Origin of the sequence: Enterobacter cloacae complex sp. P27C (genome assembly GCF_014895705.1) — a bacterium.
GTDB lineage: Bacteria > Pseudomonadota > Gammaproteobacteria > Enterobacterales > Enterobacteriaceae > Enterobacter > Enterobacter bugandensis.
Genome location: NZ_JADBQB010000001.1, coordinates 112,861 through 170,531 on the forward strand (window position 1 = coordinate 112,861; position 57,671 = coordinate 170,531).

At 56.2% G+C, this 57,671-nt stretch carries 51 protein-coding genes (2 of these 51 only partly in view); 25 read left to right on the top strand and 26 right to left on the bottom strand.

Going from position 1 to position 57,671, the window contains the following annotated elements; translation table 11 throughout:
- From IM291_RS00510 to IM291_RS00525, 4 genes are all read left to right on the top strand, one after another.
- Positions 1 to 405, top strand: partial view of a winged helix-turn-helix domain-containing protein gene (locus tag IM291_RS00510; RefSeq protein WP_192985902.1) — the final stretch only. Its footprint begins 825 nt before the window's first position; the window shows 405 of its 1,230 coding nt (coding positions 826-1,230); the start codon falls outside the window, past its left edge; the stop codon is at positions 403 to 405.
- Between the two features lie 45 nt (positions 406 to 450).
- A complete protein-coding gene (ycaR, locus tag IM291_RS00515; protein WP_006174474.1) occupies positions 451 to 633 on the top strand; it encodes a protein YcaR in 183 nt (60 codons plus the stop codon).
- Positions 630 to 1,376 carry a 3-deoxy-manno-octulosonate cytidylyltransferase gene (gene kdsB / locus IM291_RS00520; RefSeq protein WP_047368214.1) on the top strand — a complete coding sequence of 249 codons (747 nt, stop codon included), beginning with the start codon at positions 630 to 632 and terminating at the stop codon, positions 1,374 to 1,376. The genes ycaR and kdsB overlap by 4 nt, the downstream gene beginning before the upstream one ends.
- Before the next feature lie 141 nt (positions 1,377 to 1,517).
- A complete protein-coding gene (locus tag IM291_RS00525; protein WP_028012574.1) occupies positions 1,518 to 2,411 on the top strand; it encodes a YcbJ family phosphotransferase in 894 nt (297 codons plus the stop codon).
- Here IM291_RS00525 and elyC read toward each other — a convergent pair.
- Entirely contained in the window at positions 2,388 to 3,167 is a 780-nt protein-coding gene (gene elyC, locus IM291_RS00530; protein WP_028012575.1) for an envelope biogenesis factor ElyC, read from the bottom strand. The two genes, IM291_RS00525 and elyC, sit on opposite strands and share 24 nt — an antisense overlap.
- A gap of 124 nt (positions 3,168 to 3,291) precedes the next feature.
- Between elyC and cmoM the strand changes: the two genes are divergently transcribed.
- The 7 genes from cmoM (at position 3,292) to IM291_RS00565 (ending at position 13,929) form a co-directional block, all read left to right on the top strand.
- Entirely contained in the window at positions 3,292 to 4,071 is a 780-nt protein-coding gene (gene cmoM / locus IM291_RS00535; RefSeq protein ID WP_192970862.1) for a tRNA uridine 5-oxyacetic acid(34) methyltransferase CmoM, read from the top strand.
- Between the two features lie 3 nt (positions 4,072 to 4,074).
- Positions 4,075 to 5,397 carry a chromosome partition protein MukF gene (gene mukF / locus IM291_RS00540; protein ID WP_041910621.1) on the top strand — a complete coding sequence of 441 codons (1,323 nt, stop codon included), beginning with the start codon at positions 4,075 to 4,077 and terminating at the stop codon, positions 5,395 to 5,397.
- Positions 5,378 to 6,082, top strand: coding sequence for a chromosome partition protein MukE (gene mukE, locus IM291_RS00545; RefSeq protein ID WP_008499954.1), 705 nt, complete (start codon positions 5,378 to 5,380; stop codon positions 6,080 to 6,082). The genes mukF and mukE overlap by 20 nt, the downstream gene beginning before the upstream one ends.
- Positions 6,082 to 10,533, top strand: a complete 4,452-nt coding sequence (mukB, locus tag IM291_RS00550; RefSeq protein ID WP_150143237.1) for a chromosome partition protein MukB — start codon at positions 6,082 to 6,084, stop codon at positions 10,531 to 10,533. Before mukE ends, mukB begins: the two co-directional genes overlap by 1 nt.
- Positions 10,534 to 10,711: 178 nt before the next feature.
- The gene (gene ldtD / locus IM291_RS00555; RefSeq protein ID WP_192985903.1) at positions 10,712 to 12,535 is read left to right on the top strand and encodes a L,D-transpeptidase; all 1,824 of its coding nucleotides are present in this window, start codon (positions 10,712 to 10,714) and stop codon (positions 12,533 to 12,535) included.
- A 174-nt stretch (positions 12,536 to 12,709) separates the two neighbouring features.
- Positions 12,710 to 13,261: a YcbK family protein gene (locus tag IM291_RS00560; RefSeq protein ID WP_048999377.1), complete on the top strand. Its 552-nt coding sequence runs from the start codon at positions 12,710 to 12,712 to the stop codon at positions 13,259 to 13,261.
- Between the two features lie 20 nt (positions 13,262 to 13,281).
- Positions 13,282 to 13,929 (top strand): MBL fold metallo-hydrolase, encoded by a 648-nt coding sequence (locus IM291_RS00565; protein ID WP_192985904.1) that lies wholly within the window; start codon positions 13,282 to 13,284, stop codon positions 13,927 to 13,929.
- 48 nt (positions 13,930 to 13,977) lie between these two features.
- On the opposite strand, the gene aspC is transcribed toward IM291_RS00565, so the two are convergent.
- The 4 genes from aspC to pncB all read right to left on the bottom strand — a co-directional run bounded on the left by aspC (position 13,978) and on the right by pncB (position 19,847).
- Positions 13,978 to 15,168, bottom strand: a complete 1,191-nt coding sequence (aspC, locus tag IM291_RS00570; RefSeq protein ID WP_045261757.1) for an aspartate transaminase — start codon at positions 15,166 to 15,168, stop codon at positions 13,978 to 13,980.
- Between the two features lie 184 nt (positions 15,169 to 15,352).
- The gene (locus IM291_RS00575) at positions 15,353 to 16,471 is read right to left on the bottom strand and encodes a porin (protein ID WP_275991486.1); all 1,119 of its coding nucleotides are present in this window, start codon (positions 16,469 to 16,471) and stop codon (positions 15,353 to 15,355) included.
- Between the two features lie 605 nt (positions 16,472 to 17,076).
- Complete coding sequence (gene asnS / locus IM291_RS00580) at positions 17,077 to 18,477, bottom strand: asparagine--tRNA ligase (RefSeq protein WP_192985905.1); 1,401 nt, start codon at positions 18,475 to 18,477, stop codon at positions 17,077 to 17,079.
- A gap of 167 nt (positions 18,478 to 18,644) precedes the next feature.
- Positions 18,645 to 19,847, bottom strand: a complete 1,203-nt coding sequence (pncB, locus tag IM291_RS00585; RefSeq protein ID WP_192985906.1) for a nicotinate phosphoribosyltransferase — start codon at positions 19,845 to 19,847, stop codon at positions 18,645 to 18,647.
- Between the two features lie 254 nt (positions 19,848 to 20,101).
- Between pncB and pepN the strand changes: the two genes are divergently transcribed.
- On the top strand, positions 20,102 to 22,714 hold the full coding sequence (gene pepN / locus IM291_RS00590) for an aminopeptidase N (RefSeq protein WP_192985907.1): 2,613 nt from the start codon (positions 20,102 to 20,104) through the stop codon (positions 22,712 to 22,714).
- A gap of 100 nt (positions 22,715 to 22,814) precedes the next feature.
- On the opposite strand, the gene ssuB is transcribed toward pepN, so the two are convergent.
- From ssuB to ssuE, 5 genes are read right to left on the bottom strand one after another with little or no spacing between them, the layout of a single operon-like run.
- Positions 22,815 to 23,585, bottom strand: a complete 771-nt coding sequence (ssuB, locus tag IM291_RS00595; protein WP_041910612.1) for an aliphatic sulfonates ABC transporter ATP-binding protein — start codon at positions 23,583 to 23,585, stop codon at positions 22,815 to 22,817.
- Positions 23,582 to 24,373, bottom strand: coding sequence for an aliphatic sulfonate ABC transporter permease SsuC (gene ssuC, locus IM291_RS00600; RefSeq protein WP_192970868.1), 792 nt, complete (start codon positions 24,371 to 24,373; stop codon positions 23,582 to 23,584). The genes ssuB and ssuC overlap by 4 nt, the downstream gene beginning before the upstream one ends.
- Positions 24,374 to 24,382: 9 nt before the next feature.
- Positions 24,383 to 25,528 carry an FMNH2-dependent alkanesulfonate monooxygenase gene (gene ssuD / locus IM291_RS00605; RefSeq protein WP_192970869.1) on the bottom strand — a complete coding sequence of 382 codons (1,146 nt, stop codon included), beginning with the start codon at positions 25,526 to 25,528 and terminating at the stop codon, positions 24,383 to 24,385.
- Positions 25,525 to 26,487, bottom strand: a complete 963-nt coding sequence (locus IM291_RS00610) for a sulfonate ABC transporter substrate-binding protein (protein WP_192985908.1) — start codon at positions 26,485 to 26,487, stop codon at positions 25,525 to 25,527. The genes ssuD and IM291_RS00610 overlap by 4 nt, the downstream gene beginning before the upstream one ends.
- Entirely contained in the window at positions 26,480 to 27,055 is a 576-nt protein-coding gene (gene ssuE / locus IM291_RS00615; protein ID WP_028012591.1) for an NADPH-dependent FMN reductase, read from the bottom strand. The genes IM291_RS00610 and ssuE overlap by 8 nt, the downstream gene beginning before the upstream one ends.
- Positions 27,056 to 27,304: 249 nt before the next feature.
- On the opposite strand from ssuE, the gene pyrD reads away from it, so the two are divergent.
- Both pyrD and zapC read left to right on the top strand, forming a co-directional pair.
- A complete protein-coding gene (gene pyrD / locus IM291_RS00620; protein WP_045261711.1) occupies positions 27,305 to 28,315 on the top strand; it encodes a quinone-dependent dihydroorotate dehydrogenase in 1,011 nt (336 codons plus the stop codon).
- 165 nt (positions 28,316 to 28,480) lie between these two features.
- Positions 28,481 to 29,023, top strand: coding sequence for a cell division protein ZapC (gene zapC / locus IM291_RS00625; RefSeq protein WP_192985909.1), 543 nt, complete (start codon positions 28,481 to 28,483; stop codon positions 29,021 to 29,023).
- Here the strand turns inward: zapC and IM291_RS00630 are convergent.
- Positions 29,020 to 30,129: a YcbX family protein gene (locus IM291_RS00630; protein ID WP_192985910.1), complete on the bottom strand. Its 1,110-nt coding sequence runs from the start codon at positions 30,127 to 30,129 to the stop codon at positions 29,020 to 29,022. The two genes, zapC and IM291_RS00630, sit on opposite strands and share 4 nt — an antisense overlap.
- A 98-nt stretch (positions 30,130 to 30,227) precedes the next feature.
- Between IM291_RS00630 and rlmKL the strand changes: the two genes are divergently transcribed.
- From rlmKL to rmf, 6 genes are all read left to right on the top strand, one after another.
- The gene (gene rlmKL / locus IM291_RS00635) at positions 30,228 to 32,336 is read left to right on the top strand and encodes a bifunctional 23S rRNA (guanine(2069)-N(7))-methyltransferase RlmK/23S rRNA (guanine(2445)-N(2))-methyltransferase RlmL (protein ID WP_192985911.1); all 2,109 of its coding nucleotides are present in this window, start codon (positions 30,228 to 30,230) and stop codon (positions 32,334 to 32,336) included.
- Between the two features lie 12 nt (positions 32,337 to 32,348).
- The gene (locus IM291_RS00640; protein ID WP_028012596.1) at positions 32,349 to 34,256 is read left to right on the top strand and encodes an ABC transporter ATP-binding protein; all 1,908 of its coding nucleotides are present in this window, start codon (positions 32,349 to 32,351) and stop codon (positions 34,254 to 34,256) included.
- 12 nt (positions 34,257 to 34,268) lie between these two features.
- Positions 34,269 to 35,522 carry a membrane integrity-associated transporter subunit PqiA gene (pqiA, locus tag IM291_RS00645; RefSeq protein WP_192985912.1) on the top strand — a complete coding sequence of 418 codons (1,254 nt, stop codon included), beginning with the start codon at positions 34,269 to 34,271 and terminating at the stop codon, positions 35,520 to 35,522.
- A 4-nt stretch (positions 35,523 to 35,526) separates the two neighbouring features.
- Positions 35,527 to 37,167: an intermembrane transport protein PqiB gene (gene pqiB / locus IM291_RS00650; RefSeq protein ID WP_028012598.1), complete on the top strand. Its 1,641-nt coding sequence runs from the start codon at positions 35,527 to 35,529 to the stop codon at positions 37,165 to 37,167.
- The gene (gene pqiC, locus IM291_RS00655) at positions 37,164 to 37,730 is read left to right on the top strand and encodes a membrane integrity-associated transporter subunit PqiC (RefSeq protein WP_048999387.1); all 567 of its coding nucleotides are present in this window, start codon (positions 37,164 to 37,166) and stop codon (positions 37,728 to 37,730) included. The genes pqiB and pqiC overlap by 4 nt, the downstream gene beginning before the upstream one ends.
- 256 nt (positions 37,731 to 37,986) lie before the next feature.
- Entirely contained in the window at positions 37,987 to 38,154 is a 168-nt protein-coding gene (rmf, locus tag IM291_RS00660; RefSeq protein WP_013097261.1) for a ribosome modulation factor, read from the top strand.
- A 71-nt stretch (positions 38,155 to 38,225) separates the two neighbouring features.
- Here rmf and fabA read toward each other — a convergent pair whose 3' ends face one another.
- Positions 38,226 to 38,744 carry a bifunctional 3-hydroxydecanoyl-ACP dehydratase/trans-2-decenoyl-ACP isomerase gene (fabA, locus tag IM291_RS00665; protein WP_000227926.1) on the bottom strand — a complete coding sequence of 173 codons (519 nt, stop codon included), beginning with the start codon at positions 38,742 to 38,744 and terminating at the stop codon, positions 38,226 to 38,228.
- A 68-nt stretch (positions 38,745 to 38,812) separates the two neighbouring features.
- A complete protein-coding gene (locus tag IM291_RS00670) occupies positions 38,813 to 40,573 on the bottom strand; it encodes a Lon protease family protein (protein WP_045261706.1) in 1,761 nt (586 codons plus the stop codon).
- 185 nt (positions 40,574 to 40,758) lie between these two features.
- Between IM291_RS00670 and matP the strand changes: the two genes are divergently transcribed.
- Positions 40,759 to 41,211, top strand: a complete 453-nt coding sequence (gene matP, locus IM291_RS00675; RefSeq protein WP_023332611.1) for a macrodomain Ter protein MatP — start codon at positions 40,759 to 40,761, stop codon at positions 41,209 to 41,211.
- Between the two features lie 63 nt (positions 41,212 to 41,274).
- Here the strand turns inward: matP and ompA are convergent, their stop codons facing one another.
- The gene (ompA, locus tag IM291_RS00680; RefSeq protein ID WP_108780329.1) at positions 41,275 to 42,330 is read right to left on the bottom strand and encodes a porin OmpA; all 1,056 of its coding nucleotides are present in this window, start codon (positions 42,328 to 42,330) and stop codon (positions 41,275 to 41,277) included.
- 354 nt (positions 42,331 to 42,684) lie between these two features.
- On the bottom strand, positions 42,685 to 43,194 hold the full coding sequence (sulA, locus tag IM291_RS00685; RefSeq protein WP_041910604.1) for an SOS-induced cell division inhibitor SulA: 510 nt from the start codon (positions 43,192 to 43,194) through the stop codon (positions 42,685 to 42,687).
- 217 nt (positions 43,195 to 43,411) lie between these two features.
- On the opposite strand from sulA, the gene IM291_RS00690 reads away from it, so the two are divergent.
- The gene (locus IM291_RS00690; protein ID WP_048999389.1) at positions 43,412 to 44,038 is read left to right on the top strand and encodes a TfoX/Sxy family DNA transformation protein; all 627 of its coding nucleotides are present in this window, start codon (positions 43,412 to 43,414) and stop codon (positions 44,036 to 44,038) included.
- On the opposite strand, the gene yccS is transcribed toward IM291_RS00690, so the two are convergent.
- Positions 43,995 to 46,157: a YccS family putative transporter gene (yccS, locus tag IM291_RS00695; RefSeq protein WP_045261705.1), complete on the bottom strand. Its 2,163-nt coding sequence runs from the start codon at positions 46,155 to 46,157 to the stop codon at positions 43,995 to 43,997. The genes IM291_RS00690 and yccS overlap by 44 nt on opposite strands.
- Before the next feature lie 19 nt (positions 46,158 to 46,176).
- Positions 46,177 to 46,623 carry a YccF domain-containing protein gene (locus tag IM291_RS00700; protein WP_028012605.1) on the bottom strand — a complete coding sequence of 149 codons (447 nt, stop codon included), beginning with the start codon at positions 46,621 to 46,623 and terminating at the stop codon, positions 46,177 to 46,179.
- A 123-nt stretch (positions 46,624 to 46,746) separates the two neighbouring features.
- Between IM291_RS00700 and helD the strand changes: the two genes are divergently transcribed.
- Positions 46,747 to 48,801: a DNA helicase IV gene (gene helD, locus IM291_RS00705; RefSeq protein WP_045261704.1), complete on the top strand. Its 2,055-nt coding sequence runs from the start codon at positions 46,747 to 46,749 to the stop codon at positions 48,799 to 48,801.
- A gap of 57 nt (positions 48,802 to 48,858) precedes the next feature.
- Here the strand turns inward: helD and mgsA are convergent, their stop codons facing one another.
- Positions 48,859 to 49,317, bottom strand: coding sequence for a methylglyoxal synthase (gene mgsA, locus IM291_RS00710; RefSeq protein WP_041912035.1), 459 nt, complete (start codon positions 49,315 to 49,317; stop codon positions 48,859 to 48,861).
- Positions 49,318 to 49,397: 80 nt separating this feature from the next.
- On the bottom strand, positions 49,398 to 50,060 hold the full coding sequence (locus IM291_RS00715) for a DUF2057 family protein (protein ID WP_041910599.1): 663 nt from the start codon (positions 50,058 to 50,060) through the stop codon (positions 49,398 to 49,400).
- Between the two features lie 173 nt (positions 50,061 to 50,233).
- On the opposite strand from IM291_RS00715, the gene IM291_RS00720 reads away from it, so the two are divergent.
- Positions 50,234 to 50,647, top strand: a complete 414-nt coding sequence (locus IM291_RS00720; RefSeq protein ID WP_028012609.1) for a CoA-binding protein — start codon at positions 50,234 to 50,236, stop codon at positions 50,645 to 50,647.
- Positions 50,648 to 50,684: 37 nt separating this feature from the next.
- Here IM291_RS00720 and hspQ read toward each other — a convergent pair whose 3' ends face one another.
- Together hspQ and rlmI are read right to left on the bottom strand one after the other, a co-directional pair.
- Positions 50,685 to 51,002 carry a heat shock protein HspQ gene (hspQ, locus tag IM291_RS00725; RefSeq protein ID WP_008499919.1) on the bottom strand — a complete coding sequence of 106 codons (318 nt, stop codon included), beginning with the start codon at positions 51,000 to 51,002 and terminating at the stop codon, positions 50,685 to 50,687.
- A 60-nt stretch (positions 51,003 to 51,062) separates the two neighbouring features.
- Positions 51,063 to 52,253 carry a 23S rRNA (cytosine(1962)-C(5))-methyltransferase RlmI gene (rlmI, locus tag IM291_RS00730; RefSeq protein ID WP_192985913.1) on the bottom strand — a complete coding sequence of 397 codons (1,191 nt, stop codon included), beginning with the start codon at positions 52,251 to 52,253 and terminating at the stop codon, positions 51,063 to 51,065.
- Positions 52,254 to 52,345: 92 nt separating this feature from the next.
- On the opposite strand from rlmI, the gene yccX reads away from it, so the two are divergent.
- Positions 52,346 to 52,627 carry an acylphosphatase gene (gene yccX, locus IM291_RS00735; protein ID WP_048999181.1) on the top strand — a complete coding sequence of 94 codons (282 nt, stop codon included), beginning with the start codon at positions 52,346 to 52,348 and terminating at the stop codon, positions 52,625 to 52,627.
- Here the strand turns inward: yccX and tusE are convergent.
- The 5 genes from tusE to IM291_RS00760 all read right to left on the bottom strand — a co-directional run.
- The gene (gene tusE, locus IM291_RS00740; protein ID WP_028012611.1) at positions 52,624 to 52,953 is read right to left on the bottom strand and encodes a sulfurtransferase TusE; all 330 of its coding nucleotides are present in this window, start codon (positions 52,951 to 52,953) and stop codon (positions 52,624 to 52,626) included. The genes yccX and tusE overlap by 4 nt on opposite strands.
- 69 nt (positions 52,954 to 53,022) lie before the next feature.
- A complete protein-coding gene (locus IM291_RS00745; RefSeq protein ID WP_045261700.1) occupies positions 53,023 to 53,574 on the bottom strand; it encodes a LuxR C-terminal-related transcriptional regulator in 552 nt (183 codons plus the stop codon).
- Between the two features lie 10 nt (positions 53,575 to 53,584).
- A complete protein-coding gene (locus IM291_RS00750; RefSeq protein ID WP_192970874.1) occupies positions 53,585 to 54,742 on the bottom strand; it encodes a CfaE/CblD family pilus tip adhesin in 1,158 nt (385 codons plus the stop codon).
- Position 54,743: 1 nt separating this feature from the next.
- Positions 54,744 to 57,461 carry a TcfC E-set like domain-containing protein gene (locus IM291_RS00755; protein ID WP_192970875.1) on the bottom strand — a complete coding sequence of 906 codons (2,718 nt, stop codon included), beginning with the start codon at positions 57,459 to 57,461 and terminating at the stop codon, positions 54,744 to 54,746.
- 72 nt (positions 57,462 to 57,533) lie between these two features.
- A protein-coding gene (locus IM291_RS00760; protein ID WP_028012615.1) for a CS1 type fimbrial major subunit crosses the window boundary here: on the bottom strand, positions 57,534 to 57,671 show its 3' end. Its footprint extends 369 nt past the window's final position; the window shows 138 of its 507 coding nt (coding positions 370-507); its start codon lies off the right edge, out of view — the gene reads right to left on this strand; the stop codon is at positions 57,534 to 57,536.

Below are 57,671 nucleotides of genomic sequence, written 5' to 3' on the forward strand. Positions count from 1 at the left end.
CTGGAGGGGAAACTCCGGGCGACCCACAGCGCGGTGTTGTCACCTTTCGATCCGGTGGTTTGGGACAGAAAACGCGCCGAGCAGCTGTTTGACTTCAGCTACCGGCTGGAATGCTATACCCCGGCGCCAAAGCGGCAATACGGCTACTTTGTTTTACCGCTGCTGCACAAGGGACAACTGGTCGGACGCATGGATGCCAAAATGCACCGCAAGACCGGCACGCTTGAAGTCATTGCCCTTTATCTGCAAGAGGGCATCAGGGTCACGGCGAGACTGGAAAAAGGGTTAACGTCCGCCATTAGCGAGTTCGCGCGCTGGCAGGAGGCTCGCGACGTAACGCTTGGCCGGGTACCTGACGGGTTATTCACATCCTGTCGAAGTGGCTGGGAAACAGGCACGCCCTGAAAAGGGAATGTGTTAAGCTTTAGCGATTACCCATACGGAGGAACTATGGATCACCGTTTACTTGAAATTATTGCCTGCCCGGTATGCAACGGCAAACTTTACTACAGCCAGGACAAACAGGAGCTGATCTGCAAGCTGGACAGTCTGGCCTTCCCGCTGCGTGACGGCATTCCGGTACTGCTGGAAAATGAAGCCCGTTCCCTGGTGGCAGAAGAGAGCAAACCATGAGTTTTGTTGTCATTATTCCTGCACGTTATGCCTCAACGCGTCTGCCGGGTAAACCGCTGGTAGATATCAACGGCAAGCCGATGATTGTGCATGTCCTTGAGCGGGCGCGTGAGTCCGGTGCCGACCGCATTATCGTTGCAACCGATCATCCTGATGTCGCCCGTGCGGTTGAGGCCGCAGGCGGTGAGGTGTGCATGACCCGCGCCGATCACCAGTCCGGCACCGAGCGTCTGGCGGAAGTGGTTGAGAAATGTGGTTTTAGTGACGATACGGTCATCGTCAACGTGCAGGGCGACGAGCCGATGATCCCGGCCGTTATTATCCGTCAGGTGGCGGAAAACCTGGCGCAGCGTCAGGTCGGTATGGCGACGCTCGCGGTGCCTATTCACCATGCTGAAGAGGTATTCAATCCGAATGCGGTGAAGGTGGTGATGGATGCCGAAGGCTATGCGCTCTATTTCTCCCGCGCTACGATTCCATGGGATCGCGATCGCTTTGCGCTCTCTAAAGAGACCATCGGTGATTCTTTCCTGCGTCATATTGGGATCTACGGCTATCGCGCCGGCTTTATTCGCCGCTATGTAGCCTGGGCGCCGAGCCCGCTGGAGCATATCGAAATGCTGGAGCAGCTTCGCGTGCTCTGGTATGGCGAAAAAATCCACGTTGCCGTTGCCCGCGAAGTACCGGGAACGGGCGTTGATACCCCAGAAGATCTTGAGCGCGTCCGCGCCGAGTTGCGCTAATCCCGCCTGCATCCCTCCTTTCGGAGGGATGTCCTCTCCCCGCAAATTCCCCTTTCTTTACCCTAATTGATCTCTTCCGGGTGACATCTTCACGCTGTGCGCTCATTATAAAAGCAGTAGTCTTAATGGGGGTAATCTCATATGGAACAGCTGCGTGCCGAACTTAGCCATCTGCTGGGTGAGAAGTTAAGCCGGGTCGAATGCGTGAGTGAAAAGGTCGATACCGCGCTCTGGTCGTTGTATGACGGCCAGGGCAACCCGATGCCGCTGATGGCACGAAGCTTCTCGTCGCCGGGCGTCGCCAGGCAGCTTGCCTGGAAAATGTCGATGCTGGCACGGGAGGGAACCGTCCGTATGCCGACCGTGTACGGCGTAATGACCCACGAGGAACATCCCGGCCCGGACGTACTGCTGATTGAGCGTTTACGCGGTGTGCCGGTTGAAGCGCCCGCGCGTACGCCGGAACGCTGGGAACAGCTGAAGGATCAGATTGTTGAGGCGCTGCTGGCCTGGCACCGACAGGATAGCCGCGGGCTTGTTGGACCGGTTGACAGCACCCAGGAAAACCTGTGGCCGCTGTGGTATCGCCAGCGGGTGGAAGTGCTGTGGGGGACGCTTAACCAGTTCAACAATACCGGTTTGACCATGCAGGACAAACGTATTCTGTTTCGCACCCGCGAGTGCTTACCGGCGCTGTTCGACGGCTTTAACGACAACTGCGTGCTGATCCACGGCAATTTTACTCTGCGCAGTATGCTCAAAGACTCCCGCAGCGATCAGCTCCTGGCGATGCTAGGGCCGGGGATCATGCTCTGGGCACCGCGGGAATATGAGCTGTTCAGGCTTAGCGACAGCGGGGCGGCGGAAGGTTTACTGTGGCACTACCTTCAACGCGCGCCCGTTGCAGAGGCGTTTCTCTGGCGTCGCTGGCTTTATCTGCTCTGGGACGAAGTGGCGCAACTGGTCAACACCGGACGTTTCAATCGCGCCAACTTCGATCTGGCGGCTAAATCACTCTTGCCCTGGCTCGCCTGACGAGCCTTTCAGCCACTGCCAGAGGCGTCCGAGCGTCTCGTAGCCAACGCGATCGCTATGCATCAACCACATCGGAGAGGGGATCACCCGTTCCCATGGGTTGAGCGGCGCGCTGATGGCCATCTGGTTTGCCGGTGCGGGAAGCGGGTGCAAACCTTGCTTCTCGAAGAAAATCATCGCTCTTGGCAGGTGCGAGGCGGAGGTCACCAGTAAGAACGGAACATCGCCAATCGCCTGCTTCACCGCGGCAGCCTCTTCCTCGGTATCCTTGGGGCTGTCCAGCGTGATGATAGAGGAACGCGGTACGCCGAGCGATTCCGCGATTCTGGCCCCCGCTTCAGCCGTACTCACCGGGTTGGTTTTGGCCGCCGCGCCGGTGAAGATCATTTTTGATCCCGGATTCGCCAGCCACAGGCGAATACCTTCGTTTAGCCGTGGCAGGCTGTTGTTGATCAGGTTCGAACTGGGGGCCCAGTCAGGGTCCCAGGTATACCCGCCGCCCAGCACAACGATGTAATCAACTTTCTGGTTTCCCTGCCACGTAGGGTACCTGTTTTCGATGGGGCGCAGCAGTCCATCCGCCACCGGCTGCAGGCTCAGCAGCAGAAGGACCAGCCAGCCGAACGTAATAAGCGTTTTGCCACTCTTCTGAAAGCGACTAAACCACACCAGCGCCAGCCCCAGCGCGATGATGATAAGCAGCAGCGGAAGGGGAAGCATCATCCCTCCAACGTATTTCTTAAGGGTAAAAAGCATCCTTTTTGGTTCCTTTTTTGACCATACAGCAGATGATTACCGGTGATATTACACCAGAGAGGTTCATTCTCCGCGCGGGTGTGACAAAATAGCGGTTTTGCAGTTAGCGAGTGGAACTCTCCCAATGCGGGATCGCAATTTTGATGACATCGCGGAAAAGTTTTCGCGCAACATTTATGGCACCACGAAAGGGCAGCTCCGTCAGACGATCCTCTGGCAGGATCTGGACACTATTCTGGCGACGTTCGGTGGTCAAACGTTGCGCGTGCTGGACGCCGGAGGCGGTGAAGGGCAGACGGCCATAAAAATGGCTGAACGCGGTCATCACGTCACGCTTTGCGATCTTTCTGCTGAAATGGTCGCCCGCGCGACGCGTGCGGCAGAAGAGAAAGGTGTGAGCGACAACATGCATTTTATACAATGCGCCGCTCAGGACATCGCGCAGCATTTGGAATCCCAGGTTGATCTGATATTGTTTCATGCGGTGCTGGAGTGGGTTGCCGATCCGCAAAGCGTGTTACAAACCCTGTGGTCAATGTTACGTCCGGGCGGTACGCTGTCGCTGATGTTCTACAATGCTAACGGCTTCCTGATGCACAACATGGTGGCAGGGAACTTCGACTATGTTCAGGTCGGGATGCCGAAAAAGAAAAAACGCACGCTTTCCCCGGACTATCCGCGCGATCCGCAGCAGGTTTACGGCTGGCTGGAAGAGATTGGCTGGCAGATCGTCGGGAAGACGGGCGTCAGGGTGTTTCATGATTATCTGCGTGAAAAACACAAACAGCGTGACTGTTTTGACACCTTAACAGAATTAGAAACGCGGTATTGCCGCCAGGAGCCGTTCGTCAGCCTTGGCCGCTATATTCACGTCACCGCGCACAAGCCGCAGATGCAAGGATAACCTATGAGTGAATTTTCCCAGACAGTCCCCGAACTGGTTGCCTGGGCCAGGAAAAACGATTTCTCCATCTCGCTGCCGGTAGACAGACTCTCTTTCCTGCTGGCGGTTGCCACACTGAACGGCGAACGGCTGGATGGTGAAATGAGCGAGGGTGAACTGGTGGATGCGTTCCGCCACGTCAGTGATGCGTTTGAGCAAACCAGCGAAACCATTAGCGTGCGTGCCAATAACGCAATCAACGATATGGTGCGTCAACGTCTGCTGAACCGCTTTACCAGCGAGCAGGCGGAAGGAAACGCCATCTATCGCCTGACGCCGCTGGGCATCGGCATCACCGACTACTACATTCGCCAGCGCGAATTTTCCACGCTGCGTCTCTCCATGCAGCTCTCGATCGTGGCGGGTGAGCTTAAACGTGCCGCCGACGCGGCCGATGAAAACGGTGACGAATTCCACTGGCACCGCAACGTTTACGCGCCGCTGAAATACTCGGTGGCCGAGATTTTCGACAGTATCGATCTCACTCAACGTCTGATGGATGAGCAGCAGCAGCAGGTGAAAGACGATATCGCGCAGCTGCTGAACAAAGACTGGCGTGCGGCCATTTCCAGCTGTGAACTTTTATTGTCAGAAACCTCCGGTACGCTGCGTGAGCTGCAGGATACGCTGGAGGCCGCAGGGGACAAGCTGCAGGCCAACCTGCTGCGCATCCAGGATGCGACCCTGGCGCACGACGATCTGCATTTTATCGACCGTCTGGTGTTTGATCTGCAGAGCAAACTTGACCGCATTATTAGCTGGGGCCAGCAGTCGATCGATCTGTGGATCGGCTATGACCGCCACGTGCATAAATTTATCCGTACCGCGATTGATATGGATAAAAACCGCGTCTTTGCTCAGCGTCTTCGTCAGTCGGTACAGACCTACTTTGATGCACCGTGGGCGCTGACCTATGCCAATGCCGATCGTCTGTTGGATATGCGCGACGAAGAGATGGCGCTGCGCGATGAAGAGGTCACCGGTGAACTGCCGCCGGATCTGGAGTACGAAGAATTCAACGAAATTCGTGAGCAACTTGCGGCGATGATCGAAGAACAGCTCGCCGTCTACAAAACCAGACAAGCGCCGCTGGATCTTGGGCTCGTGGTGCGCGACTATCTGGCGCAATATCCGCGCGCGCGCCACTTCGACGTTGCCCGCATTGTGGTAGACCAGGCGGTGCGCCTGGGTATCGCGCAAGCAGACTTCACCGGACTGCCGCCGAAGTGGCAGCCAATTAACGATTACGGAGCCAAGGTACAGGCGCATGTCATTGACAAATATTGAACAAGTGATGCCAGTTAAGCTGGCACAGGCGCTGGCGAATCCGTTATTTCCGGCGCTGGACAGCCAGCTGCGTGCCGGTCGTCACATTGGCCTGGACGAGCTGGATAATCACGCCTTTTTGATGGACTTCCAGGAGTACCTGGAAGAGTTTTACGCCCGCTATAACGTGGAGCTTATCCGCGCGCCGGAAGGCTTTTTCTATCTGCGCCCGCGTTCCACGACCCTGATCCCGCGCTCCGTGCTCTCCGAGCTGGACATGATGGTTGGCAAAATTCTTTGCTATCTCTACCTCAGCCCGGAACGCCTGGCAAATGAAGGCATCTTCACCCAGCAGGAGCTGTACGATGAACTGCTGACGCTGGCGGATGAGAGCAAGCTGCTTAAGCTGGTGAATAACCGTTCGACGGGGTCGGATCTTGACCGTCAGAAATTACAGGAAAAGGTTCGCTCTTCCCTGAACCGTCTGCGCCGTCTGGGGATGGTCTGGTTTATGGGCCACGACAGCAGCAAATTCCGCATCACGGAATCGGTCTTCCGCTTCGGCGCCGACGTGCGTGCGGGCGATGACGCGCGTGAAGCGCAGCTTCGCATGATCCGCGACGGTGAAGCGATGCCGGTGGAAAACCATTTGCAGCTCAATGATGAGCATGAAGAGAATCTGCCGGATAGCGGGGAGGAAGAGTAATGATTGAACGCGGTAAATTTCGCTCACTGACGCTGATTAACTGGAACGGCTTCTTTGCCCGAACCTTCGATCTGGATGAGCTGGTCACGACGCTCTCCGGTGGTAACGGGGCAGGTAAATCCACCACCATGGCGGCGTTTGTAACGGCGCTGATCCCCGACCTGACGCTGCTTCACTTCCGTAACACCACCGAAGCGGGCGCGACAAGCGGCTCCCGCGATAAAGGCCTGCACGGTAAGCTGAAAGCGGGCGTCTGTTATTCCGTGCTGGACGTCATCAACTCCCGTCACCAGCGCGTGGTGGTGGGCGTACGTCTGCAACAGGTTGCCGGCCGCGACCGTAAAGTGGATATCAAACCGTTCGCCATTCAGGGGCTGCCAACCTCCGTACAGCCGACCGCGCTGCTGACGGAAACGCTGAATGAACGCCAGGCGCGCGTCCTGACGCTGCAGGAGCTGAAGGACAAGCTTGAAGCCATCGAAGGGGTGCAGTTTAAGCAGTTCAACTCCATTACCGACTACCACTCCCTGATGTTCGATCTGGGCGTGGTGGCGCGCCGTCTGCGCACCGCTTCAGACCGTAGTAAATACTACCGTCTGATCGAAGCGTCCCTGTACGGCGGTATCTCCAGCGCCATTACCCGTTCCCTGCGTGACTACCTGCTGCCGGAAAACAGCGGCGTGCGTAAGGCCTTCCAGGACATGGAAGCGGCACTGCGTGAAAACCGCATGACGCTGGAAGCGATTCGCGTTACCCAGTCTGACCGCGACCTGTTTAAACACCTGATCAGTGAAGCGACCAACTACGTGGCGGCGGACTACATGCGCCACGCCAACGAGCGCCGCGTCCATCTCGATCAGGCATTAGAATATCGCCGCGAGCTGTTTACCTCCCGTAAACAGCTGGTGGCCGAGCAGTACAAGCACGTCGAAATGGCGCGCGAGCTGGGTGAGCACAACGGTGCCGAAGGCGATCTGGAAGCCGACTACCAGGCCGCCAGCGATCACCTGAACCTGGTGCAGACCGCGCTGCGTCAGCAGGAAAAGATCGAACGCTACGAAGCGGACCTCGATGAGTTGCAAATTCGTCTCGAAGAGCAGAATGAAGTGGTGGCCGAAGCCGCCGAGATGCAGGAAGAGAACGAAGCCCGCGCCGAAGCCGCCGAGCTGGAAGTGGACGAGCTGAAAAGCCAGCTTGCGGACTACCAGCAGGCGCTGGACGTGCAGCAGACGCGTGCGATTCAGTACAACCAGGCGCTGCAGGCGCTACAGCGTGCGAAAGAGCTGTGTCATCTGCCGGATCTGACGCCGGACAGTGCCGACGAGTGGCTGGACACCTTCCAGGCCAAAGAGCAGGAAGCCACCGAGAAACTGCTCTCGCTTGAACAGAAAATGAGCGTCGCGCAAACGGCGCACAGCCAGTTTGAACAGGCTTATCAGCTGGTAGTTGCGATTAACGGCCCGCTGGCGCGTAGCGAAGCCTGGGACGTTGCCCGTGAATTGCTGCGCGACGGCGTCAACCAGCGCCATCTGGCCGAGCAGGTGCAGCCGCTGCGTATGCGCCTGAACGAGCTGGAACAGCGTCTGCGCGAGCAGCAGGAAGCCGAGCGTCTGCTGGCCGAGTTCTGCAAGCGTCAGGGTAAACATTACGATTTCGACGAGCTTGAGGCCCTGCATCAGGAGCTGGAAGCGCGTATTGCGGCCCTGTCCGATACCGTATCAAATGCCAGCGAACAGCGTATGACGCTGCGTCAGGAGCTGGAGCAGCTTCAGTCCCGTTCGAAGGCGCTCCTGCAGCGTGCGCCGGTCTGGCTGGCAGCGCAAAGCAGCCTGAACCAGCTCAGCGAACAGTGCGGCGAGCAGTTCGAATCCAGCCAGCAGGTGACCGAATACCTGCAACAGCTGCTGGAGCGCGAGCGCGAAGCCATTGTTGAACGTGACGAAGTGGGTGCCCGCAAGCGTGACGTCGATGAAGAAATCGAGCGCTTAAGCCAGCCGGGCGGGTCAGAAGATCCGCGTCTGAACACGTTAGCCGAGCGTTTTGGCGGCGTACTGCTGTCTGAGATTTACGATGACGTTGGCCTGGACGATGCGCCGTACTTCTCCGCGCTGTACGGTCCGTCCCGCAACGCAATTGTGGTGCCGGATCTGTCGCTGATTTCTGAGCAGCTCGCAGGGCTGGAAGATTGCCCGGAAGATCTCTACCTGATCGAAGGGGATCCGCAGTCGTTCGATGACAGCGTTTTCAGCGTTGACGAGCTGGAAAAAGCGGTGGTGGTGAAAATCGCCGATCGCCAGTGGCGTTACTCCCGCTTCCCGGAGCTGCCGCTGTTTGGCCGCGCCGCGCGCGAAAGCCGCATCGAAAGCCTGCACGCCGAGCGTGAAACGCTGTCTGAACGCTTTGCCACTCTGTCGTTTGACGTACAGAAAACCCAGCGTCTGCACCAGGCGTTCAGCCGCTTTATCGGCAGCCATCTGGGCGTGGCGTTTGAAGCCGACCCGGAAGCGGAAATCCGCAAGCTCAACACCCGCCGTGGCGAGCTGGAGCGCGCGATTGCCAGTCATGAAAGTGACAACCAGCAGAGCCGCGTCCAGTTCGAACAGGCGAAAGAGGGCGTCGCTGCCCTTAACCGCATTCTGCCGCGCCTGAACCTGCTGGCTGATGACACGCTGGCCGACCGCGTGGATGAGATCCAGGAACGTCTGGATGAAGCCCAGGAAGCCGCGCGCTTCGTGCAGCAGCACGGCAACCAGCTGGCGAAGCTGGAGCCCGTCGTGTCTGTACTGCAGAGCGACCCGGAACAGTTCGAGCAGTTAAAAGAAGATTATGCCTGGTCGCAGCAGGTGCAGCGCGAAGCGCGTCAGCAGGCGTTTGCCCTGACGGAAGTGGTGCAGCGTCGTGCGCACTTCGGCTACTCCGATTCGGCTGAAATGCTGAGCGGTAACAGCGACCTGAATGAAAAACTGCGCCAGCGCCTTGAGCAGGCGGAAGCGGAACGTACCCGCGCTCGCGAAGCGATGCGCAGCCACTCCGCTCAGCTGAACCAGTACAACCAGGTGCTGGCCTCGCTGAAAAGCTCCTTCGACACCAAGAAAGAGCTGTTAAACGACCTGCAGAAAGAGCTGCAGGACATTGGCGTTCGTGCCGACAGCGGGGCGGAAGAGCGCGCGCGCATTCGTCGTGATGAGCTGCATAGCCAGCTCAGCAATAACCGCGCGCGTCGTAATCAGCTGGAAAAAGCGCTCACCTTCTGCGAAGCGGAAATGGATAACCTGACCCGCCGCCTGCGCAAGCTGGAGCGCGACTATCATGAAATGCGCGAGCAGGTCGTGACGGCGAAAGCGGGCTGGTGCGCCGTGATGCGGATGGTGAAAGACAACAACGTTGAACGTCGTCTGCACCGTCGCGAGCTGGCATACCTTTCTGCCGATGAGCTGCGTTCGATGTCGGATAAGGCGCTGGGTGCGCTGCGTCTGGCGGTGGCGGATAACGAACACCTGCGCGATGTGCTGCGCATGTCAGAGGATCCGAAACGTCCTGAACGTAAAATTCAGTTCTTCGTTGCGGTTTATCAGCACCTGCGCGAGCGTATTCGTCAGGACATTATCCGTACCGACGATCCGGTCGAAGCCATCGAACAGATGGAAATTGAGCTGGGCCGCCTGACGGAAGAGCTGACCTCCCGCGAGCAGAAGCTGGCGATCAGCTCCCGCAGCGTGGCGAATATCATTCGCAAAACCATTCAGCGCGAGCAGAACCGTATCCGCCAGCTGAACCAGGGGCTGCAGAGCGTCTCGTTTGGTCAGGTCAACAGCGTGCGTCTTAACGTCAACGTGCGTGAAGCCCACGCGACGCTGCTGGAAGTGCTCTCTGAGCAGCACGAGCAGCATCAGGATCTGTTCAACAGCAACCGTCTGACCTTCTCCGAAGCGCTGGCGAAGCTGTATCAGCGCCTGAATCCGCAGATTGATATGGGCCAGCGTACGCCGCAAACCATCGGTGAAGAGCTGCTGGACTATCGTAACTACCTGGAAATGGAAGTTGAGGTAAACCGTGGTTCAGACGGCTGGCTGCGTGCGGAATCCGGAGCGCTGTCGACCGGTGAAGCGATTGGTACCGGGATGTCGATTCTGGTGATGGTGGTGCAGAGCTGGGAAGATGAAGCGCGCCGCCTGCGCGGGAAAGACATCTCCCCATGCCGACTGCTGTTCCTCGATGAAGCGGCGCGTCTTGATGCCCGCTCGATTGCCACGCTGTTTGAGCTTTGCGAACGTCTCGATATGCAGCTCATCATTGCGGCACCGGAAAACATCAGCCCTGAAAAAGGCACCACCTATAAGCTGGTGCGTAAAGTGTTCCAGAACAGCGAACACGTGCACGTTGTCGGGCTGCGTGGCTTTGCGCCGCAGCCGCCGGAATCATTGCCGGAAACCACGGCGGACGCTTCCTGAGGCGTTTTGTTACAAAGAGCGGCGCAGAAGCGCCGCTTTTTTTATTCTCTTAACTTGTGTTCAGGGCTGCGTTATCTTTAAACTTCTTTACATAAGGTAAGGCAACAGAGTTGTCGTCTACCTATAATAAAAGAAAGCCCCACCGTGATGGGCATGTCGTGAAAACAGGGGGCAAGGGATGTTGCTAAAGAAAGAATGTGGTCGTCAGCTGTCAGCGCTGAGTTTATGTCTGGCAGTGATGTTTGCTCCACTGTTAACCGCCCAGGCCGACGAGCCTGAAATTGTGCCGACTGACAGCACCGCAACGACAGGCGCGCAGCCGACGTCATTGTCTCAGCCGCTGGAACAGTCTACGGCTACGGCCATCATGGCCGGGATTAAGCCGCTGCCGGAAGGCATCGACGTTGAATCGCTCAGCCAGCAGCTCCAGACAGGCCTGCCTGCAGGCTACACGCCTGCCTATATCAATCAGCTCACGCTGCTTTATGCTGCCCGCGATATGAAACCCATGTGGGAAAATCGTGATGCCGTGCGCGCCTTCCAGCAACAGCTGGCGGAAGTGGCGATTGCGGGATTCCAGCCGCAGTTTACGAAGTGGGTTGAGCTGTTAACCGATCCTGCCGTCACCGGTCAGGCGCGGGACGTGGTCCTTTCCGATGCCATGATGGGTTACCTGCAGTTTGTGGCGGGTATTCCGGTCAATGGCAACCGCTGGCTGTACAGCGATAGGCCCTATAAGCTGGCGACGCCAGCCCTGTCGGTGATTAACCAGTGGCAATTAGCGCTGGATAACGGCGATCTGCCGCGCTTCATTGCCAGCCTCGCGCCGGCGCATCCACAGTATGCCACGATGCACCAGTCGCTCCTCGCGCTGGTGGGGGACTCGCGTCCATGGCCGCAAATGCGGGGGACCGCAACGCTGCGTCCGGGTCAGTGGAGCAGCGATGTGCCAGCCCTGCGCGAGATCCTTAAACGCTCCGGTATTCTTGATGGCGGGCCCAACATTGCCCTGCCGGGCGACGATCCGCAAAGCGCGGTGGTCAGCCCGTCAGCGCCCATAAAAGAGAACAAGGCCACTACCCTGAGCAATAAGCCCGAGGCTTACGATCGCGAGCTGGTCGCCGCGGTTAAACAGTTCCAGGCCGCTCAAGGACTGGGAGCCGATGGCGTCATTGGACCTTCAACGCGTGACTGGCTTAACGTATCGCCTGCGCAGCGGGCCGGGGTGCTGGCGCTTAATATTCAGCGTTTGCGTTTGCTGCCGGGCACGCTGTCTACCGGCATTATGGTCAATATCCCTGCCTATTCACTGGTTTATTATCAGGATGGTAGCGAGAAGCTGGCCTCGCGCGTGATTGTCGGGCGTCCGGATCGCAAAACGCCGATGATGAGCAGCGCGTTAAATAACGTGGTGGTTAACCCGCCGTGGAACGTGCCGCCGACGCTGGCGCGTAAGGACATTCTGCCTAAGGTCTGGAACGATCCGGGTTATCTGGAACGTCACGGCTATACGGTCATGCGTGGCTGGAACAGTAAAGAGGCGATCGATCCTTACATGGTCGACTGGTCGACGATCACGGCCTCCAACCTGCCGTTCCGCTTCCAGCAGGCTCCCGGAGCGCATAACTCGCTGGGGCGCTACAAATTCAACATGCCAAGTTCAGATGCTATCTATTTGCACGATACGCCGAACCACAATCTGTTCCAGAAAGATACCCGGGCACTGAGTTCAGGCTGCGTGCGCGTGAATAAAGCCTCGGAGTTGGCCAACATGCTGCTGCAGGATGCGGGCTGGAACGATACGCGTATTTCTGACGCCCTGAAGCAGGGTGATACGCGCTACGTGAATATTCGCCACAACATTCCGGTTAATCTTTATTATCTGACAGCGTTTGTGGGTGAAGACGGTCGCACTCAGTACCGTACAGATATTTACAATTATGATCTCACCGCGCGATCCGGCGCACAAATTTTGCCAAAAGCGGAACAATTAATCAGGTAAATGAAGTAGTTCGGGAAAAATGATTGTCGTAAGTTATGGTGAATCGGGGCCAATATCGCTGTAAGCCGCGTATTCACTGGGGTTGGGCGCCTTGACGTACTCTGTTTTGCCAGTTAAGGTGCCCTTCGTGCGCTAAGCATATTACGATTTCCTTGACCTGTAGACCTGATTATCATGGACAAATTTGACGCTAATCGCCGCAAGCTGCTGGCGTTAGGTGGTGTTGCGCTTGGCGCAGCGGCCATCTTACCGACGCCAGCATTTGCCACCCTCTCGACACCTCGTCCGCGCGTTTTAACGCTCAGCAATCTTCACACCGGTGAGTCGCTAAAAGCGGAGTTTTTCGATGGCAGAGGCTATATTCAGGATGAATTAGCAAGACTCAACCATTTTTTCCGTGATTTCCGCGCGAATAAAGTCAAAGCCATCGACCCAGGACTGTTTGATCAGCTTTTCCGCCTTCAGGGCCTGCTGGGCACCAGCAAGCCGGTGCAGCTTATTTCTGGTTACCGCTCAATTGATACCAACAATGAACTGCGCGCCCATAGCCGTGGGGTAGCGAAAAAAAGCTACCACACGAAGGGACAGGCAATGGATTTCCACATTGAAGGCGTTTCGTTAGCCAATATTCGCAAAGCCGCGTTATCTATGCGCGCGGGTGGTGTAGGATATTACCCCAGCAGCAACTTTGTGCATATTGATACCGGGCCGGTTCGGCACTGGTAATAACGAAACACAGGAGCAGTATGAACTATCGTATTATTCCGGTTACCGCGTTCTCCCAGAACTGTTCATTAATCTGGTGCGAGCAAACCAAACTGGCCGCGCTTGTCGATCCCGGCGGTGACGCTGAGAAAATCAAGCAGGAAGTCGCAGCAAGCGGCGTGACGCTGATGCAGATTTTGCTGACGCATGGTCACCTCGACCACGTAGGCGCAGCGGCTGAACTGGCTAAACACTACGGTGTGCCGATTATTGGCCCGGAAAAAGAAGATGAGTTCTGGCTGCAGGGGTTACCCGCCCAAAGCCGCATGTTTGGCCTTGATGAGTGTCTGCCATTGACGCCCGATCGCTGGCTGAACGAAGGAGAGCGCGTTAACGTAGGGAATGTGACTTTACAGGTGTTGCATTGTCCTGGGCATACGCCAGGCCATATCGTCTTCTTTGACGACCAGTCCCGTCTGCTGATTTCCGGCGATGTGATTTTCAAAGGTGGCGTAGGACGCAGCGATTTTCCGCGCGGCGATCACGGGCAGCTGATTCAGTCGATTAAACAGAAGTTATTGCCGCTGGGTGATGACGTAACGTTTATCCCTGGACACGGTCCGATATCGACGCTGGGCTATGAACGGCTCCATAACCCGTTCCTTCAGGATGAAATGCCTGTCTGGTAACCGGCATAAAAAAAGCCTGCTTAACGCAGGCTTTTTTGTGGGCGCAAATTACAGGACGGCGACAATAGCTTCGCACAGTGGCGCCATGTTGTCAGGGGTCATGCCTGCAACGTTTACGCGGCCAGAGGCTACGGCGTATACGCCAAACTCTTCACGCAGACGCAGAACCTGCTCTTTGGTCAGGCCGCTGAACGAGAACATACCGTTCTGTTTGATGATGAAGCTGAAGTCGCGGTCAGCGCCTTTCTCAGCCAGGGTGTTCACAAACAGCAGGCGCATGCGCTGGATACGCTGACGCATATCGTTCAGCTCTTGTTCCCAAATCGCGCGCAGCGCATCGTTGCTCAGAATGGTCGCAACAACAGACGCACCGTGTGCCGGCGGGTTGGAGTAGTTCGCGCGGATCACGGATTTCATCTGGCTGAAGGCGCGATCGACGGTTTCATCGTTCGCCGCAACCAGCGTACAGGCACCTACTCGCTCATTGTACAGACCAAAGTTCTTGGAGTAGGAGCTTGCAACGATCAGCTCCTGATGAACGGCAGCGAACGCGCGCAGGCCTTCTGCATCTTCTTCCAGACCGCGGGCGAAGCCCTGGTAAGCAAAGTCAAACAGCGGCAGCCAGCCTTTTTCTACGGACAGCTTCGCCAGGTGTTCCCACTGCTCAAGCGTTGGATCGATACCGGTTGGGTTGTGGCAGCAGCCGTGGAACAGCACCACGTCACCCGCCTGCGCTTCGCTCAGGCTTGAGAGCAGGCCGTCAAAGTCGAGAGCGTGGTTTGCCGCGTCGTAGTAAGCATATTCGCGCACTTCCAGACCTGCAGAGTTAAAGACGCTCTTGTGGTTCGGCCAGCTTGGGTTGCTCACCCAGACGCGCTTAACAGAGGTGTTTTTAGCAAGGAAATCCGCCGCCACGCGCAGCGCGCCGGTACCGCCAGGGGTCTGCGCCGTGCGCGCACGTTTGTCACTCACAATTGCGCTGCCTTTACCGAACAGCAGCTCCTGGGTGCAGCGACCAAATTCAGGAATACCATCAATACCGAGGTAGTTTTTGGTGGTTTCATTTTCCAGCAGATACTGCTCCGCTTTCTTAACGCTGGTCAGTACCGGAGTTTTGCCGGTTTCATCTTTATATACACCAATACCCAGGTTGATTTTGCCAGGGCGGTCGTCGGCACGAAACAGATCGGCCAGGCCCAGAATAGGGTCGGCAGGAGCGGCGGTAATGTTCTCAAACATGACGAAGTTCCATTGTGATTACAGAAGTGAAATCCGCTATCAGGTTAACGGGAGATTTACAAAATGCCAACCGTTTGCGACGAAAAGCGTGCGGCTTTTCAAAAGTCGCCATTATTTTCTGTCAGGCATAAAAAAACAGGGCCGAAGCCCTGTTCATTATGCATATAACAACGTGGTGTTCTGATTAGAACTGGTAGGTTACACCCACAGCAGCCATATCGTCGTTGCCGTTCAGACCGCCAACCACTTTCGCGTAGTCGGTGTCTTTGTCCAGCAGGTTGATGTAGTAGTCAGCCCACACGTTGAAGTTTTTGTTGAAGTAGTAAGTCGCGCCAACCTGGATGAATTTAGCCAGGTCTGCATCGCCGCCTGAGAAGGTGCCGTTAGCATTGGTTACGCCAACCAGGTCTTTACCTTTGGTCTGCACGTAAGAGATTGCCGGACGCAGGCCGAAGTCGAACTGGTACTGAGCAACCACTTCGAAGTTCTGCGTTTTGTTAGCAAAACCAGCATCGCCGCTGGAACCGGTACGAGTGGTATTGCGGGTTTCAGCATAGGTGGTTGCCAGGTAGAGGTTGTTGGCGTCGTATTTCAGACCCACGCCCCATGCTTCAGCTTTATCGCCCAGGCCGTCAGCTTTCTGATTCAGAGTACGGTTTGCGTTGCTGTAAGATGCGATTGCACCGAAGCCTTCGCCAAAATCGTAACCCAGAGAGTAACCTACGCCGTCACCGTTGGAGGTTTTAACGTCAGTACGGTCGTTTTTGCCCTGGTACTGTACGCCCATGCTCAGACCGTCAACCAGACCGAAGAAGTCGGTGTTACGGTAGGTCAGCAGGCCGGTGCTGCGGCTGGTCATGAAGTTATCAACGTAGTTACCGCCCCAGGTCATCCCGGAGAAGGACGGCGCCATATCGGTGTAAGATTCTACGTCGTAAACGATACCGTAGTTACGACCGTAGTCGATGCTGCCAGCATCGCCCGCTTTCAGGCCCGCAAAGGCCAGACGGTTTTTGTTAGCCTGAGCGGTGTTCTCAGCCTGGTTAGCCATGAAGCGGTATTCCCACTGGCCGTAACCGGTCAGCTGATCGTTGATCTGGGTTTCGCCTTTAAAACCGATCTGCGCGTAAGTTGCGTCGTTGTTGTTAGTGTCATCGCCAGAGGTCACAAAATCGTGCTCGGCGTTAACTTTCCCGTAGAAGTCCAGTTTGTTGCCGTTCTTGTTATAGATTTCTGCAGCGTTTGCTGCACCGGCTACCAGCAGGGCAGGGATTACCACTGCCAGAATATTGCGCTTCATCATTATTTATTACCCTCATTGGTTTTTTTATGACACTCGCCACTGCCGTCAATAAATTCTGTCAATAAATATTTCCGGAACTATTGATGAGAGTTTGGTGTCTTTATGTATCTGATAGGCATCTTTCCATTCACCGAAGCGTTTCGCTAGCCTGAAAGTGCTACAATTCTCAAGATTGAGTTACAGAAAGAAAATATGTGTAACTAAATGTGTATTTTTGGGAACTTTGTGAACCATCTCAAATTTCAGAACCCCCTGGCGAATTAAGCATCGGTTTGTTTCCTATATATATGAATTCCTTATGATTAATTTGGATAAAGGCAATTCCTATAAACGAATGTTAAACGACTCGTTTTTTCTTATGACCCAATAAAGACTTCTGGATGGCTGAAAAATTGGTTGAAATTTGTGCTATTACTTCAGGATGTAATAATCGCAATAAGAATGAGGTTAATTTTTTGTGGCTGGATATTTCGCGGAAACAAAACGTAACAGGTAGCGGTTGTGACGGGCTAGTGGTTTAAAAACGCTGACTTTACGCTGACAAAAACTTACAGGGCAGAATAAAATAATGGCCAGCAAATGCTGGCCATTGTCTGTTGTGTTGCTTAGAAGCTGGCGTTGCGTGGTGTACGCGGGAACGGAATTACGTCACGCACGTTCTGAACGCCAGTAACGTAGGCGATCAGACGCTCGAAGCCCAGACCGAACCCAGCGTGCGGAACGGTGCCATAACGGCGCAGATCGCGATACCAGCTGTAGTCCGCAGGGTTGAGACCCATCTCTGCCATGCGCGCATCAAGCACGTCCAGACGCTCTTCACGCTGAGAACCACCAATGATTTCACCGATGCCCGGCGCCAGTACGTCCATCGCTGCCACGGTTTTCCCGTCTTCGTTAAGGCGCATATAGAAGGCCTTAATGTCTTTCGGGTAGTTTTTAACGACAACCGGCGCTTTGAAATGTTTCTCGGCGAGATAGCGTTCGTGCTCAGACGCCAGATCGACGCCCCAGTAAACCGGGTTCTCAAACTTCTCACCGCATTTCTCAAGGATCGCTACCGCATCGGTATAGTCCACCTGCGCAAAGTCGGCAGAGACGAAACGCTCCAGACGTGCCACAGCATCGCTGTCTATGCGTTCGGCGAAGAACTTCATGTCGTCAGGACGCTCTTCCAGCACCGCTTTGAAGACGTACTTCAGCATCGCTTCTGCGAGACCTGCAACGTCATTCAGATCGGCAAACGCCACTTCCGGCTCCAGCATCCAGAACTCCGCCAGGTGGCGGCTGGTGTTGGAGTTTTCGGCGCGGAAGGTTGGGCCGAAGGTATAGATCTTAGACAGCGCACAGGCGTAGGTTTCGCCGTTGAGCTGGCCGGATACCGTCAGGAAGGCTTCTTTACCAAAGAAGTCTTTGTCGTAGTCGACTTTACCTTCCGGCGTGCGCGGCAGGTTTTCCATGTCCAGCGTCGAGACGCGGAACATTTCGCCTGCGCCTTCCGTATCGGACGCGGTGATCAGCGGGGTAGACACCCAGAAATACCCCTGCTCATCGAAGAAGCGATGCAGCGCCTGGGCCAGCGTATGGCGCACGCGAGCCACCGCACCAATCAGGTTGGTACGCGGACGCAGGTGTGCGACTTCACGCAGGTATTCAATGCTGTGACGTTTAGCCGCCATCGGGTAGGTGTCCGGATCTTCAACCCAGCCAGTCACTTCAATGGCAGAGGCCTGGATCTCGAAACTCTGGCCCTGGCCCGGAGATGCCACGACCACACCGGTGACGATAACGGAACAACCCGTCGTCAGGCGCAGAACGTCATCATTGTAATTGGGCAGAGAATTATTAATGACGGCCTGTACAGGATCAAAGCAGGAACCGTCATAGACGGCAAGGAAGGAGATGCCAGCTTTAGAATCTCGGCGAGTACGCACCCATCCGCGCACGGTGACCTCCTGGTCAACGGCGACACGGCCCTGGAGTACGTCGGCTACAGGCACAACGCTCATAATATTCTCTCTGTTAATAGTCGGAAAAAATAAACACTTGTCCACCCCAAGACGGGGGGATATCTATGTTACCTGCCAACCGCTATCAGACAAGTAAATTTCGCAGTCAAAAGAGAAGAATTGAGAAATAAATAAGGGAAGGGAGCCCTGAAGGCTCCCGTAAGCGCTTAACTGGCTTTTTTGATCTGGGGGAGATCGAACGCTTTGCGCAATGCGCGAACAAACGCTTTGTCATGGCAGATGGTTTTACCCGGGCTGTCGGAGAGCTTTGCCACCGGCTTGCCGTTACATTCCACCAGCTTTATCACGATATTCAGAGGTTTTACCTGAGGAATGTCGCAGGTCAACCGGGTACCGATCCCGAAGCCCAGATTAATTCTGGCATTGAAATGACGATACAGTTCGACGGCTTTTGCCAGGTCGAGATTATCGGAGAAGACCAGCACCTTGCTCATCGGGTCAATGCCGAGTTTTTGGTAATGAGCAATCGCCTTTTCGCCCCATTCAACCGGATCCCCTGAGTCGTGGCGTAACCCCTGGTAACGCTCAGCGAACTCGGGACCAAAGTCGCGCAGGAAGGCATCCATCGTAATACAGTCGGTCAGGGCGATCCCGAGTAGATTCGGGTACTCTTCAAGCCACGCAGCCAGCGCCGCACGCTGGCTGTTAGCCAGGTCCGGGCTAATTTGCTGATGCGCCTGGAACCACTCGTGCGCCTGGGTGCCCATTGGCGTCAGGTTGAGGCGACGCGCCAAATCGTAGTTGCTGGTACCCACGAACCACGACTCCTGCTGCAGACGTTCAACGATAGCCTGCTGAACCTCGCGAGAGAAGCGGCGACGGGTGCCGAAATCCATCAGGCGGAAGCGGGACATATCCAGCCCTTCGGTCAGCGTTGAGAATGCCTCAAGTTTGTTCTCCAGCGAGGCGACCGCCTGTTCGACGCCCGTTTCAGGCGAACGGTAGCGGTGAGCCAGTTCGCTGATGACGGCCAAAAGCGGCACTTCCCACATGATCACTTCCCGCCACGGACCTTCAAGACGAATATCCAGCTTGCCGTTCTCGTTGGTCACGGTGACCTGTTCAGGCTTATAGCGGAAGTCGCGCAGCCAGTTCAGATAGTCCGCTTTAAAGAAAGGCAGGCCAGAAAGCCACTGATATTCGTCATCGGTGAGCGCCAGATGCTGCATCGCATCGACCTGTTCACGAATGGAATCTGCGTAGATACCGAGCAAGTCGTCACCACGGCAGCGGAATTCCGCCGCGACGTGAACGTCATAGTAATGGTGGAAAACGGCTTGCTGCATATGCAGTTTATACGCGTCGGTATCCAGCAACGTATGCAGAACCGGAGAAGCGAATTGAGTCATAGGTGCGCTGTAGCATCCTCTCACGGGAGCGTTTAGTACAATAAACAACTCCGGAGTATACCTTGTTTAGTGATTTATTGAACCCCGATCACAACATAAGCACACTTTATGGTCGAGAGCATTTCGTGCCCCGTGTTATACAAATGTAGCGAAAAAGGTGTTTAAGCCTGAAAAGATGAAGATTCTGCATAGCGCGTTTTACGCAACAGGAATATATTGAAACGTTACTCGACAAACGATGCATAAGGTTTTCTATGACACAACAGCCACAAGCCAAATACCGCCACGACTACCGTGCGCCGGAATACCTGATTAGCGATATCGACCTGACTTTTGACCTGGATGCCACAAAAACCGTTGTGACGGCGGTAAGCCAGGTGATGCGCCACAGCGCGACTGCCGTACCGCTGCGTCTGGATGGCGAAGACCTGACGCTGGTCTCCCTGCACATTAACGATGAAGCCTGGTCAGATTATAAAGAAGAAGGCAACCAGCTGGTCATCGACAACCTGCCGGAACGCTTTACGCTGCGCATCGTGAATGAAATCAGCCCTGCCGCCAACACGGCGCTGGAAGGGCTCTACCAGTCAGGCGTGGCCCTGTGTACGCAGTGTGAAGCCGAAGGTTTCCGCCACATTACCTGGTACCTGGACCGCCCGGACGTGCTGGCGCGTTTTACCACCAAAATCATTGCCGATAAAACCCTCTATCCGTTCCTGCTCTCCAACGGTAACCGCGTGGGTGAGGGCGAGCTGGAAAATGGCCGTCACTGGGTGCAGTGGCAGGATCCGTTCCCGAAACCGTGCTACCTGTTTGCGCTGGCGGCGGGTGATTTCGACGTGCTGCGCGATACCTTCAAAACCCGCTCTGGCCGCGAAGTGGCGCTGGAGCTGTTCGTTGACCGCGGCAACCTTGACCGCGCGCCGTGGGCGATGACTTCACTCATTAACTCCATGAAGTGGGATGAAGAGCGTTTCGGCCTCGAATACGATCTCGACATCTATATGATCGTCGCCGTCGACTTCTTCAACATGGGCGCGATGGAGAATAAAGGCCTTAACATCTTTAACTCCAAGTACGTGCTGGCGCGTACCGATACCGCCACCGATAAAGACTACCTCGATATCGAACGCGTTATCGGCCACGAGTATTTCCATAACTGGACCGGTAACCGCGTCACTTGCCGCGACTGGTTCCAGCTGAGCCTGAAAGAGGGGCTAACCGTCTTCCGCGATCAGGAGTTCAGCTCCGATCTGGGCTCGCGGGCGGTCAACCGCATCAACAACGTGCGCACCATGCGCGGCCTGCAGTTTGCGGAAGATGCCAGCCCAATGGCGCACCCGATCCGTCCGGATAAAATCATTGAAATGAATAACTTTTACACCCTGACGGTGTACGAGAAGGGCGCTGAAATTATCCGCATGATCCACACCCTGCTGGGTGAAGAGAATTTCCAGAAAGGGATGCAGCTTTACTTCGAACGTCACGACGGCAGCGCGGCTACCTGCGACGACTTCGTGCAGGCGATGGAAGACGCGTCCAACGTTGATCTTTCTCACTTCCGCCGCTGGTACAGCCAGGCCGGGACCCCGATTGTCACCGTTAAGGACGACTACAACCCGGAAACCGAGCAGTACACTCTGACCATCAGCCAGCGCACGCCGCCAACCGCCGAGCAGGAAGAAAAATATCCGCTGCACATTCCGTTCAGCATTGAGCTGTACGACAACGAAGGCAACGTCATCCCGCTGCAGAAGGGCGGCCACCCGGTGCACCACGTGCTGAACGTGACCCAGGCAGAGCAGACCTTTATCTTCGATAACGTCTACTTCCAGCCGGTGCCTGCGCTGCTGTGCGAGTTCTCCGCGCCGGTGAAGCTGGAGTACAAGTGGAGCGACCAGCAGCTGACGTTCCTGATGCGTCACGCCCGCAACGATTTCTCCCGCTGGGACGCGGCGCAGAGCCTGCTGGCAACCTACATCAAGCTTAACGTGAACCGTTACCAGCAGGGCCAGCCGCTGACGCTGCCGGTGCATGTGGCAGACGCGTTCCGCGCCATCCTGCTGGATGAGAAGATTGACCCGGCGCTGGCGGCTGAAATTCTGACGCTGCCGTCCGCGACTGAAATTGCGGAGCTGTTCGACATCATCGACCCGATTGCCATCGTGGCAGTGCGCGAAGCGCTGACCCGCACGCTGGCGACCGAACTGGCGGATGAATTCCTGGCGCTATACAACGCTAACAAGCTTGACGCGTATCGCGTGGAGCATGCGGATATCGGCAAGCGTACCCTGCGCAATACCTGCCTGCGCTATCTTGCGTTTGGTGAGGCCGAACTGGCGAACGCGCTGGTGAGCAAGCAGTATCACGAAGCGGATAACATGACTGATGCGCTCGCGGCCCTGGCAGCAAGCGTTGCCGCTGAACTGCCGTGCCGCGATGCGCTGATGCAGGAGTATGACGACAAGTGGCACCAGGATGGCCTGGTGATGGACAAGTGGTTTATTCTGCAGGCGACCAGCCCGGCGGCCGATGCGCTTAGTAAGGTTCGCAGCCTGCTGAAGCACCGTTCGTTCACCATGAGCAACCCGAACCGCGTTCGCTCGCTGATTGGCGCATTTGCCAGCAGTAACCCGGCCGCGTTCCACGCCGAAGACGGCAGCGGATACCAGTTTATGGTGGAAATGCTGACCGAGCTGAACAGCCGTAACCCGCAGGTTGCATCACGTCTGATTGAGCCGCTTATCCGCCTGAAACGTTATGATGCGCAGCGCCAGGCGAAGATGCGCGCCGCGCTTGAGCAGCTGAAAGGGCTGGAAAATCTGTCTGGCGATCTGTACGAGAAGATAGCTAAGGCGCTGGCCTGATGTAAAAAAGCCCGGTGGCGCTACGCTAACCGGGCCTACGTGGGGGCGCGGGGCATTGGTTTTCTCCCTCTCCCTGTGGGAGAGGGCCGGGGTGAGGGCATCAGGCATTGGCCTTTATCCGCTGAATCTCCGCTTCCCCACGTTTCATCACCCGATCCAGCACTTCGGCTTCCAGCTCCGCCAGTCTCGCCGAGCCCACGCGACGAGGGCGCGGGATGTCCACCGTCAGATCCAAACCGATTTTCCCGTTTTCTATAAGCAATACCCGGTCCGCCATCGCCACGGCTTCGCTCACGTCATGCGTCACCAGCAGTACCGTAAAGCCGTGCGCCTGCCAGAGGGATTCAATCAGATCCTGCATTTCTATCCGCGTCAGGGCATCAAGAGCGCCGAGCGGCTCATCAAGCAGCAGCAGGCCGGGACGGTGAATCAACGCTCGCGCCAGCGCCACGCGCTGCTTCTGGCCGCCCGACAGCGCCGCAGGCCATTCACCTGCACGGTTTTCCAGCCCGACGGCGGCCAGCGCCTGACGGGCTTCATCCCGCCAGTTGCCTTTGAGCCCCAGCCCGACGTTATCAATCACCGTTTTCCACGGCAGCAGGCGCGCATCCTGAAACATCATGCGCGTATCGTCCTGAATATTGGCCAGCGGCGTGGTTCCTGCCAGAATCTCTCCTCCGTTGGGGGCCTCCAGCCCGGCTAAAAGACGCAGGAGTGTGCTTTTTCCGCCGCCGCTGCGCCCGACTACAGCCACAAACTGGCCGGCGGGAATGTGCAGATCCAGCCCGTTAAGGATGGTGTTTTCGCCGTAGCGTTTGGTTACGCCGTTCAGCAGCAGCGGCGTGCCCTGATTTAGTCGTGCGGTATTCATGCTTTCGCCTCCTGAAGGGTATAGGCCGGGTTCCAGCGCAGCCAGCTGCGCTCCAGCCACTGTGCGCTGACGTCGGCGAGTTTGCCGAGCAGTGCATACAGAATGATGGCGACCACCACCACGTCCGTTTGCAGGAATTCGCGGGCGTTCATCGCCAGGTAGCCAATACCGGAGTTGGCTGAGATGGTTTCCGCCACTATCAGCGTCAGCCACATCAGGCCGAGCGCAAAGCGCACCCCGACCATAATGGAGGGCAGGGCGCCCGGCAGAATCACGTGAGCAAAGAGGGAAAAACCCGATAAGCCGTAGCTGCGCGCCATCTCCACCAGACCGCGATCGATATTGCGGATGCCGTGCCAGGTATTGATGTATATCGGGAACAGCGTGCCCAGCGCCACGAGGAAGATTTTGGCGCTCTCATCGATCCCAAACCACAAAATGACCAGCGGGATCAGCGCCAGATGCGGCACGTTGCGCAGCATCTGGATGGAGGTATCCAGCAGCCTTTCCCCCCAGCGTGAAAGGCCGCTGATCAGACCCAGCACCAGACCGATGCTGCCGCCGATGGAAAACCCAATCACCGCGCGCCAGGAGCTGATCGCCAGATGTTGCCACAGCTCTCCGCTGACGCTCAGCGACCAGAACGCTTCGATAACGCCCTCCGGAGAGGGCAAAATGCGGCTCGACAGCCAGCCGGTAGACGATGCGAGCTGCCAGAGCGCCACAATGCCGACGGGTAAAAACCACGGCGCGGCGCGCAGCAGCCATTTTTGTGAGGTGGCAGTCATGGTCACTCCTTAGCTCTGTGCGGCTTTACGGGGAATGAATTCGTTCGCCACGGCTTCGCCCTGAAGCTGGAGCCGCTGCGGCTGCGGAACCTCCGGAATGGCGACATCCAGGTGCGGGAACAGCAGTTCGCCCACCCTGTACGCCTCTTCCAGGTGCGGATAGCCGGAGAGAATAAAGCTGTCGATGCCCAGGTCAGCGTATTCATTAATACGTGCAGCCACGGTTGGCCCGTCGCCGACCAGCGCCGTGCCCGCGCCGCCGCGTACCAGACCCACGCCCGCCCACAGGTTCGGGCTGATCTCCAGATTCTCGCGCTTGCCGTTGTGCAGAGAGGCCATGCGGTGCTGCCCGACGGAGTCGGTTTTGGCAAACGCAGCCTGCGCCTTCGCAATGGTCTCATCGTCCAGATGGGAGATCAGACGGTCTGCCGCCTGCCAGGCTTCTTCATTGGTTTCCCGCACAATCACGTGCAGGCGAATCCCGAAGCGCACCTTGCGGCCATGGGCGGCGGCTTTGGCGCGGACCTGGGCAATTTTCTCTTTCACCAGCTCGGGCGGCTCGCCCCAGGTCAGATAGAGATCGACCTGCTCGGCGGCCAGGTCCTGGGCCACATCCGACGAACCGCCAAAATAGAGCGGAGGGCGCGGCTGCTGCACCGGCGGGAAGTAGAGCTTCGCGTCGCGAACGTGAATATGCTTACCTTCAAAGGTGACGGTTTCGCCTTCCAGCAGGCGTCGCCAGACGCGGGTAAATTCGGCGGAGGCTTCATAGCGCTCGGTATGGTCGAGGAACACGCCGTCACCCGCCAGCTCCTGCGGATCGCTGCCCGTCACCAGGTTAAACAGAGCGCGGCCGTTGGAGAGCCTGTCCAGCGTTGCTGCCTGACGCGCCGCCACGGTGGGTGAAACGACGCTCGGACGCAATGCAACCAGGAATTTAAGGCGCTGGGTGACCGGGATCATCGACGCGGCCACCAGCCAGGCATCCTCGCACGAGCGTCCGGTCGGGATCAGCACGCCGGTAAAACCGATTCGGTCCGCCGCCTGGGCAATCTGCTGAAGATAGCCATGGTCAACCGGGCGCGAGCCCTCTTCTGTACCAAGATAGTGTCCATCACCGTGGGTGGGTAAAAACCAGAAAAGATTCAGACTCATGATTTAGCTCCTTCTTTGCCAGCGGGCTGCCAGATGCGTTCGCGAATATCGACCTGTTTTGGTACCAGGCGGTTTTGATAGAAGAGGTCAGCAGTCTGTTGCTGAAGCGCGGCGACGTGTGCGTCGACAGGCGTAATGGTGGTGGGCGGACGGTGACTGAGGTAGCTCGCGATCACCGGCTCAGGTAAGCCCATGGTTTTTGCCAGCAGGGCGATGCTCGCCTGACGCTGGCTCTGGGTCAGAGCATCTGCCTGCGTAAAGGTATCCAGTACGCCCTGAATAAACGCGCCGTTTTTTTCGGCGTAAGGGCGTGAGGCGAGGTAGAACGAACCGGTTTGCTTCAGCGTGGTACCGTCTTTCAGCACCCGTACGCCACCCTGCAGTAATGCTGCGGAGTAGTACGGATCCCAGATAGCCCAGGCATCAACGTTCTTCTGCTGGAACGCGGCGCGCGCGTCGGCGGGCGTCAGGTAAACGGGCTGAATGTCGGTGAACTTGAGCCCGGCTTCCTGTAAGGCGCGCAGCAGCAGGTTGTGCGAGCTGGAACCTTTCTGGAAAGCGACCTTACGCCCTTTAAGGTCGGAGACGCTTTTAATATCACTGTTTTCAGGTACCAGGATGACTTCGGCTTTCGGCTTAGCGGGTTCTACACCGACGTATACCAGGTCTGCCCCGGCAGCCTGAGCGAAAATAGGCGGGATGTCGCCCGTACTGCCCAGATCGATACTGCCCACGTTCAGGGCCTCCAGCATCTGCGGGCCGGCAGGGAACTCCACCCAGGAGAATTTGGTGTCCGGGAAGCGTTTTTCCAGGAGCTGGTGGCTTTTTGCCAGCACCATGCTGACGCTGCCTTTCTGATACCCGATGCGTAAACTTTCCGGAGCCGTTTCTGCGGCATGGGCCAACGCGGTAAACGCCATCAGGCCAGCCAGTCCGAGGCGGGTTAAGGTTTTAAACATGTGCGACTCCCTGCGGCGGATTAAAAGAAGGAACCTGGATATCCCGGCGATGCAGCGCGTGCCAGAAAGTTTCCAGCGAGGCATCAAGGCGCGTTTGCAGATTCGGCGTGAAGTGCGGCTTATGCTGGTAGTCAATGACCTGCGAATCATCCGCGAAAACGCCGTGAAGGATCTCCTGCGCCTTCAGGGCGTTCAGCACCGGCTTCAGGGCGTAATCTACCGCCAGTAAATGGGCCACCGTGCCGCCCGTTGCCAGCGGCAGAACCACTTTGCCGTCCAGTGCGCGCTCGGGGAGAAGATCGAGCAGCGTTTTCAGCGCGCCCGAAAAAGAGGCTTTATAAATCGGGGTCGCAACGATGAGGCCGTCCGCTTCCTTGAGCTGCTCAGTGAGGGTTTTCAGCGCGGGGCTGTCGAAGCGGGCATACAGCAAATCTTCAGGTTCGAAGTTATGCAGATTCCAGTGGCACACTTCCACGTCCAGGGCATTGAGCTTGTCGCGGGCATATTCCAGCAGGGCGCTGGAACGCGAAGGGAATCGTGGACTTCCGGCCAGGGTAATAACGCGCATACCTCCTCCTTATAACTAATTGTTTGCTTTTGTCTAACATTCATAACAATTTTCAGGAGTGTGACACCGCGCGGTTATTCCACTAAATGATTTATCCGCAATTAAACTGCGAAAAACTGCATAAGAAAGAGAGTGGGAGGTAAACGATTGCGTTTTACGCCGATTTTTTTGCCGCAGGTCAATTCCCTTTCGTGACGGGATCGCCCATAATCCCCTCCCGGTTTGCACACCGGGAATCCAGGAGAGTTCATGTACTACCCCTTCGTTCGTAAAGCCCTTTTCCAGCTCGACCCCGAGCGCGCTCATGAATTTACATTCCAGCAATTACGTCGTATTACAGGAACGCCTCTGGCGGCCCTGGTGCGTCAAAACGTGCCGGAAAAGCCTGTGCAGTGCATGGGGCTGACCTTTAAAAATCCATTGGGTCTGGCGGCCGGTCTGGACAAAAATGGCGAGTGCATTGATGCCCTGGGCGCGATGGGCTTTGGCTCCATCGAAATTGGTACCGTCACGCCGCGCCCGCAGCCGGGAAATGACAAGCCGCGCCTGTTCCGCCTGGTCGAAGCCGAAGGGTTGATCAACCGCATGGGCTTTAATAACCTCGGCGTTGATCATCTGGTAGAGAACGTGAAGAAAGCCCATTTTGATGGGGTGTTAGGCATCAATATTGGCAAAAATAAAGATACGCCGGTTGAGCAGGGTAAAGATGACTACCTGATTTGTATGGAAAAAGTCTACGCCTATGCCGGGTATATCGCGGTGAATATTTCCTCACCCAATACCCCGGGGCTGCGCTCCTTACAATATGGCGAAGCGCTGGACGATCTTCTGAGTGCCATTAAAAATAAACAAAATGAACTCCAGGCGATCCACCATAAATATGTTCCGGTCGCGGTGAAGATCGCGCCGGATCTTTCTGTCGAAGAATTGATCCAGGTTGCCGACAGTTTGGTTCGCCATAATATTGACGGGGTGATTGCAACGAATACCACGCTCGATCGTTCGCTCGTTCAGGGAATGAAAAACTGTGACGAAGCGGGTGGGTTAAGTGGCCGTCCGGTACAATTAAAAAGTACCGAAATTATTCGCGCGCTGTCTGCGGAATTAAAAGGCCGTTTACCGATTATTGGCGTCGGCGGTATCGACTCGGTGATTGCTGCGCGCGAGAAGATGGCGGCCGGTGCGTCACTGGTGCAAATCTATTCCGGCTTTATTTTTAAAGGCCCGCCTTTGATTAAAGAAATCGTTACGCATATCTAATCTTTTTTCTTAATCAGACAACCAGGGCTTTATTTCCAGCCCTGGTTGTTTTATATTCCGTCACTGTTGCTTATTTAGACATTATCGTCTTTTATTACTAGTGTTATAAACGAAGCGGCGAACAGGACATTTTTAGTACAGGACGTTTGGGGACGGGAGAGACACATGCGAATTAAACCTGACGATAACTGGCGCTGGTATTTTTGCGACGAGCATGACCGTATGATGCTCGATTTAGCCAATGGCATGTTGTTTCGTTCTCGTTTTGCCCGCCGAATGTTAACCCCGGACGCGTTTTCTCCATCGGGCTTTTGCGTTGACGATGCGGCGCTTTATTTCTCCTTTGAAGAAAAATGCCGCGACCTGATGCTCTCTAAAGAGCAGCGTGCAGAACTGGTATTAAATGCGCTGGTGGCTATCCGTTTCCTGAAACCGCAAATGCCGAAAAGCTGGCATTTCCTGCCTCACGACATGGACTGGACGCCAGCAACGGGCGATGCGGCCAGCGTTAACCTGAGCGATACCGCCGAAGAGGTGAGTTTGTTAGTGGTTGAGCCGGGCGAAAACGCCGCACTCTGTCTGCTGGCGCAGCCCGGCGTGACGATTGCCGGGCGCGTAATGCAGTTAGGTGATGCGATCAAAGTCATGAATGACAGGCTGAAGCCACAGCTGCGCGTCGATGCCTTCAGCCTCGAACAAGCGGTTTAAGCTTCCAGTTGTACCGACGTTTTCGGTACGCAGCTACAGCACAGGATTGTGCCGTCATTTCCAATTGCAGATTTTTTCAGCGCACTCACTTCTCCCTCCAGCAGCTTGATGCGGCAGCATCCGCAAATTCCCGCGCGGCAGGAATACGGTACGCGAATACCGGCTTGCTCCAGCTGCTCCAGTAAAACCTGCTGATTGTTGCCACGAATAACCTTGCCCTGCCAGTGAATATCCACCGCAGTGGCGACATTCGTCTCAACCTCGACCATTTCTTCTTCCTGGCCTGAGCCGTACACTCGCGCCGGCCCGCGGGCGAGAATTTCAACCTCATCGCCTACGCGGATCGCGCCGCTGGATCGCGGGATCAGGTTTTGGCCGAAATCGACATCGCCGTTGTCCTGCGCGGTACGGAACGATTGCAGCGTTTTCAGCGGCTCGCCGGAAGGATGCTTTTGGCCTTTCTCAGGGCTTATCGTGGTGAAAATGCAGCGGCTGCAGGGTTTGACGACATCAAAGATGACGCTGCCAATGCGGATGACTTTCCAGGTGTCTTCATCCCAGGCGTCCGCTCCGGTCACGACCAGATTCGGGCGGAACTGTTCCATCTGTACGCTGGCTTTACAGCGATTCTGTAAATCACGCAGAGACGCTTCGTTGGTGAGCAGGAACGGGAAGCCATCCGCGAAGGAGAGGGGAACGGCGTCGTGGCGCTTTACGCGACGCGTCAGTTCCGGCCCAACCCACCGCAGCTGCACGTCGCGGGAGAAGAAGCCGCTCAGCCAGCGGTTAATTTCATCCGGGGCGATGCGCGCGGTAAAATGGTTGCCCCATACTTCCGTTGGCGCGTCGACAGCCGCAAAATCCGCAAAGCGAATCACCGCGCTGGAACCGTCCGGCGCGGTAAGGTGCAAACCGTCGTGAAGCGGGGAAGGCGTAAAGCGAACCATCTGCGGGAACTGGCGTGCGGTGATAAACGTACCGTCAGGCTCGGTGACCATAAAAATACGATCGAAGGCGAACCCGCTCATGTCTGCCAGCGCGTGAGTGACGCCGATGCCGCGCATGGATTTCACCGGATGAATAAAAAGCCTGGATAACGTCGCCACTGCACACTCCCTCGAATGAAAATAAGCCTTCAACTTTATGACATACACGCCATATTAGCTATAATGCGCGACAATTTTCTAAGAGTAAAAGTGACGATATGAATTCTCTGTTTGCCAGTACGGCCCGTGGGCTGGAAGAGCTGTTAAAAACTGAACTGGAAGCCCTGGGCGCGCAAGAGTGCCAGGTGGTTCAGGGTGGTGTCCATTTTGAGGGCGACACGCGGCTTATTTACCAGAGCCTGATGTGGAGCCGTCTGGCGTCGCGCATCATGCTGCCGATGAAGGAATGCAAGGTCTATAGCGACCTGGATCTCTACACCGGCGTACAGATGATCGACTGGACAGAGATCTTCACGCCTAACGCCACCTTCGCGGTGCATTTCAACGGCGTGAACGACGAGATCCGCAACAGCCAGTACGGCGCCCTGCGCGTAAAAGACGCCATTGTGGACTGCTTCACGCGTAAAAATAAGGAACGTCCGAACGTCGATCGCGAAAACCCGGACCTGCGTATCAACGTCTGGCTGAACGGCGACACGGCGAGCATCTCCCTCGATCTGAGCGGCGCGGGTCTGCACCTGCGCGGCTACCGCGATCGCACCGGTATGGCACCAATCAAAGAAACCCTGGCCGCCGCCATCGTGATGCGCTCCGGCTGGCAGCCGGGCACGCCGCTGCTTGACCCAATGTGTGGCTCCGGTACGCTGCTGATTGAGGCCGCAATGCTGGCAACCGACCGTGCGCCAGGGCTGCACCGCGGCCACTGGGGCTTCAAAGGCTGGGCGCAGCACGACGAAGCGCTCTGGAAAGAGGTTAAAGACGACGCGCAGACCCGCGCGCGTAAGGGGCTGGCGGAGTATACCTCTCACTTTTACGGTTCGGATAGCGACCCGCGCGTAATAGAACGCGCGCGCAGCAACGCCCGTCGCGCCGGTATCGGCGAGCTGGTCACCTTCGAGGTGAAAGACGTAGCGAACCTGACCAACCCGCTGCCGAAGGGCCCGTACGGGACCGTGATCAGCAACCCGCCATACGGCGAGCGTCTGGACAGCGAGCCTGCGCTGATTGCCCTGCACAGCCTGCTGGGCCGCAATATGAAGGACTACTTCGGCGGCTGGAATCTGTCTCTGTTCAGCGCCTCGCCGGAGCTGCTGAGCTGCCTGCAGCTGCGTGCCGATCGCCAGTTTAAAGCGAAAAACGGCCCGCTGGACTGCGTGCAGAAAAACTACCCTCTGGCAGAGAAAGCGGCGGACAGCAAGCCAACCGGCGTGGCAGAGGATTACGCCAACCGCCTGCGCAAAAACCTGAAGAAATTTGAAAAATGGGCGAAGCAGGAAAGGATCGAGTGCTATCGCCTGTACGACGCCGACCTGCCGGAGTACAACGTGGCGGTTGACCGCTATGCGGACTGGGTGGTGATTCAGGAATATGCTCCGCCGAAAACCATTGATGCGCAAAAAGCGCGCCAGCGCATGCTGGACGTCATTGCGGCCACCATTGCCGTGCTGGGGATTGCGCCCAACAAGCTGGTGCTGAAAACCCGCGAGCGTCAGAAGGGTAAAAACCAGTACCAGAAGATGGGCGAAAAGGGCGACTTTATCGAAGTGGGCGAATACAACGCTCGCCTGTGGGTGAACCTGACCGACTATCTTGATACCGGCCTGTTCCTCGACCACCGCATCGCCCGCCGTATGCTCGGCCAGATGAGCAAGGGCAAAGATTTCCTCAACCTGTTCTCCTACACCGGGAGCGCCAGCGTGCATGCCGGTCTCGGCGGTGCGCGCAGCACTACCACGGTGGATATGTCCCGCACCTATCTGGAGTGGGCCGAGCGTAACCTGCGTCTGAACGGCTTAACCGGACGTCAGCATCGCCTGATGCAGGCCGACGTGCTGGGCTGGCTGCGCGATACCGACGAGCAGTTCGACCTGATCTTTATCGATCCGCCGACCTTCTCTAACTCCAAGCGCATGGAGGATAGCTTTGACGTTCAACGCGATCACCTGCGCCTGATGACCGACCTGAAGCGCCTGCTGCGCAAAGGCGGCACCATTATGTTCTCGAACAACAAACGCGGCTTCCGTATGGATCATGACGGCCTCGCAGCCCTGGGACTGAAAGCACAAGAAATCAGTCAAAAAACGCTGTCTCAGGACTTCGCCCGTAACCGTCAAATTCATAACTGCTGGTTGATTACCGCGGTCTGAAAGGAAAAATAAATGTCATTAATTAGTATGCACGGTGCGTGGCTCTCTTTCAGCGACTCACCGCTTCTCGATAATGCGGAACTGCATATCGAAGATAACGAGCGCGTCTGTCTGGTGGGCCGTAACGGCGCGGGTAAATCCACGCTGATGAAAATCCTCAACCGCGAGCAGGGGCTGGATGACGGCCGCATCGTATACGAGCAGGATCTGATCGTCTCCCGCCTCCAGCAGGATCCGCCGCGTCATGTGACCGGCAGCGTGTACGATTTCGTGGCGGAAGGCATCTCCGAGCAGGCGGAGTACCTGAAGCGCTATCACGAGATTTCGCATCTGGTGATGACCGACCCGAGCGACAAGAATCTCAACGAACTGGCGAAAGTGCAGGAGATGCTCGATCACCACGGTTTGTGGCAGCTGGAAAACCGCATTAACGAGGTGCTGGCTCAGCTTGGGCTGGAACCCGACATGGAGCTGTCGGCGCTCTCCGGCGGCTGGCTGCGTAAAGCGGCGCTGGGGCGCGCGCTGGTCAGCGGCCCTAAGGTACTGCTGCTGGACGAACCAACCAACCACCTGGACATCGAAGCGATTGACTGGCTGGAAGGGTTCCTGAAAACCTTCAGCGGCACCATCATCTTCATCTCGCACGACCGTTCGTTTATTCGCAATATGGCGACGCGCATTGTCGATCTCGACCGCGGCAAGCTGGTCACCTATCCCGGCGATTACGACACCTATCTGCTGGAGAAAGAAGAAAATCTGCGCGTGGAAGAGCTGCAGAACGCTGAGTTCGACCGCAAGCTGGCGCAGGAGGAGGTCTGGATCCGCCAGGGCATCAAAGCCCGCCGTACCCGCAACGAAGGCCGCGTGCGTGCCCTGAAGGCGATGCGTCGCGAGCGCAGCGAGCGCCGCGAAGTCATGGGCAGCGCCAAAATGCAGGTGGAAGAGGCGTCCCGCTCCGGCAAGATTGTCTTCGAAATGGAAAACGTCAACTACCAGGTTGACGGCAAGGTGCTGGTTAAAGATTTCTCTGCGCAGGTTCAGCGCGGGGACAAAATTGCGCTCATCGGCCCGAACGGCTGCGGCAAAACCACGCTGCTGAAGCTGATGCTGGGCCAGCTGCAGGCCGACAGCGGCCGCATTCACTGTGGCACCAAGCTGGAAGTGGCCTACTTCGACCAGCACCGCGCGGAGCTGGATCCGGACCGCACGGTTATGGACAACCTCGCCGAAGGTAAACAGGAAGTGATGGTAAACGGCAAGCCGCGTCACGTTCTGGGCTACCTGCAGGACTTCCTGTTCCACCCGAAACGCGCCATGACACCGGTGCGCGCGCTGTCCGGCGGGGAGCGTAACCGTCTTCTGCTGGCCCGTCTGTTCCTGAAGCCAAGTAATCTGTTGATCCTCGATGAACCGACGAACGATTTGGATGTCGAAACGCTGGAATTACTCGAAGAGCTGATCGATGGGTATCAGGGAACCGTGATGCTGGTTAGCCACGATCGTCAGTTCGTGGATAACACCGTGACCGAGTGCTGGATCTTCGAAGGTGAAGGGCGAATTGGCCAGTACGTGGGCGGTTATCACGACGCAAAAGGGCAGCAGTCGCAGTCTCTGGCGCAGAAACAGTCGAAGTCCAGAACAAGTTCTGAACCTGCTGTAACAAAAGCAGAAACTGTCAAGAAAACCTCGGCTAAACTAAGCTATAACCTGCAGCGCGAACTGGAGGGGCTACCTCAGCGTCTTGAAGAGCTGGAGGCCGCGCTTGAGGAGCTGCAAGCGCAGGTTGCTGATGCCTCATTCTTTACCCAATCGCATGACTATACTCAGAAAGTACTGGCTGAAATGTCCGCGGCTGAAAAAGCCCTGGAAGAAGCATTTGAGCGCTGGGAGTACCTTGAGTCTCTGAAAAACGGCGCATAACAGGGATTAAATATGTGTGACCAGCACCATGCCGACAGGCATATATTATGCTCGCAATGCGATATGCTCGTGGCGTTGCCAGAGCTTGGTCACGGACATAAAGCCCAGTGTCCACGCTGTGGCGCGACGTTGACAACCGAGTGGGACGCGCCGCGGCAGCGTCCCACCGCTTACGCGCTGGCAGCACTGTTCATGCTACTGCTCTCCAATCTCTTCCCCTTCGTCTATATGAAGGTAGGCGGGATGACAAGCCAGGTGGATCTGCTTGAAATCCCGGGCGTGATGTTCTCGGAAGATTACGCCAGCCTCGGCACCTTTTTTCTGCTATTCGTCCAGATAGTCCCGGCGTTTTGCCTAGTCGTCATCCTGCTGCTGGTTAACCGCGTCAGGATGCCGTCATCGCTGAAAATCCGGCTCGCGCGCATCCTTTTTCAGCTCAAAAGCTGGGGGATGGCCGAGATCTTTCTCGCAGGGATACTGGTCAGTTTCGTGAAGCTGATGGCGTACGGCGACGTGGGGATAGGCAGCAGCTTTATTCCCTGGTGTCTGTACTGTGTCCTGCAGCTGCGTGCTTTCCAGTGCGTGGACAGGCGCTGGGCCTGGGACGATATCGCCCCGGCACCGACGCTCGCGCAGACGGTGAAGGTCGGCGTGCCGGGTATCCGCCAGGAGCTCCGTTCTTGTCCGTGCTGTACCGCCGTGCTGCCCGCCGATCTTGAGGTTTGTCCGCGCTGCGAAACGAAGGGCCATGTTCGCCGTAAAAATAGCCTGCAGTGGACGATGGCACTGCTGGTCACGTCCGTCATGCTGTATCTGCCCGCTAATATTCTGCCGATTATGATCACCGATTTGCTCGGCGATAAAATGCCCTCGACGATCCTCGCCGGGGTCATACTGCTGTGGAGCGAAGGATCCTATCCTGTCGCCGGCGTGATTTTCATCGCCAGTATCATGGTGCCCACTTTAAAAATGATCGCCATTGCCTGGCTCTGTTGGGATGCAAAAGGCCACGGAAAACGCGACAGCGAACGCATGCATCTGATTTACGAAGTGGTCGAATTTGTCGGTCGTTGGTCAATGATCGACGTGTTTGTGATTGCCGTTCTCTCTGCGCTGGTGCGGATGGGCGGTTTGATGAGTATTTATCCCGCGATGGGGGCTTTAATGTTTGCACTGGTGGTGATTATGACCATGTTTGCGGCCATGACCTTCGACCCTCGTTTATCGTGGGATCGTGAGCCTGAATCAAGCCATGAGGAAGAGTAAGAGCATGGAAAATAAGAGTGGAGAGGCGAAAGTGCAGAAGGTCAAAAACTGGTCGCCGGTGTGGATTTTCCCCATCGTGACCGCGCTGATCGGTGCATGGATCCTGTTTTATCACTACAGCCATCAGGGACCGGAAGTGACGCTGATTACCACCAATGCCGAAGGAATTGAGGGCGGTAAAACGACCATCAAAAGCCGCAGCGTGGATGTGGGCGTGGTGGAAAGCGCAACCCTGACCGACGATTTAACCCATGTGGAGATTAAGGCGCGTCTTAATGCCGGCATGGAAAAACTCCTGCACGGCGATTCTGTTTTCTGGGTGGTTAAACCGCAGGTGGGACGTGAAGGGATCAGCGGCTTAGGAACGCTGCTCTCAGGTGCCTACATCGAACTGCAGCCGGGTGCAAAAGGCAGCCAGCCGGCGCAGTACCAGCTTCTGGATTCACCGCCGCTAGCACCGCCTGATGCAAAAGGTATCCGCGTGATCCTCGACAGTAAAAAAGCGGGCCAGCTCACGGCGGGCGACCCGGTACTTTTCCGCGGCTATCGCGTGGGTTCGGTGGAGAAGAGCACCTTCGATCCTCAGAAAAGATCCATCAGCTATCAGCTGTTCATCAATGCGCCTAACGATCGTCTGGTTACCAGCAACGTCCGTTTCTGGAAAGACAGCGGCATCGCGGTGGATCTGACCTCGGCGGGCATGCGTGTAGAAATGGGCTCGCTGACAACACTGTTTGGCGGCGGCGTGAGTTTTGACGTACCCGAAGGTCTGGACCTGGGGCAGCCGGTTGCGGAGAACACCGCTTTCCGCCTGTTCGACGATCAAAAAAGCATTCAGGATGCACTCTATACCGATCACATCGACTACCTGATGTTCTTTAAGGATTCTGTTCGCGGCCTGCAGCCTGGGGCGCCCGTTGAGTTCCGCGGTATTCGTCTGGGGACGGTGGGACAAGTGCCTTACTTTGTTCCAGGCCTTAAGCAGATGCTTGATGATGATTACCGTATTCCGGTGCTGATCCGCATTGAGCCTGAGCGCCTGATCAACCAGATTGGTGAGAATCAGGATATCGGCGAGCACATCACCGACCTGATGAATCGCGGTCTGCGCGGCTCGCTGAAAACCGGTAACCTGGTGACCGGCGCACTGTATGTCGATATGGACTTCTATCCAAAAGCGCCGCCGATTACCGGTATGCGTGAATTTGGTGGTTACAAGATCATCCCAACGGTAAGCAGCGGTCTGGCCCAGATCCAGCAGCGTCTCATGGAAACGCTGGATAAAATTAACAATCTGCCTCTGAACCCAATGATTGAGGCGGCGACAGGTTCGTTACATCAAAGCCAGGCGACAATGCAGCGCCTGCAGACCACGCTGGATAACATCAACAAGATTACTGCAAACCAGAGTATGCAGCAGCTGCCGCAGGATATGCAGAAAACGCTGCGCGAGCTGAATCGCAGTATGCAGGGCTTCCAGCCTGGCTCGGCGGCGTACAACAAGATGGTGGCAGATATGCAGCGTCTCGATCAGGTCTTGCGTGAACTGCAGCCGGTTCTGAAAACGCTCAACGAGAAGAGCAACGCGCTGGTGTTCGAAGCGAAAGATAAAAAGGATCCTGAGCCGAAGAGGGCGAAACAATGAAAAAATGGCTAGCGATTGCAGGAGCGATGGTACTCACGGCCTGTAGCTCCGGGAGCGAAACGAAAAGCTACTACCAGCTGCCTCTGGTGACGCAGGCGGTTACGCAAAGTTCCGCCTGGCAGGGCAACCGTCTGCTGTGGGTTGAGCAGGTCGCCGTGCCGGATTATCTGGCCGGCAACGGGGTGGTCTATCAGACCAGCGATGTACAGTACGTTATCGCCAACAACAACCTGTGGGCCAGCCCGCTGGACCAGCAGTTACGCAATACGCTGGTGGCGAATCTGGGCAGCCAGCTTCCGGGCTGGGTTGTTGCCTCCCAGCCTTTGGGAAGCGATCAGGACACGCTGAACGTCACGGTAACGGGCTTCCACGGCCGTTATGACGGTGCCGTTGTCATCAGCGGCGAGTGGCTGTTGAATCATCAGGGACAGCTGATTAAGCGTCCTTTCCATCTGGAGCTGAAGCAGCAGAAGGATGGCTATGATGAAATGGTGAAAGTGCTGGCTCAGGGTTGGGCGCAGGAGTCAGCCAGTATCGCCAGGGAAATTTCCCGACTGCCATAAGTAAAATTCATCGTCAAAAACCGCAATCGGCCTGGTGCTGATTGCGGTTTTTTTTTCGTTTTTGCGTCAGGTTGTTACTTGTGCCGGGTCACATTTTTTGTACAAATGATCTTCTGGCTAGCTCACAAATATGACACCCGTATGAATTTTGAACATTGACGCTGGGACTAATTCGGGGTATTCGTTATCTGTGCCTGCGCATCTGGCGCGGACACTGTTTTCTTTCCACCAGACAAAAGAATGAGGGAAACGAGGCATGAAGAGACAGAAACGAGATCGCCTGGAACGGGCTCATCAACGTGGTTATCAGGCCGGCATCGCTGGACGTTCGAAAGAAATGTGTCCTTATCAGACGATAAATCAAAGGTCACAATGGCTTGGAGGCTGGCGAGAAGCCATCGGCGACAGGGCACTTATAGCCTGATAACGTCTCTTTAAAAAAAGAAACCTCCGCACTGCGGAGGTTTCGCCTTTCCGGGGTCACTTAAAGCGATATCAGAACGCGGAAGTGTCCTGGAACAGACCCACTTTCAGGTCGTTCGCGGTATAGATCAGACGACCGTCTACCAGCACTTCGCCATCCGCCAGGCCCATAATCAGGCGACGGTTAACGATGCGCTTGAAGTGAATACGATAGGTGACTTTCTTCGCCGTAGGCAGAACCTGACCAGTGAATTTCACTTCGCCCACGCCCAGCGCGCGGCCTTTACCTTCACCACCCAGCCAGCCCAGATAGAAGCCAACCAGCTGCCACATGGCATCCAGGCCCAGGCAGCCAGGCATTACCGGATCGCCAATAAAGTGGCAACCGAAGAACCACAGGTCCGGGTTGATATCGAGTTCTGCTTCTACGTAACCCTTATCGAAGTTGCCGCCGGTTTCGGTCATTTTCACGACACGGTCCATCATCAGCATGTTCGGGGCCGGTAACTGTGGGCCTTTCGCGCCAAACAGTTCTCCGCGACCAGAGGCAAGAAGATCTTCTTTTGTATAGGATTCGCGTTTATCTACCATGTTCTCAGTAAGCCTTATTTTAGTGAAGGACGCAGGATAGCTAACACGTGTACGCTGAACAAGTCCGATCAGTTCGAACTGAACCAGCCCAGCCAGCGTAACGGCCATGGATAACGATGGCGAGCATCCTGCTGCGTCGCCTGAGCAATGCGCTCCTGGATAGTCTGCATCAAAGTTGTCTGACCTTCGCCATCCCAAACCAGGTTTGTCAGTAAGGGTAGTGCATCCTCAATCCCTTCGATGGCCCAGATGGCGAATTGTTCCTGTTCAACCGCGTCCAGAATATCCTGGCACAGGCTGAGATGGCGTACGTTAGGCGCCGGAATAATCACACCCTGTTTGCCGTTTAAACCGCGCTGCTGACAGACAGAGAAGAAGCCTTCAATTTTTTCGTTCAGACCGCCAACGGGCTGAGCACGACCAAATTGATCGACCGAACCGGTAATAGCAATGTTCTGGTTGATCGGCACGTCCGCCAGGGCGCTGATTAAGGCGCACAGCTCCGCCATTGAGGCACTATCGCCATCCACTTCGCTGTAGGACTGCTCAAACGTCAGCGAGGCGGAGAAGGGGATTTGCTGCTCAAGCTGCAGCTCAGACATCAAAAATGCCTGCATGATCATCATGCCTTTGGCGTGAATGTTGCCGCCCAGTTCGGCCTTGCGTTCAATATCGGTAAACTCGCCGTCGCCAATATGCACAACGCAGCTGATTCGCGAGGGTTCACCGAACGCGCGCGGATGGCCAGGAAACTCGATCACTGAGAGGGCGTTGATCTGCCCAACGCGTTCGCCTTCTGTCTCGACCAGAATTTGTTCCAGCAGAATTTCATCCTGCATGCGATCAGCAAGATAGCCTTCGCGCCACTCTCGCTGCGCCAGCATCTGCGTGAGCTGTTCGCCAGTAAACGCACCGTTACCACTGATCGTACCGACTTCACGCAGCTGCTTGCCGATCCAGAGCGGGCAGAGCGGCAAGGTTTCCTGGTCACCGGTATAGCGAACGGCTTCGCGGATTAAACCCGGCCACGCATCGGCGGCAGGCGCTGGCAATGCAAAACGTTCCGCTACGGCCATCACCCACTGACACCACTGCGCCATGTCGTCCGCATCGGCAATCTGAATGTTGTCTTCGTATTCGCTGTAAACTGCCTGTTCGGCCAGTTCCGGCTCCATCTCCTGGAAGTCCGCCAGCGATTCGCGGTCACCCATCAGCACGACGGTCAGCGACAGCGGCATTGACGGCACGGAGACAGGAAGAGGACGAGACTCGTCGTAACCGACCCAGTCAAAGCGCTGTTGGGTCACAACGGTTTTCAGACGCATCCACAGCAGCGGCTGCGAGAGCAAAGTGCGCAGAGAGATAATGAGCACGCCGCCGTTTGCACGATGGACCAGCCCCGGCTGCAGGGAAAGCTCGCCGTTAAACTGGCGCAGACAGCCAAACAGCTGTTCAGCCTCGACCCAATTAGCGGTAATTACCTCGCCGTTAGCAGCAAAACGACCGTCGGCCTGGTCCGCCGGTCCGAAGGTAATATTATGCCCCGCGATACGATACTGGCCGCCAAATACCGCAGTGGTGTCTGGCCGCAGCTGGCGCGTGGCATCCCCAAGCAGCGACAGATATTCCGCTTCTTCCGGGGCTTTCAGCAGCATGAAGGGCGATGTCGCCCACGGGCTTAACGTCTGCTCCAGCGCATAATGTAAGCGTGGTTGCGTATCGCTAAGGATGAATTCGTGTTCTTTTGCGAGATCGGGCTGTGCAAACAGTTCCTGATAGCTCTCGGCATCCGGAACAAGGTCACGCCATGCTAGTTTCGTAATGGTCAAAGTTGATGTTTTTTAGTCAGATGTAAAAGCGTGGAGTATACCGTAAGCGGGGGGCTCTACCCAAGCAGGATTGGTGTTTCAGCAGGCGGATTGGCTGCAGTCACTCACAGGATATGATTTCTTTTCAGCAGATTGCTAAAAAACTGATATTCTGAACAGAGTTACGTGGTAACACTGAGATCGCAATGAAATATCAACAACTGGAAAATCTCGAAAGCGGCTGGAAATGGAAGTACCTGGTCAAAAAGCACCGTGAAGGGGAGCTGATCACCTGCTACATCGAAGCCAGCGCTGCGCAAGAAGCCGTGGATATTTTGCTGACCCTCGAAAATGAACCGGTACAGGTCAATGGCTGGATTGAGAAGCACATTAATCCTGCGTTGTTAAACCGGATGAAGCAAACTATCCGCGCGCGACGTAAACGGCATTTTAATGCTGAACATCAGCATACCCGGAAAAAATCCATCGATCTGGAGTTCGTGGTCTGGCAGCGTCTGGCCGGGCTGGCACAACGGCGTGGTAAGACCCTGTCGGAAACCATCGTGCAGTTGATTGAGGATGCCGAACATAAAGAGAAATACGCCAACCAGATGTCGTCGCTGAAAAACGACCTTCAGGCGTTGTTGGGCAAAAAATAGATTTTAGTTTTCTTCAGACAATAAAAAACCCCGCATGGCGGGGTTTTTTTATAAGACGATAACTTATGCCGCTGGCTGAGTTACAACGTCTTTAACGCCTTTAACTTCGATCTCTACGCGACGATCTGGTGCCAGGCAGTCGATCAGTGCAGCGCGAGCTTTAACGTTGTCACAGGTGTTGCCAGTAACTGGGTTAGATTCGCCCATACCACGTGGGGAGATCTTGTTAGCTGGGATACCTTTAGAGATCAGGTAATCAACAACAGACTGAGCACGTTTCTCAGACAGTTTCTGGTTGTAAGCGTCAGAACCGATGCGGTCGGTGAAGCCCAGAACCACTACAGAACCGTCTTTAGGATCCAGGTTGCTCAGCTGGGTGTACAGCTGATCCAGTGCCTGCTGACCTTCTGGTTTCAGGGTCGCTTTGTTGAAGTTGAACAGAACGTCAGACTTCAGAGTGAAGTGCTTGGTCTGTACTTCTGGAGCTGGAGCCGGCGCTGGAGCAACAACTGGTGCTGCATCTTCCTGCTGGCCGAAACGGTAGGAAACACCTACGCTCAGCATGCCGTTGTCTGGACGAACGCCAACGGTAGCACCGTCACCGATGTTGTTAACCCACTGGTATTCCAGACGGGTAGCGATGTCACGGGTCATAGCCCACTCAACGCCACCAGCGAATACTGGGGAAACGCCAGTGTCATGGTCGTCGCCAGCGATGTTGTTGCTGGAGTCTGCACGCCATACCATGCCGCCCAGACGGGTGTACACGTCCAGATCGTCAGTTACTGGGTAACCCAGTTTAGCGGTCAGCTGAACGCCCTGAGCTTTGAAAGCGCCATTGATGGTGTCGCCTTTGTATGGCATACGACCTAACCAGTCGTAACCCATTTCAAAGCCAACATACGGGTTAACCTGATAGCCACCGAACGCACCTGCACCAAGCTGGCTCTCGTGAGTAGGACCATCGTTGTTCAGGCTGCTGTTGTACCAGCCAGTGTCATGGAACTGAGACCAGCCCAGTTTACCACCTGCATACCAGGTATTATCTTTCGGAGCGGCCTGCGCTACGGTAGCGAAGCCAGCCAGTGCCACTGCAATCGCGATAGCTGTCTTTTTCATTTTTTGCGCCTCGTTATCATCCAAAATTCGCCATGAAGGTCTCAAGAGAGAATCACGGTTAAATCCTTCACCGGGGGGCGTGGTCAAATATAAATCTACCGATATCTTCGGCTTAGGCCGAGCACCCCTGGCGATGTAAAGTCTACAACGTAGCTGAAAACTTACAAGTGTGAAGTCTGTCAGGCATATGAAAAAAAAAGTTCCGTATACCTATTATTTAACATTTTTAGAACGAATTTTGTGCAATAAAATTAAGGAGAACCGCACCAGACAAGCCTTGCCGCAATTTTGAGGCCGGGAACTAAAACCGCATCCTGCGGTCAAAAAAAATTCCAGGAAAAATCTTAATTTCACTCAATGATACAAATTTGAGTGAATTTTTAGCCCAGAAAGTTGTCCTCTGCGATAAGAATCTGGACGAACCGGGCGCATGATAAACCCGATCGCATTCCCTTCTTCAGCCGCTTCGGTCAGACGAAAATGTTCCTCTTCCGTCAATTCTTCCGGTAACCACCCGATCACCACGCTGTAATTTCCGGTGCGTAACGCGCGAATCATCGATTCGACGGTATCGCAGGGAGAAAGCTGGTTGATCTGCATAACCTTTGCCAGCGGCAGGCCCGCAGACTGCACCCATTGGCGGCTCAGTTTTTGCTGTGGCGTCAGCCAGAGCTGCCAGCGTGATTGCTGACCAAGCTGCTGTAATAACGGAAGCAGCAGGAGTTGGGTCAACAGAGGCTGGTCTTCACGGTAAACCACTTCACTAATAAGCCCCGTCGAAGCACCCCCAACGGTGTTCTGCGCGACAGTGCCCGCGGTAGAGGAGAGAGAAGTTGAGCGATTTGCATAGCCTGAAGTGTACATATTCATTCCAGCCCTGTAGTTACTGTATGGATATACAGTAACCCCTGTATGCATAAAGATCAACCTCATTTTCGGAAAGCGACTCGCAAAATTCATTCAATGTTGATGCCCTTCGAAAAATCATCTTGCTCAACGACGCTAAGTTGCCTATTTTCCTGCTAACGGATCCGCTAGTAAGAAATTTCGTTGTTACTTTATGATTTTGAAGGGAAATATCATGAAAAAGATATCTTATGAACGGATTTATAAATCCCAGGAATACCTGTCACCACTGGGTGAAATTCATCATCGCGCGCTGTTCGGCGGCTATACCCTGGCAGTGGATGATGCGGTTTTTGCCATGGTGTCAGAAGGTGAGCTCTACCTCCGTGCCTGTGAAGAAAGTGCGAAATACTGTGTGAAAAATGCCGCGTCTTTTTTGACCCTGATGAAGCGGGGCCGTCCGGTGCTTCTCAACTATTACCGGGTGGATGACGGGCTATGGCAGGACAGGGAGCGACTGCTTCAGCTCTCCACTTTCGCACTTAATGCGGCAAGAAAAGAGCGTTACCAGCGGCATCAGCGCAATCGACTTAAGGACCTGCCAAACCTGACCTTTCAGCTGGAAGTGTTGCTCGTTGAAGCGGGCATCACCAACGAAGAAACGCTGCGGGCGCTTGGCGCAAGGGAGAGCTGGCTGAAGATGCGGGCGAAAAATAAAGCGCTGAGTATCAAAGTGCTATTCGCGCTGGAAGGGGCGATCGAGGGGCTGCATGAGGCGGCACTCCCGGCCGGCATTCGCCGGGAGTTGACGGAGTGGTTTAATGCGCTGCCTGAGCCACAGGAGAATCACTCCTCCAGGTAGCGATTTGCTGTTGCAGCCGGCAAATTTCTGGCAGCAGGGCGATGAGCAGGCCAATCTGCTGTAACACCAGGGGCGCTTTGCTGTCGTTTCCAGGCTCAAGATGCGCAATACGTTGGGTAAGTTCATCCAGCGCCTGTCTCACGCGCGGTTCATCGGCTGGCCGGTGATGCAGTGCATCATCGACATAACAGACTGCGTCATCCAGCAGGTTGAGGATGCCCGGGTTGGTGAGTTTTTCGCGGTGGGCGCCCAGCGTGGAAATATAGCTAGTGAAGGTATGGTTCAGGCAGAGCAGCCGGAAAGCCGTCTCACGAATCTCGGCCGTGGCGCGAGGCTCCGTTGACATGTTAGAGACCACCGAGGCCAGTTCCGCATCGCTGTTGTGCGCATCGCGGCGCGCTATCCGGTAAGCCAGGCGGTTATCGCGGCCCTGATGATACTGCTCAAGGATGGCATCCAGGTATCGGCAGTTGGCGTTCATAGCCCTGTCTAACACGCGCGGTAGATTACGGAAACGCCAGTCCGGCCAGATAAAGCTGACGGCGGCCCAGGCGATAGCGCAGCCAATCAGGGTATCGAGTACGCGGGGCAGGGCGACCTCGAACCCTTCACCCAGCAGGTTAAAGCAGAGCAGAACCAGCAGCGTGATGAACATTGTGGCATGGGCGTACTGCACGTTGCGAAACGCGAAGAACAGCACGCCGGTGATCACGATCAGGATCAGCTGTCCTTCAATGGACGGCACGAAATAGAGCACCGGAAGGCCGATCGCGACGCCGACCAGGGTGCCGATAATACGCAATGCCAGGCGGTGTCGGGTGGCGTTATAGTTCGGCTGACAGACAAACAGGCTGGTCAGCAGGATCCAGTAGCCGTGGTGCAAACCGGTTATCTGGATAAAAGCATACCCCACGCATAAGACCAGGGACATTCGCACCGCGTGACGAAACAGCGCCGACTCCGGCGTGAAGTTGCGGCTCAGCCTTAGCCACATATCGCTCACGCTGTGCACGCTGTCATCTGCAAGCTGGTTATCCATCTCGCTGCCCGGCAGTGCCATCGCCTGCTCGGACTCAATCGTCGCCAACTGAGCATCAATCGCCCGCAGGTTGTTGAGCAGAAAACCCAGCGCTTTGATCTGTTCCGGTGACGTTCCGCTGGCCTGCACGCGGTCGAGCGCCGCATCAAGATGGCTAAACACGCGTTCGAAGCGGGAGTCGTGCTGATAGGGCGTGCGCAAAAGAATGGAGCGCGCGAGCTGCTGGCATGCCTGTGACTGCATGGACAGCAGGCGCTGAAAGCGGAACATGACGTCGCTGTAGCGGAACTTCTCGCGCAGGGCGGCATACTGAACGTGTGAGGAGCTGGCACGCTCATGAATGTCCTGAGCGGCAAAATAGTAGTGCAAGGTTCTGCGCGTGCCGCGCTGGCCGCGATCCCCGCGCAGACGGGTAAGCAGCGAGGCTTTCGTCTGGTTAAGGGTGGCGACCAGCTGGCCGTTTGCCAGCGCCAGATCGTAAAGCGGCGCCTGGCTTTCTTCCTCAATATCCGGGTCGAACAGCCGGGATTTCAGTTCCAGATAATGGGCTAGCTGCTCATAGCTGCGGGCAAGGTTATCCTGCAGAGGACGAACCGGGAAGATTAGGTGGCCGGTTAACGTCAGCAGGTTATACCAGATGGCGCCCAACAGCAGCAGCACAGGCTGCTGATACCACTGGTCGTACAGGGAAACGCCCAGCATGGTGTAGATGGCGATCAGCAGGGCCCCAAAGGCGATAGTGGCATAGCGCTGCCCCAGACCGCCCAGCAAAATAAACCCGCTGGTGGAGAGTGTAAGGCCAAGGGCAAACAGCCACGGCCAGGGGAAAAGTAACTCAACGGACGCGGAGGCGATAAAAAAACAGACGAGCGTAATGACCAGATTCCGCAAACGCCCGGCCAGGCGATCGTCCAGATCCGCCAGCGCTCCGGCCACCACCCCCAGCGTGAGGGGGATGGTGAGCTTGACATCATTCAGCCACCACGGCAGGGCAGCCGTGCCGCAAAGCGCGATAAATATCCTGACGTTGTAGAGCCAGGCGCTGTTCCAGGTATAACGGCGAAGCAGTGGACTTAGCATAAACGCGGCCAGTCCTTATTTACTGAAAACGACGACGTGCGTTCGCTTCACGCGCCGCCTGGGCCACTTCGACCGGAACCACCCTGCGCCCGACGGGCCAAAGGGCGATGGCGGCGATCTTAAAGTTCGCGAGCCCGACCGGAATACCAATTATTGAGATGCACTGCGCAATACCGGCAAAAATATGCATGATGCACAGCCACCAGCCGAAGAAAATCAACCACAGAATGTTCAGCAAAGTTCCCCCCGTATTCATCAGGGCGCTCTTGTTCTCCGGGTTCAGCTCGTTAACGTGGATAGCTTCATTACCGTAGGGGATGAACGAGAGTTTCGTGATTTCCCAGCAGGAACGGGTCAGGGGAAGGGTGAAGATCAGGACGATGCTCACCAGCGTGGCAAAAAGCCAGGAAAGGGTGGTGGCAAAACCGCCCAGCACAAAATTCAACACATTCAGAACGGTACGCATAAACCCTCACTTCCTTTCGATAAAATTAACGCCCAATGATTGTAACGTTTTTTTAGGCTGGAGCACCTTAAAACTGGCAGTTAAACTGTCAGGTAAATTATCTCTTCGTGGATTTGGCGGGACATGGAACTGAAAGCAACTTCTTTAGGCAAACGCCTGGCGCAACACCCCTATGACAGAGTTGTTCTGCTCAACGCCGGGGTTAAAGTCTCCGGAGAACGCCACGAATACCTTATTCCGTTTAATCAGCTTCTGGCTATTCACTGCAAGCGCGGGCTGGTGTGGGGCGAGCTCGAGTTCGTTCTGCCTGACGACAAAGTCGTGCGCCTTCACGGTACCGAGTGGGCGGAAACCCAGCGTTTCCACCATCACCTGAACGCGCTCTGGCAGCAGTGGAGCCACGACATGAGCGTGATTGCCGCTCAGGTGCTGCAGCAGGTGCTGGACGATATCGCGCAAAGCAACGCGCAGCAAACGTGGCTGACGCGCCAGCAGACCGCCGGTCTGCAGCAAAAGATTCGACAGGCACTTTCGGCGCTGCCGCTCTCCGTGACGCGTCTTGATGAGTTCGACAATTGTCGCGATGCCTGGCGTCAGTGCCAGGCCTGGCTGAACGATATGGATAAAAGCCGGCTGGCGCATAACCAGGCCTGGACGGACGCCATGCTCACCCAATACGCCGACTTTTTCAGTACGGTGGAGTCTTCACCGCTCAACCCTGCTCAGGCGCGCGCGGTGGTGAACGGCGAGCAGTCGCTGCTGGTGCTGGCGGGGGCCGGAAGCGGTAAAACGTCGGTGCTGGTGGCGCGTGCGGGCTGGCTTCTCACCACCGGGGAGGCCGTTGCCGATCAGATCCTGCTTCTGGCTTTTGGCCGTAAGGCGGCACAGGAGATGGACGAACGCATCCAGGAACGGCTGCACACCCGGGATATTACCGCCAGAACCTTCCATGCCCTCGCGCTGCATATCATTCAGCAGGGCAGTAAAAAAGTGCCTGCCATCAGTAAACTGGAAAACGACGCGCAGGCGCGACAGGCGTTGTTTATTAAAACGTGGCGTCAGCAGTGCAGTGAGAAAAAGGCGCAGGCGAAAGGGTGGCGTCAATGGCTGGAAGAGGAACTCAACTGGGAGGTACCGGAGGGCAGCTTCTGGCAGGATGAAAAACTGGCTCGTCGGCTCGGCTCGCGTCTTGACCGCTGGGTCAGCCTGATGCGGATGCACGGCGGCTCGCAGGCAGAGATGATTGAAAGCGCGCCGGAGGCGATCCGCGATCTATTTTCAAAACGGGTCAAGCTGATGGCTCCGCTATTGAAAGCCTGGAAAACCGCGCTGAAAGAGGAAAATGCCGTTGATTTCTCCGGTCTTATCCATCAGGCGATCGTCATTCTGGAGAAGGGGCGCTTTGTCAGCCCGTGGAAGCATATTCTGGTGGATGAGTTCCAGGATATCTCACCCCAGCGTGCGGCACTGCTCTCGGCGCTGCGGGCGCAAAATAAACATACCTCGCTGTTCGCGGTGGGGGACGACTGGCAGGCCATCTACCGTTTCAGCGGGGCGCAGCTCTCGCTGACGACCGCCTTCCACCACTATTTTGGCGAAGGCGACCGTAGCGATCTGGACACGACCTACCGCTTCAATTCACGGATTGGTGAGATCGCCAACCGCTTTATCCAGCAGAACCCGCACCAGCTGGCCAAGCCGCTAAACAGCCTGCGGGCAGGGGATAAAAAAGCGGTCACCCTGCTGGCGGATGACCAGCTGGAGCCGCTGCTGGACAAGCTCAGCGGCTATGCGAAACCCGATGAACGTATCCTGGTGCTGGCGCGTTATCATCACCTTAAGCCTGCTGCGCTGGAAAAAGCCGCTACCCGCTGGCCGAAACTGCAGCTTGAATTTATGACCATTCACGCCAGCAAAGGGCAGCAGGCCGATTATGTGATTGTGGTGGGGCTGAAGGAGGGCAGCGACGGATTCCCGGCTCCGGCTCGCGAGTCGGTCATGGAAGAGGCCCTGCTGCCGGTGCCGGAAGACTTCCCGGATGCCGAAGAACGGCGTTTGCTGTACGTGGCCATCACCCGCGCGCGTCACCGCGTGTGGCTGCTGTTCAATAAAGAGGAGCCATCCGTGTTTGTCGATATTCTGAAGAGTATTGATGTGCCGGTGGCGCGGAAGCCATAACGGCGTCAGGCAAGATTTCCAGGCCGGGTAGACGTAGCCGCCACCCGGCAAAAAAAGCTACTTCAGTCTCTCGGAAAGATAGCGCTGATAGTCCGGAATAAGGATCTCAACCGGCGAGTTAAACTGCGGTGATTCAATGATGAAATCCGCCGTTGACAGGTTCGTCGCCACCGGAATATTCCACACCGTTGCCAGACGCAGCAGCGCTTTGACATCCGGATCGTGCGGAACCGCATTCAGCGGATCCCAGAAGAAGATCAGCACATCAATTTTCCCTTCGGAAATCTGTGCCCCGACCTGCTGATCGCCGCCCATCGGGCCGCTCAGCATCGCATTCACCTCCAGACCCGTTTCGCGCTGGATCAGGTTACCGGTAGTGCCGGTCGCCGAGAGGGCATGCTTTTCCAGCAGCGGCTGATGGCGGCGAACCCAGTTAAGCAGCATTTGTTTACAGTGATCGTGCGCCACCAGCGCAATGTGTTTGCGTTCAGGCAGCGTGCGTGTTGTCAGTTCCATAATCATATCCATCAGGTTAACTGACTACACGATGACGGGAACCGTCTGACGCTGCAAGAGAAAGGCGTAAAAAATGTGGCTTAAGATGAAGGTTGTTGCTTTGCCCACTGTAAAAACCGGGCCCGCGTGTCGGGATCGGCCTGCTGGAACCAGAATTTAAGGCGCTGTTCCGTCAGGCTCTGGGACTGGGGCGGAATGACGTCCAGTTCCGAGACGCCGGATAGCAGCGTACTGTCGTCCGCCATCATGGTGGCAAACTGCGGAAGGGAGGCGCGTTTGCCGGCTTTGTTATAGACCTGCGTTGCGGCCTCGTAGTCCGGGCTTTTTGTGGCGCTGGTCAACGCCAGAATATCCAGCTTGACCGGGATCGGCATTGCATTCCCGTCCAGCAGCTCAACGCGCGGCGAGGCGTCGAAGGCCGCTGATTCCTTCTCCGTTTCAAGGCGAGGCAGGGTAATGTTCACCTGGCTGATTTGCCGGGTATTAAAGCTGACAATCAGCGGCGGAGAGATGTACATCCGCTGCTCATGGTTAGTCAGGCCGATCGCTTTTTCGACCCGGAACACCAGCTGATGTGGCCCGTTATCTAACTCAATGCTGTCAGCCCCGCGCAATAACGAGCTGGAAACCTTTTTCCCATCCAGAACCAGAAGATCAATATCGCCAGAGAGCCGAAGCGTGGTGGCAAAAACGCAAACCGGCATCGCTAACGCAATCAGAGCAGTGGCAAAACCGGTTTTCATAGAAGGCTCCCGTCAGAGATACTGTCGCCGCATTAATGTATCTAAATCTTTCGATAATCACGTTTACTAACATATAGACATATTTTGCCGTTTTGCCCTCATACATCTGTATGGGATGGATGGTTGAGATGTGCGCTTTGGCGTACACTTTTAAAAAAGCCAGGAGAAAAACCATGAAAGAGAACGATATTGCCGAGATTCTGACATCCACGCGTACCATTGCGCTGGTGGGCGCGAGCGATAAACCCGACCGTCCCAGCTATCGGGTGATGAAATACCTTCTCGATCAGGGCTATCACGTCATCCCGGTCTCACCAAAAGTGGCGGGGAAAACCTTACTGGGCCAGCAGGGTTATGCCACGCTCGCTGACGTGCCGGAAAAAATTGATATGGTCGATGTCTTCCGTAATTCCGAGGCGGCGTGGGAAGTAGCGCAGGACGCGATTGCCGTCGGGGCGAAAACATTGTGGATGCAGCTGGGCGTGATTAACGAGCAGGCTGCCGTGCTGGCGCGGGATGCGGGATTGAAGGTGGTTATGGATCGCTGTCCGGCGATCGATATCCCCCGTCTGGGGCTGGCGAAGTAATAAAAAAAAGCCCGTTCATCGGGCTTTTTTTACACGCTTAGTTCCGCAGGCGCGGAGCCTGTAACTGTTTGCGGATAGTCTGAGCAAGTTCATCCATCGTGGGTTGTTCCGGATGCTCTTCCTGCAGCTCGCTACTTAGCTGCGCTTCGGCAAGGTAGGTATGTACGGGTTGTCCGTCGTCACCTTCCATCACCACATGGTACCAGGGTGCAGCGCGAAGCTCTGCGTTCACCGCCAGTTCGTCCGCTGACGGTTCATCAAGGGAATACTCCGGGTCGATATCCACGACCACACCCAAATACCCAAGCAAAGTGTGGCGGACCTGCTGGCCGATACCGAATTTGCTGGCAATCATAGTCACCTCCCGGGAAATACGACTTACACATTAAGTGCGGGCAATATTTCTCTTTTCAAGTTACATGACGCGACAGGCAAACCCTTTCAGATACAGTCCTTCCGGGTAGGTAGCAATCACGGGGTGATCGGCTGCCTGACGGAACTGCTCTATAAATTGTACATCACGACCAGCATCTATTGCGGCATCGGCGATGATTTTTTGGAATAAATCGGTGGTCATCAGCCCGGAGCAGGAGAAGGTGAGCAGCACCCCGCCCGGGTTCAGCAGCTGGATCGCCAGCATGTTGATATCCTTATACCCACGGCAGGCGCCCATCAGCTGGCTTTTGTTTTCCACAAACTTTGGCGGATCCATCACGATGACGTCGAACTTCTCGCCCTGATCGCGATATTTACGCAGCAGCTTGAAGACGTCGTCGCGTATAAATTCGGCTTTGCTCAAGTCCAGTTTGTTCAGCTCGACGTTCTGTTTTGCCACGTCCAGCGCTTCCTGCGAAGTGTCGACGCTGACCACCTGGGCACAGCCGCCCATCAGCGCCGAAACGGCAAAACCGCCGGTGTAGGAGAAGCAGTTCAGCACGCGTTTGTCGGCAACGTACTGACGCGTAGCCAGGCGGCTGTCGCGCTGGTCAAGGTAGTAACCCGTTTTGTGCCCGCCCTGAATATCCACCAGCAGCTTCATGCCGTGCTCTTCAATTGGCAGCAGGGCAGGCGGCAGCTCACCCGTGACCGGACCCTGCGTCAGCTCCATGCCCTCTTTTTTGCGCACCGCCACGTCGCTGCGGTCGTAAATAGCGCACTGCGGGAACAGCGTTTGCAGGGCGCTAATCAGCGCGGCACGCTGGTATTCCGCCCCGGCGCTCAGCAGCTGCAGCACCAGGAAGTTGCCGAAGCGATCGATGGTCACGCCCGGCAGGCCGTCGGACTCACCGGCAATCAGGCGGTAGCTGTCCAGTCCGTCGCGTTTTGCCAGCCAGTCGCGCCACTGCTGCGCCTGCTGCAGGCGACGAACGAAGAAGTCGATGTCGATAGCTTCGTCTTTATCGAAGGTCCAGACGCGCGCGCGGATCTGGGAGGCTGGCGAGTAAGCGCCTCGCGCTAACCATTTCCCCTGATGGTCAACAATATCAATGGTTTCACCGAGGCTGGCTTTGCCTTCCATACGGGCAACCGCGCCGGAAAAGACCCAGGGATGACGGCGCAGTAATGACTTCTCACGCCCTTTGGCTAACACTAAACGTACACTCATAATTTGCTGTTCTGTCGATTCAAGAAAATGGCCGCCATTTTCCCGAGTTCGCTGGGGAAATGCAACGCGCCAGACGGATAAGGAGAAGGAAGATGTCAAAAGTCTGCACCATTGCCTGGGTCCACGGCCTTGTTCAGGGCGTCGGGTTCCGCTACAGCACCCAGCGCGAAGCGATGACGCTTGGGCTAACGGGATACGCGCGAAATATGGACGACGGCAGCGTTGAGGTGGTCGCCTGCGGCGACGCGGAGCAGGTTGAAAAACTGATGGCGTGGCTGAAAGCAGGTGGGCCGCGCAGCGCCCGGGTTGATAAGGTCTTAACGGAACCGCATCAACCCGGCAGGGAATATGTGAACTTCGGTATTCGGTATTAAATACACTTCACCGGTTTAGGCAGGCCGGCAATTTTGGTGGCCTGTTTTGCCGGGCCTTTCGGGAACAGGCGATACAGATAGCGGCTGTTGCCTTTTTCTTCGCCAAATTTGTTGGCCATCGCTTTAACCAGCATGCGGATCGCCGGAGAGGTGTTGAATTCGAGATAAAACTCGCGCACAAAACGGACCACCTCCCAGTGTTCGGGGGAGAGGGCGATACCTTCGTTTTCGGCGATTTTCTCCGCCAGCGGCTCGCTCCATAGCGTGGTGTCTTTCAGATAGCCTTCGCTATCGGTCTCAATTTCCTGGCCTGCAAAAATGAACATAGTGCTCTGTCGATAAAGTAAAAAACGCCCCTAGTCTAGCAAATAAGGGGCGGCGTGAGAAACCTCGACCTACAGAAGAAGCTGGAGCAGATTGTTGGCATTAAGCTTTTTCAGCGCGTTGCATTTATACGTCGACACCTGTTTTTCACTCATCTGCGTCATATGCGCGACATGCCGTACCGATTGTCCGTTCACCAGCCTGTCGAGCACGTTGAACTCCATGCCTGTCAGGCAACAATTCAGGGTGCGCACCCGGCGGGGCTCTCTGGCAAGCAGATACGCCGCATCCGCAACGGCAATCCGGTCATCAATGATATATAAGGTCAGCGTGGCAAACCGCTTTCGCAGATGGGTAGCCAGTGCCCAGCCTTTTTCATTGCACACCAGATACACCGTTCCTTCCCAGCGCCTGGCTTCCAGCTCCAGAAGAATGTCGACCAGCGCCAGATGCGTCCCCGCGACGGAAAAGCGGCAGCGAACAACGAGGGTGTCGCAGACCAGCAGCGAACGGCACCACTTTACCGTACCGCTCTCAACCTGAGTCTGAGCGTTACGGCGCAGAAGGGCGTAGCGCAACCCTTCGGCATAAAAACGATTGTTGTCGAGGATGGCGTAACTCACAATGGCCTCTTTATAAGGTACTGGGCGTATAGATAACGCGTAGGGTGCCGGTGTAATCCCCGGCATTTTTGCTGCTGGCAGCAAACGCGGGCGTTTTCAGAATGATGGGGGCGGGGACACAAAGTACGCTCTCCCGTCCACCCGGCAGCACAACCTGACGCAGATATTGCGGGTCATTAGTGCTCTGCCAGATCAGCGTTTTGCCATTCGCCGCGGTTTCTGCTGCGCCCGTTACCGGGTTGATCACCGTAACCTGATAATCGAGCCGATCCCGTGCTTCGGTCTGGCTTCCACCGCGTCGTCTGACGGAAAACGCTCCCTCAGTACGGCCCGTGGCCGCTAAACCGTCATCCTCAAAGCGCAGATAGACGCGCGTGCTGGCGCTGTTTTTACCGTCATACAGGCACATATCCAGCGCGCTCTCGCCCTGGATTTCGCTGCCGCCGGGCCGCCCCGGAAAATTGGTCAGATTGAGGTTAACCAGCGGGGTTGAGTGGGGGAACGCCGGCAGATAAATCTGCTGGTTACCCGGATCGACCACCTCAATGCGTATCGTCGCCTGCCAGCGGGCTATGGTGAGGTAGCCCGGACACCCGACGTTGACATCGTTAAAGTTGCCCCCGCAGTCGGCGCTTCCCCATTCGCGCAGGTTCTGCTTCAGCGTTGCGGTCCAGATGCCCGGCTGGGCGAGCTTATCCAGTTCGCCTTTAACGATGTAAAAATCAAAATAGGGTTCCCGGTTCCAGGCCGAGAGATCGGCGGTACCGCCGCTGACAAAGCTGGCAAAGGTGAAAACTTTGTTGTTGATAAACATATGTTTTTCACCATAGACCTTCACATCTGCTGTTTTATTTGTCGACGTGTGGGTAAAACGCAGCGTAATGGCGTAGGGGGCGGCCGGGTTCGCGCTAAACCAGACCGGCGCTGTCATACACGCTCCGTTCGTCGGGTCGGTGCGGGACTCGCAGGTCAGGGTGTTGCGTCCCCACTTTTGCGGGTCGATAGTGTCGTAACCGCTCGGTTCATGGACCCAGATATCAAAACGCGCAGGCGGCACCGCGCGATCGTAGCTAATCCCTACGCTGGAATTTCTTCCGGCAGGGACGCCCGCCAGCGTCTGACAGCTCCACAGCGTCAAAAAAAGTAAAACAAAGAGGTAGTTGTTCACATCATTTCCCTTTGGTGAGGTGCTCTGCATTCATGGCCGTTGGCCCCGTAGGCACGTTCCGCCCGGCGAGCATCAGTTGCGCCTGGTGCTGGACCGAATCCGGCAGGGCGGAGAAAGTGAGTTCCCGACACGGGATAGACCCGACATAACGCACCACGTCGCGCATGCTTTTCACGCTCAGTTCACACTGATAAAACTGCTGCTGACGCACCAGATAAAGGTTGCGCAGCAGGGCGTCGCTCTGGGCGCTGAAACCGCCATTGCCGAGATCGTTCCAGCCGTTCACGTTCAGCGGTACGCCGCCCACGAACGGCGAATGATGTTCGTCAGTGAGCTGGCCGAGCCAGGTGTAGCGGGTGGTGGTTTGCACGTCCCGGCGAAGCATTTTGCCCGGCACCATAAAGAGCGTCCGGCTCCCGGAACCCTGCGTGATTTCACTGCTTGCGCCTGATGAGACGTTCAGCGACTCATTAACCGTCAGCGTTGTTGGCTGATAACCCGGCACCGCAAAAAGGGCACGGCTGTTGGCCGGGATATCCGCGGTACCGCCGTTATCCAGCGAGACGGCGACGCGTGAATCCCGGGAATCCTCAGGCGTAGCCACGTTTACCGCAACGGCAGAAGCCGGACGTCCATCGCCCCAGCGGCCAAGCCACAGCCCTGAACGCGACAGGGCGAGGGTGGAGCTGTAGTTGCCGCTGCTGCTTAACGTATGGCGCCCATCCTGGCGGTCCCATGCGTCGCTCACCGTCAGGCTGGCGTTACCAAAACGTCCACCCTGGCGCGTATACGCCGAGGCATTGAGCGAATCGCTGTTAATCCCCGACGCGCTCAGCCCGTATTCATTCTCGCCGCGCGCGTCGGCATACCAGTTGTGCGCCACGTTGTAGCTCAGCTGGTTTTTCTGATGCTGCTGGTGCTGCCAGGTTGCACCAAGCGAGGTATAGCCTGACGCATCACCCTGACGCTTATGCGCCAGTGAGAGGCTAACGCTCAGATAGCCGCCTTTGTCTTTCCCGTCGCGAGAGTGGTCGTTGCGCATAAACAGGTTAATGCTGCTGTTGATGTTCAGACCGCGCGCGCTAAAGGTATTACTCAGCCCGCCCTGCCAGGCCTGCGTGCGGGAGCGGGTCATATACACCGGCTCCCACGGCAGGCCGGCATCGTGACGATCGTCATGGTCAGGCAGTTCCCGGCGCGTAACGTAGCGCCCTTCGTTGCGGTTATCCGAATACCCCAGGTTGGCGTACCACGAGCCGACAGGCACGGAGAACATGATCGAGAGGCTACGATAACAGCCGTTGACGGCGTCAAAACCTGCGCTGCGGGTATCACAATTTTCTGCGGATAACGCGTTGCGGTAGAAGCTCAGCGAAAACCCGTCGTTATAGCTGATTTGCTGAATATTGCCGCGTTGGCCCTTGCTACCGTAGAGGTAGCTAAAGCGTGTGCTTAATACCCCGTCGATCGGGCCCGCGTTAAAGCCGCGGCTCCAGTCGAGGGCATTTTCCAGGAAGTGCTGCCTTTTCATGACGGTTGCGCCGCTGGTCAGCGCCAGCGTCGGGGTGACGGGCAGGCGTATACCCGACTGTGCGACCGGGCTGCGTTCATCATTGCGATCGTTATTAGCCGTTTCCCCTGCCTGCATAAACCACTCGACGCGGTCGAATGGCGTAATGCCCGTACGGGTAAACGGAACCTGCTCGGTACGCGTCAGTCGGTTGTTTTCGTATACTGACAGCGTCACGGTATAGCTTCCATCCGGAAACGCGCGCGTATCCAGAGTTTGTGCCCCGGCATTGAGGTAAAAGCTAGCCAGCAGCTCCTTGCCGCGGCGCGCGTCGATACGCGCATCGTGCGAAAGCAGCACCGTAATGGGCGTGCCCTTCGATTGCTGAACCGGGTTGATCCATGCCCGGGTCGAGCCCGTGCGCAGGCCACGTATTTTGCCCAGCGGCAGCTGGCTGAGGTTAATATTCCCACCGGCGTTGCTGAACAGGTCGCGGGTATCCATCTCGCCTATCTGTAGATAATATTCACGCCATAAATCCTGGCGGAACCAGGCATTGTTAACGGTCATTTCCTGCTGCTGCTGATGACGCGAGCGTTGTCCCAGCCAGGTCCAGTCGAGGTTAAGATAGCCGTCCTGGGTCAGCGCCAGCGCCCCGTTGCCCTGAACGGTGGCAGACTGATAATCCCTGTCGGCAACGAAATTGATATTTTGCTGATGAATCAACGCGTTTTCGCTGTCCTGGGTGGGCTGATACCACTGGTTTTCCTCCGAGGGCTTTGGCAAAAAGCGCTTATCAAAAAACAGGTTTATGCGAGCATTGTTTTCGTCATAGATGATGGCCGCACGGCGGGTTTCGAGATAATCACACCCCGTTGCGGAGCCGTTGCTGCTGCAGGCCAGGTTGCCGTTACGGGCAAGCGGAACGGCCAACGCTGCGGAAACGGAGCCGATAAGGGCAGGATCGTCGTTAAACTGACGTTTGATGGCCGCGACCACGGTTTCAGGCGCGACAAAACTGACCGTTTCAAGATTGATATCGGTTTCGAAAAGGCCAAGCGACTCGCCGTATAAGCTCACCTCTGTCCACATGCGCTGCGTTTTCGCCAGGTCCTCGAATCCGGCCGGGACGGCCATCTCAGCGCAGGCGAGGTGGACAGATGCGGGTAATAAAGCAACAAAAAGGAGAGTATTTCTGTGAAACGCCATGAACGAGCCTCGACATCATCCTGACGTCAGAGGGCGGGCGCCCTCTGACGTTATTCCTTAGGTGCTATGGTGTTACGCACCGCCTTCCGTGGTGGTCGCCTGAGTCAGCATCAGGCTTACAACGCCGCTGTACTGGCCGGTTTTCAGAATGCCTTTGGTGGTCTGGGAAATGGTCAGAGGCAGAACCGCAGAACCGTTTTCAATGCTGCC

Bases quoted from the DNA above. Each gene is read 5' to 3' on its own strand.
- pncB (WP_192985906.1), bottom strand. From the start codon at position 19,847: ATGACTCAATTCGCTTCTCCGGTTCTGCATACGTTGCTGGATACCGAC.
- ssuE (WP_028012591.1), bottom strand. From the start codon at position 27,055: ATGCGCGTTATTACCCTGGCCGGAAGTCCACGATTCCCTTCGCGTTCC.
- pepN (WP_192985907.1), top strand. From the start codon at position 20,102: ATGACACAACAGCCACAAGCCAAATACCGCCACGACTACCGTGCGCCG.
- ompA (WP_108780329.1), bottom strand. From the start codon at position 42,330: ATGAAAAAGACAGCTATCGCGATTGCAGTGGCACTGGCTGGCTTCGCT.
- rmf (WP_013097261.1), top strand. From the start codon at position 37,987: ATGAAGAGACAGAAACGAGATCGCCTGGAACGGGCTCATCAACGTGGT.
- rlmKL (WP_192985911.1), top strand. From the start codon at position 30,228: ATGAATTCTCTGTTTGCCAGTACGGCCCGTGGGCTGGAAGAGCTGTTA.
- IM291_RS00640 (WP_028012596.1), top strand. From the start codon at position 32,349: ATGTCATTAATTAGTATGCACGGTGCGTGGCTCTCTTTCAGCGACTCA.
- IM291_RS00720 (WP_028012609.1), top strand. From the start codon at position 50,234: ATGAAAGAGAACGATATTGCCGAGATTCTGACATCCACGCGTACCATT.
- ssuB (WP_041910612.1), bottom strand. From the start codon at position 23,585: ATGAATACCGCACGACTAAATCAGGGCACGCCGCTGCTGCTGAACGGC.
- mukE (WP_008499954.1), top strand. From the start codon at position 5,378: ATGTCATTGACAAATATTGAACAAGTGATGCCAGTTAAGCTGGCACAG.
- IM291_RS00755 (WP_192970875.1), bottom strand. From the start codon at position 57,461: ATGGCGTTTCACAGAAATACTCTCCTTTTTGTTGCTTTATTACCCGCA.
- IM291_RS00690 (WP_048999389.1), top strand. From the start codon at position 43,412: ATGAAAAAGATATCTTATGAACGGATTTATAAATCCCAGGAATACCTG.
- rlmI (WP_192985913.1), bottom strand. From the start codon at position 52,253: ATGAGTGTACGTTTAGTGTTAGCCAAAGGGCGTGAGAAGTCATTACTG.
- pqiC (WP_048999387.1), top strand. From the start codon at position 37,164: ATGAAAAAATGGCTAGCGATTGCAGGAGCGATGGTACTCACGGCCTGT.
- sulA (WP_041910604.1), bottom strand. From the start codon at position 43,194: ATGTACACTTCAGGCTATGCAAATCGCTCAACTTCTCTCTCCTCTACC.
- elyC (WP_028012575.1), bottom strand. From the start codon at position 3,167: ATGCTTTTTACCCTTAAGAAATACGTTGGAGGGATGATGCTTCCCCTT.
- IM291_RS00560 (WP_048999377.1), top strand. From the start codon at position 12,710: ATGGACAAATTTGACGCTAATCGCCGCAAGCTGCTGGCGTTAGGTGGT.
- aspC (WP_045261757.1), bottom strand. From the start codon at position 15,168: ATGTTTGAGAACATTACCGCCGCTCCTGCCGACCCTATTCTGGGCCTG.
- zapC (WP_192985909.1), top strand. From the start codon at position 28,481: ATGCGAATTAAACCTGACGATAACTGGCGCTGGTATTTTTGCGACGAG.
- hspQ (WP_008499919.1), bottom strand. From the start codon at position 51,002: ATGATTGCCAGCAAATTCGGTATCGGCCAGCAGGTCCGCCACACTTTG.
- cmoM (WP_192970862.1), top strand. From the start codon at position 3,292: ATGCGGGATCGCAATTTTGATGACATCGCGGAAAAGTTTTCGCGCAAC.
- pqiA (WP_192985912.1), top strand. From the start codon at position 34,269: ATGTGTGACCAGCACCATGCCGACAGGCATATATTATGCTCGCAATGC.
- ssuD (WP_192970869.1), bottom strand. From the start codon at position 25,528: ATGAGTCTGAATCTTTTCTGGTTTTTACCCACCCACGGTGATGGACAC.
- mgsA (WP_041912035.1), bottom strand. From the start codon at position 49,317: ATGGAACTGACAACACGCACGCTGCCTGAACGCAAACACATTGCGCTG.
- asnS (WP_192985905.1), bottom strand. From the start codon at position 18,477: ATGAGCGTTGTGCCTGTAGCCGACGTACTCCAGGGCCGTGTCGCCGTT.
- yccX (WP_048999181.1), top strand. From the start codon at position 52,346: ATGTCAAAAGTCTGCACCATTGCCTGGGTCCACGGCCTTGTTCAGGGC.
- mukB (WP_150143237.1), top strand. From the start codon at position 6,082: ATGATTGAACGCGGTAAATTTCGCTCACTGACGCTGATTAACTGGAAC.
- pqiB (WP_028012598.1), top strand. From the start codon at position 35,527: ATGGAAAATAAGAGTGGAGAGGCGAAAGTGCAGAAGGTCAAAAACTGG.
- ycaR (WP_006174474.1), top strand. From the start codon at position 451: ATGGATCACCGTTTACTTGAAATTATTGCCTGCCCGGTATGCAACGGC.
- IM291_RS00700 (WP_028012605.1), bottom strand. From the start codon at position 46,623: ATGCGTACCGTTCTGAATGTGTTGAATTTTGTGCTGGGCGGTTTTGCC.
- kdsB (WP_047368214.1), top strand. From the start codon at position 630: ATGAGTTTTGTTGTCATTATTCCTGCACGTTATGCCTCAACGCGTCTG.
- IM291_RS00525 (WP_028012574.1), top strand. From the start codon at position 1,518: ATGGAACAGCTGCGTGCCGAACTTAGCCATCTGCTGGGTGAGAAGTTA.
- IM291_RS00610 (WP_192985908.1), bottom strand. From the start codon at position 26,487: ATGTTTAAAACCTTAACCCGCCTCGGACTGGCTGGCCTGATGGCGTTT.
- ssuC (WP_192970868.1), bottom strand. From the start codon at position 24,373: ATGACTGCCACCTCACAAAAATGGCTGCTGCGCGCCGCGCCGTGGTTT.
- pyrD (WP_045261711.1), top strand. From the start codon at position 27,305: ATGTACTACCCCTTCGTTCGTAAAGCCCTTTTCCAGCTCGACCCCGAG.
- mukF (WP_041910621.1), top strand. From the start codon at position 4,075: ATGAGTGAATTTTCCCAGACAGTCCCCGAACTGGTTGCCTGGGCCAGG.
- IM291_RS00575 (WP_275991486.1), bottom strand. From the start codon at position 16,471: ATGATGAAGCGCAATATTCTGGCAGTGGTAATCCCTGCCCTGCTGGTA.
- ldtD (WP_192985903.1), top strand. From the start codon at position 10,712: ATGTTGCTAAAGAAAGAATGTGGTCGTCAGCTGTCAGCGCTGAGTTTA.
- helD (WP_045261704.1), top strand. From the start codon at position 46,747: ATGGAACTGAAAGCAACTTCTTTAGGCAAACGCCTGGCGCAACACCCC.
- yccS (WP_045261705.1), bottom strand. From the start codon at position 46,157: ATGCTAAGTCCACTGCTTCGCCGTTATACCTGGAACAGCGCCTGGCTC.
- matP (WP_023332611.1), top strand. From the start codon at position 40,759: ATGAAATATCAACAACTGGAAAATCTCGAAAGCGGCTGGAAATGGAAG.
- fabA (WP_000227926.1), bottom strand. From the start codon at position 38,744: ATGGTAGATAAACGCGAATCCTATACAAAAGAAGATCTTCTTGCCTCT.
- IM291_RS00565 (WP_192985904.1), top strand. From the start codon at position 13,282: ATGAACTATCGTATTATTCCGGTTACCGCGTTCTCCCAGAACTGTTCA.
- IM291_RS00715 (WP_041910599.1), bottom strand. From the start codon at position 50,060: ATGAAAACCGGTTTTGCCACTGCTCTGATTGCGTTAGCGATGCCGGTT.
- tusE (WP_028012611.1), bottom strand. From the start codon at position 52,953: ATGTTCATTTTTGCAGGCCAGGAAATTGAGACCGATAGCGAAGGCTAT.